General features: G+C 31.9%; 54 protein-coding genes, 5 tRNA genes, 2 riboswitches and 1 other annotated feature (2 of these 62 cut by a window edge). Of the genes, 14 read left to right on the top strand and 45 right to left on the bottom strand.

The window, feature by feature from the left end:
- The 4 genes from cax to P8V03_RS06050 all read right to left on the bottom strand — a co-directional run.
- Nucleotides 1–876: the 5' portion of a calcium/proton exchanger gene (gene cax, locus P8V03_RS06065; RefSeq protein WP_318797268.1), read on the bottom strand. Its footprint begins 168 nt before the window's first position; 876 of the gene's 1,044 nt are visible here — the first part of the coding sequence; its start codon is at nt 874–876; its stop codon lies beyond the left edge, outside the window.
- A 169-nt stretch (nt 877–1,045) separates the two neighbouring features.
- Nucleotides 1,046–1,918, bottom strand: a complete 873-nt coding sequence (gene sdaAA, locus P8V03_RS06060) for an L-serine ammonia-lyase, iron-sulfur-dependent, subunit alpha (RefSeq protein ID WP_261670554.1) — start codon at nt 1,916–1,918, stop codon at nt 1,046–1,048.
- A 3-nt stretch (nt 1,919–1,921) separates the two neighbouring features.
- Nucleotides 1,922–2,605 carry an L-serine ammonia-lyase, iron-sulfur-dependent subunit beta gene (sdaAB, locus tag P8V03_RS06055; protein ID WP_261670553.1) on the bottom strand — a complete coding sequence of 228 codons (684 nt, stop codon included), beginning with the start codon at nt 2,603–2,605 and terminating at the stop codon, nt 1,922–1,924.
- A gap of 288 nt (nt 2,606–2,893) precedes the next feature.
- Entirely contained in the window at nt 2,894–4,549 is a 1,656-nt protein-coding gene (locus P8V03_RS06050; protein ID WP_318797266.1) for a nucleoside kinase, read from the bottom strand.
- A 139-nt stretch (nt 4,550–4,688) separates the two neighbouring features.
- Between P8V03_RS06050 and P8V03_RS06045 the strand changes: the two genes are divergently transcribed.
- The 3 genes from P8V03_RS06045 (at nt 4,689) to fba (ending at nt 6,902) form a co-directional block, all read left to right on the top strand.
- On the top strand, nt 4,689–5,366 hold the full coding sequence (locus P8V03_RS06045) for a DUF421 domain-containing protein (RefSeq protein ID WP_261670551.1): 678 nt from the start codon (nt 4,689–4,691) through the stop codon (nt 5,364–5,366).
- An 18-nt stretch (nt 5,367–5,384) separates the two neighbouring features.
- The gene (locus tag P8V03_RS06040; protein WP_318797263.1) at nt 5,385–5,765 is read left to right on the top strand and encodes a DUF4363 family protein; all 381 of its coding nucleotides are present in this window, start codon (nt 5,385–5,387) and stop codon (nt 5,763–5,765) included.
- A gap of 204 nt (nt 5,766–5,969) precedes the next feature.
- Nucleotides 5,970–6,902 (top strand): class II fructose-1,6-bisphosphate aldolase, encoded by a 933-nt coding sequence (gene fba, locus P8V03_RS06035; protein WP_261670549.1) that lies wholly within the window; start codon nt 5,970–5,972, stop codon nt 6,900–6,902.
- 257 nt (nt 6,903–7,159) lie between these two features.
- On the opposite strand, the gene P8V03_RS06030 is transcribed toward fba, so the two are convergent.
- Both P8V03_RS06030 and P8V03_RS06025 read right to left on the bottom strand, forming a co-directional pair.
- Complete coding sequence (locus tag P8V03_RS06030) at nt 7,160–7,447, bottom strand: hypothetical protein (protein ID WP_318797261.1); 288 nt, start codon at nt 7,445–7,447, stop codon at nt 7,160–7,162.
- A gap of 83 nt (nt 7,448–7,530) precedes the next feature.
- Nucleotides 7,531–8,220 carry a hypothetical protein gene (locus P8V03_RS06025; protein ID WP_318797259.1) on the bottom strand — a complete coding sequence of 230 codons (690 nt, stop codon included), beginning with the start codon at nt 8,218–8,220 and terminating at the stop codon, nt 7,531–7,533.
- Nucleotides 8,221–8,545: 325 nt separating this feature from the next.
- On the opposite strand from P8V03_RS06025, the gene P8V03_RS06020 reads away from it, so the two are divergent.
- The 3 genes from P8V03_RS06020 to P8V03_RS06010 all read left to right on the top strand — a co-directional run bounded on the left by P8V03_RS06020 (nt 8,546) and on the right by P8V03_RS06010 (nt 10,069).
- Nucleotides 8,546–8,857, top strand: a complete 312-nt coding sequence (locus P8V03_RS06020) for a hypothetical protein (RefSeq protein WP_318797257.1) — start codon at nt 8,546–8,548, stop codon at nt 8,855–8,857.
- Between the two features lie 503 nt (nt 8,858–9,360).
- On the top strand, nt 9,361–9,930 hold the full coding sequence (locus P8V03_RS06015; RefSeq protein ID WP_318797255.1) for an accessory gene regulator ArgB-like protein: 570 nt from the start codon (nt 9,361–9,363) through the stop codon (nt 9,928–9,930).
- 1 nt (nt 9,931) lies between these two features.
- Complete coding sequence (locus tag P8V03_RS06010) at nt 9,932–10,069, top strand: cyclic lactone autoinducer peptide (protein WP_318797253.1); 138 nt, start codon at nt 9,932–9,934, stop codon at nt 10,067–10,069.
- Here P8V03_RS06010 and P8V03_RS06005 read toward each other — a convergent pair.
- Both P8V03_RS06005 and P8V03_RS06000 read right to left on the bottom strand, forming a co-directional pair.
- A complete protein-coding gene (locus tag P8V03_RS06005; protein WP_318797251.1) occupies nt 10,061–11,317 on the bottom strand; it encodes a sensor histidine kinase in 1,257 nt (418 codons plus the stop codon). The two genes, P8V03_RS06010 and P8V03_RS06005, sit on opposite strands and share 9 nt — an antisense overlap.
- Before the next feature lie 47 nt (nt 11,318–11,364).
- Nucleotides 11,365–12,096: a LytR/AlgR family response regulator transcription factor gene (locus tag P8V03_RS06000; RefSeq protein WP_318797250.1), complete on the bottom strand. Its 732-nt coding sequence runs from the start codon at nt 12,094–12,096 to the stop codon at nt 11,365–11,367.
- A 212-nt stretch (nt 12,097–12,308) separates the two neighbouring features.
- Between P8V03_RS06000 and P8V03_RS05995 the strand changes: the two genes are divergently transcribed.
- The 4 genes from P8V03_RS05995 to P8V03_RS05980 are packed head-to-tail and all read left to right on the top strand — an operon-like array spanning nt 12,309 to nt 14,895.
- A complete protein-coding gene (locus P8V03_RS05995; protein ID WP_261670547.1) occupies nt 12,309–12,866 on the top strand; it encodes a class IV adenylate cyclase in 558 nt (185 codons plus the stop codon).
- Nucleotides 12,867–12,888: 22 nt separating this feature from the next.
- Complete coding sequence (locus P8V03_RS05990) at nt 12,889–13,767, top strand: DUF5685 family protein (protein WP_318797248.1); 879 nt, start codon at nt 12,889–12,891, stop codon at nt 13,765–13,767.
- Nucleotides 13,751–14,353, top strand: a complete 603-nt coding sequence (locus P8V03_RS05985; RefSeq protein WP_318797246.1) for a J domain-containing protein — start codon at nt 13,751–13,753, stop codon at nt 14,351–14,353. The genes P8V03_RS05990 and P8V03_RS05985 overlap by 17 nt, the downstream gene beginning before the upstream one ends.
- Before the next feature lie 17 nt (nt 14,354–14,370).
- Nucleotides 14,371–14,895 (top strand): hypothetical protein, encoded by a 525-nt coding sequence (locus P8V03_RS05980; RefSeq protein WP_318797244.1) that lies wholly within the window; start codon nt 14,371–14,373, stop codon nt 14,893–14,895.
- A gap of 489 nt (nt 14,896–15,384) precedes the next feature.
- Here the strand turns inward: P8V03_RS05980 and P8V03_RS05975 are convergent, their stop codons facing one another.
- The 6 genes from P8V03_RS05975 to P8V03_RS05950 form a co-directional block, all read right to left on the bottom strand.
- Nucleotides 15,385–16,059: an ABC transporter ATP-binding protein gene (locus tag P8V03_RS05975; RefSeq protein ID WP_318797242.1), complete on the bottom strand. Its 675-nt coding sequence runs from the start codon at nt 16,057–16,059 to the stop codon at nt 15,385–15,387.
- A gap of 2 nt (nt 16,060–16,061) precedes the next feature.
- Entirely contained in the window at nt 16,062–17,294 is a 1,233-nt protein-coding gene (locus tag P8V03_RS05970) for an ABC transporter permease (RefSeq protein WP_318797239.1), read from the bottom strand.
- Between the two features lie 2 nt (nt 17,295–17,296).
- Nucleotides 17,297–18,391, bottom strand: coding sequence for an ABC transporter permease (locus P8V03_RS05965; RefSeq protein ID WP_318797237.1), 1,095 nt, complete (start codon nt 18,389–18,391; stop codon nt 17,297–17,299).
- Between the two features lie 123 nt (nt 18,392–18,514).
- The gene (locus tag P8V03_RS05960) at nt 18,515–18,916 is read right to left on the bottom strand and encodes a hypothetical protein (protein WP_318797235.1); all 402 of its coding nucleotides are present in this window, start codon (nt 18,914–18,916) and stop codon (nt 18,515–18,517) included.
- Between the two features lie 297 nt (nt 18,917–19,213).
- A complete protein-coding gene (locus P8V03_RS05955) occupies nt 19,214–19,447 on the bottom strand; it encodes a hypothetical protein (RefSeq protein WP_318797395.1) in 234 nt (77 codons plus the stop codon).
- A 172-nt stretch (nt 19,448–19,619) separates the two neighbouring features.
- The gene (locus tag P8V03_RS05950) at nt 19,620–20,663 is read right to left on the bottom strand and encodes a DNA polymerase IV (RefSeq protein WP_318797233.1); all 1,044 of its coding nucleotides are present in this window, start codon (nt 20,661–20,663) and stop codon (nt 19,620–19,622) included.
- 213 nt (nt 20,664–20,876) lie between these two features.
- Nucleotides 20,877–21,093, top strand: a binding site (T-box leader).
- 156 nt (nt 21,094–21,249) lie between these two features.
- On the opposite strand from P8V03_RS05950, the gene leuS reads away from it, so the two are divergent.
- Nucleotides 21,250–23,688, top strand: a complete 2,439-nt coding sequence (leuS, locus tag P8V03_RS05945) for a leucine--tRNA ligase (RefSeq protein ID WP_318797231.1) — start codon at nt 21,250–21,252, stop codon at nt 23,686–23,688.
- 46 nt (nt 23,689–23,734) lie between these two features.
- Here leuS and yjbM read toward each other — a convergent pair whose 3' ends face one another.
- Nucleotides 23,735–24,523 carry a GTP diphosphokinase gene (gene yjbM, locus P8V03_RS05940; RefSeq protein WP_261670534.1) on the bottom strand — a complete coding sequence of 263 codons (789 nt, stop codon included), beginning with the start codon at nt 24,521–24,523 and terminating at the stop codon, nt 23,735–23,737.
- A gap of 161 nt (nt 24,524–24,684) precedes the next feature.
- On the opposite strand from yjbM, the gene P8V03_RS05935 reads away from it, so the two are divergent.
- Nucleotides 24,685–25,560: a DUF2225 domain-containing protein gene (locus tag P8V03_RS05935; protein WP_318797228.1), complete on the top strand. Its 876-nt coding sequence runs from the start codon at nt 24,685–24,687 to the stop codon at nt 25,558–25,560.
- Nucleotides 25,561–25,639: 79 nt separating this feature from the next.
- Here the strand turns inward: P8V03_RS05935 and P8V03_RS05930 are convergent, their stop codons facing one another.
- From P8V03_RS05930 to P8V03_RS05900, 7 genes are all read right to left on the bottom strand, one after another.
- The gene (locus P8V03_RS05930; protein WP_318797226.1) at nt 25,640–28,198 is read right to left on the bottom strand and encodes a DsrE/DsrF/DrsH-like family protein; all 2,559 of its coding nucleotides are present in this window, start codon (nt 28,196–28,198) and stop codon (nt 25,640–25,642) included.
- A 43-nt stretch (nt 28,199–28,241) separates the two neighbouring features.
- Nucleotides 28,242–28,535, bottom strand: coding sequence for an ArsR/SmtB family transcription factor (locus P8V03_RS05925; RefSeq protein WP_261670531.1), 294 nt, complete (start codon nt 28,533–28,535; stop codon nt 28,242–28,244).
- A 154-nt stretch (nt 28,536–28,689) separates the two neighbouring features.
- The gene (locus P8V03_RS05920) at nt 28,690–29,376 is read right to left on the bottom strand and encodes a metallophosphoesterase (RefSeq protein ID WP_318797222.1); all 687 of its coding nucleotides are present in this window, start codon (nt 29,374–29,376) and stop codon (nt 28,690–28,692) included.
- 11 nt (nt 29,377–29,387) lie between these two features.
- Nucleotides 29,388–29,651, bottom strand: coding sequence for an EscU/YscU/HrcU family type III secretion system export apparatus switch protein (locus P8V03_RS05915; RefSeq protein ID WP_261670529.1), 264 nt, complete (start codon nt 29,649–29,651; stop codon nt 29,388–29,390).
- A gap of 80 nt (nt 29,652–29,731) precedes the next feature.
- Entirely contained in the window at nt 29,732–31,456 is a 1,725-nt protein-coding gene (locus P8V03_RS05910) for a hypothetical protein (protein ID WP_318797218.1), read from the bottom strand.
- 95 nt (nt 31,457–31,551) lie between these two features.
- A complete protein-coding gene (locus P8V03_RS05905; RefSeq protein ID WP_261670527.1) occupies nt 31,552–32,175 on the bottom strand; it encodes an ECF transporter S component in 624 nt (207 codons plus the stop codon).
- A gap of 174 nt (nt 32,176–32,349) precedes the next feature.
- Nucleotides 32,350–32,469: riboswitch (FMN riboswitch) on the bottom strand.
- A gap of 140 nt (nt 32,470–32,609) precedes the next feature.
- Entirely contained in the window at nt 32,610–34,787 is a 2,178-nt protein-coding gene (locus P8V03_RS05900) for a Tex family protein (RefSeq protein WP_318797215.1), read from the bottom strand.
- Between the two features lie 200 nt (nt 34,788–34,987).
- Between P8V03_RS05900 and P8V03_RS05895 the strand changes: the two genes are divergently transcribed.
- Complete coding sequence (locus tag P8V03_RS05895) at nt 34,988–36,322, top strand: M28 family metallopeptidase (RefSeq protein ID WP_318797213.1); 1,335 nt, start codon at nt 34,988–34,990, stop codon at nt 36,320–36,322.
- Between the two features lie 71 nt (nt 36,323–36,393).
- On the opposite strand, the gene prfB is transcribed toward P8V03_RS05895, so the two are convergent.
- The 13 genes from prfB to P8V03_RS05830 form a co-directional block, all read right to left on the bottom strand.
- Nucleotides 36,394–37,501 (bottom strand): peptide chain release factor 2 gene (prfB, locus tag P8V03_RS05890; RefSeq protein WP_318797211.1). Its coding sequence is split into 2 segments (ribosomal slippage): nt 36,394–37,422 and nt 37,424–37,501, totalling 1,107 coding nucleotides; the frame shifts between segments, so codons are not numbered across the junction.
- A 134-nt stretch (nt 37,502–37,635) separates the two neighbouring features.
- Complete coding sequence (secA, locus tag P8V03_RS05885) at nt 37,636–40,146, bottom strand: preprotein translocase subunit SecA (RefSeq protein WP_318797209.1); 2,511 nt, start codon at nt 40,144–40,146, stop codon at nt 37,636–37,638.
- Between the two features lie 270 nt (nt 40,147–40,416).
- Nucleotides 40,417–40,953, bottom strand: coding sequence for a ribosome hibernation-promoting factor, HPF/YfiA family (hpf, locus tag P8V03_RS05880; RefSeq protein WP_318797207.1), 537 nt, complete (start codon nt 40,951–40,953; stop codon nt 40,417–40,419).
- A 510-nt stretch (nt 40,954–41,463) separates the two neighbouring features.
- Nucleotides 41,464–42,144, bottom strand: a complete 681-nt coding sequence (locus tag P8V03_RS05875) for a ComF family protein (RefSeq protein WP_318797205.1) — start codon at nt 42,142–42,144, stop codon at nt 41,464–41,466.
- Nucleotides 42,117–43,142: a hypothetical protein gene (locus P8V03_RS05870; protein WP_318797203.1), complete on the bottom strand. Its 1,026-nt coding sequence runs from the start codon at nt 43,140–43,142 to the stop codon at nt 42,117–42,119. The genes P8V03_RS05875 and P8V03_RS05870 overlap by 28 nt, the downstream gene beginning before the upstream one ends.
- Entirely contained in the window at nt 43,111–45,363 is a 2,253-nt protein-coding gene (gene recD2 / locus P8V03_RS05865; protein WP_318797201.1) for an SF1B family DNA helicase RecD2, read from the bottom strand. Before recD2 ends, P8V03_RS05870 begins: the two co-directional genes overlap by 32 nt.
- Before the next feature lie 132 nt (nt 45,364–45,495).
- On the bottom strand, nt 45,496–46,671 hold the full coding sequence (gene metK / locus P8V03_RS05860; RefSeq protein WP_261670519.1) for a methionine adenosyltransferase: 1,176 nt from the start codon (nt 46,669–46,671) through the stop codon (nt 45,496–45,498).
- A 76-nt stretch (nt 46,672–46,747) separates the two neighbouring features.
- Nucleotides 46,748–46,846, bottom strand: a riboswitch (SAM riboswitch).
- Nucleotides 46,847–46,928: 82 nt separating this feature from the next.
- A tRNA-Tyr gene (locus P8V03_RS05855) sits at nt 46,929–47,013 on the bottom strand.
- A 12-nt stretch (nt 47,014–47,025) separates the two neighbouring features.
- A tRNA-Thr gene (locus P8V03_RS05850) sits at nt 47,026–47,101 on the bottom strand.
- Nucleotides 47,102–47,121: 20 nt separating this feature from the next.
- A tRNA-Val gene (locus tag P8V03_RS05845) sits at nt 47,122–47,197 on the bottom strand.
- An 8-nt stretch (nt 47,198–47,205) separates the two neighbouring features.
- Nucleotides 47,206–47,290, bottom strand: a tRNA-Tyr gene (locus tag P8V03_RS05840).
- Nucleotides 47,291–47,299: 9 nt separating this feature from the next.
- Nucleotides 47,300–47,375: transfer RNA gene (locus P8V03_RS05835), tRNA-Thr, on the bottom strand.
- A 335-nt stretch (nt 47,376–47,710) separates the two neighbouring features.
- Nucleotides 47,711–48,397: a hypothetical protein gene (locus tag P8V03_RS05830; protein ID WP_318797199.1), complete on the bottom strand. Its 687-nt coding sequence runs from the start codon at nt 48,395–48,397 to the stop codon at nt 47,711–47,713.
- Between the two features lie 112 nt (nt 48,398–48,509).
- On the opposite strand from P8V03_RS05830, the gene yyaC reads away from it, so the two are divergent.
- Entirely contained in the window at nt 48,510–49,046 is a 537-nt protein-coding gene (yyaC, locus tag P8V03_RS05825) for a spore protease YyaC (protein ID WP_318797197.1), read from the top strand.
- Nucleotides 49,047–49,092: 46 nt separating this feature from the next.
- Here yyaC and mreB read toward each other — a convergent pair whose 3' ends face one another.
- The 10 genes from mreB to atpD form a co-directional block, all read right to left on the bottom strand.
- Nucleotides 49,093–50,121 carry a rod shape-determining protein gene (gene mreB, locus P8V03_RS05820; protein WP_261670673.1) on the bottom strand — a complete coding sequence of 343 codons (1,029 nt, stop codon included), beginning with the start codon at nt 50,119–50,121 and terminating at the stop codon, nt 49,093–49,095.
- A gap of 99 nt (nt 50,122–50,220) precedes the next feature.
- Nucleotides 50,221–50,475 carry a sporulation transcriptional regulator SpoIIID gene (gene spoIIID, locus P8V03_RS05815; protein ID WP_261670516.1) on the bottom strand — a complete coding sequence of 85 codons (255 nt, stop codon included), beginning with the start codon at nt 50,473–50,475 and terminating at the stop codon, nt 50,221–50,223.
- Nucleotides 50,476–50,581: 106 nt separating this feature from the next.
- A complete protein-coding gene (locus P8V03_RS05810) occupies nt 50,582–51,304 on the bottom strand; it encodes a M23 family metallopeptidase (RefSeq protein ID WP_318797194.1) in 723 nt (240 codons plus the stop codon).
- A 196-nt stretch (nt 51,305–51,500) separates the two neighbouring features.
- On the bottom strand, nt 51,501–52,556 hold the full coding sequence (gene spoIID, locus P8V03_RS05805; RefSeq protein ID WP_261670514.1) for a stage II sporulation protein D: 1,056 nt from the start codon (nt 52,554–52,556) through the stop codon (nt 51,501–51,503).
- 123 nt (nt 52,557–52,679) lie between these two features.
- On the bottom strand, nt 52,680–53,912 hold the full coding sequence (locus P8V03_RS05800) for an MFS transporter (protein WP_318797192.1): 1,233 nt from the start codon (nt 53,910–53,912) through the stop codon (nt 52,680–52,682).
- Nucleotides 53,913–54,068: 156 nt separating this feature from the next.
- A complete protein-coding gene (locus tag P8V03_RS05795) occupies nt 54,069–54,542 on the bottom strand; it encodes a MarR family transcriptional regulator (RefSeq protein WP_318797190.1) in 474 nt (157 codons plus the stop codon).
- A 173-nt stretch (nt 54,543–54,715) separates the two neighbouring features.
- A complete protein-coding gene (murA, locus tag P8V03_RS05790; protein ID WP_261670511.1) occupies nt 54,716–55,972 on the bottom strand; it encodes a UDP-N-acetylglucosamine 1-carboxyvinyltransferase in 1,257 nt (418 codons plus the stop codon).
- 22 nt (nt 55,973–55,994) lie between these two features.
- Entirely contained in the window at nt 55,995–56,687 is a 693-nt protein-coding gene (locus tag P8V03_RS05785) for a hypothetical protein (protein ID WP_318797188.1), read from the bottom strand.
- Nucleotides 56,688–56,937: 250 nt separating this feature from the next.
- Nucleotides 56,938–57,333 (bottom strand): F0F1 ATP synthase subunit epsilon, encoded by a 396-nt coding sequence (locus tag P8V03_RS05780; RefSeq protein ID WP_318797186.1) that lies wholly within the window; start codon nt 57,331–57,333, stop codon nt 56,938–56,940.
- A 78-nt stretch (nt 57,334–57,411) separates the two neighbouring features.
- On the bottom strand, nt 57,412–57,671 hold the final stretch of the coding sequence (atpD, locus tag P8V03_RS05775) for a F0F1 ATP synthase subunit beta (RefSeq protein WP_261670508.1). It continues 1,135 nt past the right edge of the window; 260 of the gene's 1,395 nt are visible here — the last part of the coding sequence; its start codon lies off the right edge, out of view — the gene reads right to left on this strand; it ends in the stop codon at nt 57,412–57,414.

Below are 57,671 nucleotides of genomic sequence, written 5' to 3'. Positions count from 1 at the left end.
AACTAAGCAGGCAAACATAATTAAAAGAGGAGTTACAAAAAGAGAAATCTGTATACTGGAACCTATTGCTATTTCAAGACTTAGGTTTACCTTATTCTTAACAGCACATACAATAGCTGCCACGTTTTCCCCTATGTTTCCTAATAAGGGTATTAATATTATTCCTAAAAACTCCTGAGAAAGTCCATATGCCTCCACAGTTTCTTTTATATTGTATACAAGCTTTTCACTTATAAAATATAGTATGACAGCAACTATAATAAGTTCAATTATATTTTTAAACTGCTTCTTGCTGCTTACTTGTTTATTTTCAGAAGTCTGTTCACTAACTAAAAAGAGGTTACTATGAGTATGAAGAGAAAAAATCAAACCTAATACATATACGATTACTAAAACTATTGCTACCTTTACACTTATGGAAGCTACTATATTTTCAGGAATAGCTTCGTTGTATTGCTTAAGAGAAGCTATTATTATTATGGTTGATACAGCTAATAAAAGCATACTGAAATTTGTTCTAGCAACTATTTTATTGAATTTCTGTTCTTTGTATTTTATTCCACCAGCAAAAATAGATACTCCAAGTACTAAAAGCATATTGCTTATAATCGAACCTATTAATGAAGCTTTTACCATAGGTATTAAGCCATATTGTATAGACCATAAGCCCATAGTTAGTTCAGGTATATTTCCTACTGCCGCGGCTAGAAGGCCACCTTTCTTATCGCCTATATATTCAGATATATTAGAAGTGAGATTCCCTAGCATGATAGCCAGTGGTACTATAGCTGCTGAATAAATAATGGTATTTAGTAAATTATATGGAGTTTTAAGAAAGATAACTAGTATGATAATTATATAAACACATTTCTTCATCATGATAACACCAACATTTTACAAATGTAGTCCTCCTCTAGATTGTTCCTTTAATTAGTCTATTCATTTGAGAAGGAAGTGTTACTTTTATAGCTGCAACTACTAATTGTAAAAATAAAAGCCTAGAATAAAGGTGTTCCTTATCCTAAGCTCTATACTCTACTATATTCTACTCTCCAAAAACTTTCTTCTGAAGCTCTAATCCTGTTTTTGTGATTGCCAATCCACCAAGAGCTGTCTCTCTAAGCTCTGCTGGCATTTGCTTACCAACTCTATACATAGCTTCTACAGTGTCGTCAAATGGTATCTTGCTCATAATTCCAGCCATAACCATATCTGCTGTTGTTAAAGCACTAACTGCTCCTGCTGCATTTCTCTTAGCGCAAGGAACTTCTACTAGTCCTGCTATTGGGTCACAGACTAAACCTATTATGTTCTTAAATACTATAGCTGCCGCATTTAAGGCTTGATCTGGTGTTCCACCCATCATTTCAACTACTCCAGCTGAAGCCATAGCTGCTGCTGAACCACATTCAGCCTGACATCCACCTTCTGCTCCCGCCATAGTAGCATTTTTAGCTATAATTATACCTACTCCAGTACCTGTTAGTAGACCCTTAACCATATCATCTTCTGATAAACCTAATTGCTCTCCAGCACTTATTATAACTGCAGGCATTATTCCACATGAACCAGCTGTTGGAGCAGCTACTATTTTACCCATAGCAGCATTTACTTCTGAAGAAGAAAGAGCTCTTCCCATAGCTTTAACCATGAAGTTTCCTGTCAACGTTTTCCCACTGTTGGCATACTCATTTAACTTATATGCGTCTCCACCAATAAGTCCACTTACAGATGCAATTTTATTTGTTAATCCACGCTCTGCTGCAGACATCATTACTTTTAAGTTTTTTCTCATCTTCTCAAAAACTTGTTCTCTAGTAAGGCCAGTTGCCTTTGCTTCTTCTTCTAAAGTATATTCCCATATACTAAGATTCTTTTCCTTACATACTTCTAAAAGTTCATATCCGTAGTTAACCATAAATTATTCTTCCTCCCTTACAGGATTAATAGCTCTAACTTTGTGGATGTTAGTTATTTTAGCTATAGCGTTTACAATGTCTTCGGAGATAAAGTTGTCTACTTCAAAGACCATCGCCGCTGCTGAACCCTTACCACTTGTTCTGTAAACTCTCATAAAGGCGATGTTTACATCATATTCATATAAAACAGCTGTTACTTTCGCAACCATTCCCGGTACATCTATATGATTTATTAATATAGTAGGGTATGCTCCAGTAAATTCTATCTTGTCACCATCTATTTCATTAACTACTATATTTCCTCCACCAATTGAAGATCCAACTACTGATACAGTTTTTCCATCATTTTTAGTTATAACAGTTTTAACTGTGTTAGGATGTACATCTCCAAGATCTGTCGGAATAAATTCTATTTCTATATCCTTTTCTCTTGCCATTTCCATAGAGTTTTTTAAGTTTTCATCCCATGGGTTCATCCCTAATATTCCAGCTACTAAAGCCTTATCAGTACCGTGTCCCTTATAAGTTGTAGCGAATGAACCATGAAGGAAAAATTGCACTTTTTTAACTCCTTCACCTGCTATTGTTCTTGCAATCTTACCTAGTCTTGCAGCTCCTGCAGTATGAGAACTTGATGGTCCTATCATTATTGGCCCAAGAATATCAAAAGCACTATATTCTCTCATATTGTTACACCAACCTTTCACTTTCAGTGAATTATATAATCATTTACATTGTTACAATAAAACAATTTCTTTCGATTCTTATTATACAACAAATTAAAACATATTCACACTAATTTTTTAAAGTTTTTTGTAGAAATTTATGAGATTTGATACTAATAAATGAAAACATTTTCTAAGCCTTTTTGATGAATTAAAAGTTTCTTCTTTCACTATTTTTATGTAATTAAAACTTGCAGAAAAAGACGATGTAAGTCAGGGAGCATTTCCCTAAATTACATCGTCTTTTTTCTAATATTCATAAAAACAACTTCCGCCTATAAACTCTCTCAATATGGAATTTTCCGGTACAAACTTTGTATCTACATCTTTAAAAAAGTTCAAGAAGCTTTTAAGCCTTAATGCTTCATAGTATACAGGGCTTGAAGTGTCTATCTTTTTCAGTTCCTCTAAAGCATATTGCTTTAATACACAAAGCTCATAGACCAGCGTTGAATTAAACATAACATCTGCATTTTCTTGGAATACAAATATATTTTTTTCTTCTCCTCTCTTTATTGATGGCCACATTTTTAAAGTATCTTCTCCTCCATAGCCTCTTGAGAGGGTATCCCTCACTATTCTCCTTATTATTCTTACGTCAGTAGTTGCTATTCTGTTATGATTATCTACATTCAGTTGGGTAAGTGCACTTATATATATTTTAAACTTATTTTCCATAGGAATAGCTGAAGTAAGCATTTCGTTTAGTCCATGAATTCCTTCTATTATAATTATTCCATTGTCAGGAATTCTAATTTTATGACCCTTCCACTCCCTTGTTCCACTCTTGAAGTTAAATGTTGGAATCTCTACCTCTTCTCCACTAAGCAATGCTTCTAAATTTTCATTAAATAACTTTAAATCTAGAGCATATATGGACTCGAAATCAAAATTACCTTCTTCATCCTTAGGAGTATGTTCTCTATCTACGAAGTAGTCATCTAAGGATATAGGAACTGGTATATGTCCATTAACTCTAAGTTGTATACCAAGTCTTCTTGCAAAGGTAGTTTTACCTGAAGAAGATGGCCCAGCTATTAGTATAATTTTCACGTTCTTTCTTTCATTAATCATATCTGCTATATATGCAATCTTTTTCTCATGAAGGGCTTCCGCTACCCTTATTATATCTATAATTTCTCTACTTTCTACTTTATCATTTAAGGAACCTACATCCCCCACTCCAAGTATATTTCCCCATTGCTCAGTTTCATAAAATATTTTTCTCAGCTTTTTATGCTCTACAAACTCTGGTATATTATATGGGTCTGATTCTCTAGGATATCTTAGTAAAAACCCAGGTTCGTAATATACTAAATCAAATATTTTTATTGCTCCTGAAGAGTATGCCATAGAGCCATAAAAGTAATCATACCTTCCATCTAACTCATATAATTTTACTGTATCACTGCTTACATGTTTTAACAGTCTTACCTTATCATCCATTTTATAGTCTGAAAAAACTTTTACTGCCTCATCTCTTTTCATACATACCTTATTTATTGGAATATCCTTTTTTATTAATTGTTCCATTTTTTCTTTTATTTTTCTTATATCTTCTTCATTTAACGGTATGCTTTTATGAATTTCTCCAAATAGCCCCTTACTCATAGAATGTTCTATGGTTATTTTAGCGTCTGGAAACAAGTCTAATACAGATTTAATTAAAATAAATTGAAGGGTTCTTACATAGGTTCTCATCCCTAGGTTATCTCTAATATCTATGGCTTCAAACTCTCCTTCTTCTTCTAAAGAACTTGTAAGCTCGGAATATGTGCCGTTTATCCTGGCTAGTACTACAGGTATATCTTTTTCCAAACCGTTATTCTTAATAATATCATTTAAAATTGTACCTTTCTCTGCTAATACCTCTTTATTATTTAATCTAACTTTTAACTGAGCCATTTCATCCTCTCCCCAATTTTTTTGTGTAATATCATTATACGTCTACTTTTCTAAAAATGTTCAAATTTTACTTATATTTTTTTATATTAAAGTAAAAATATAACTAGAAAATTTTTGACTTATAAAGAGAGGAGAATATATGTTTATTGTACTTATTAGAACAATTATCTTATATCTAATAGTCATTGCCTCCATGCGACTTATGGGAAAAAAACAAATAGGAGAGTTAGAACCCTTCGAACTAGCAATTGCAATAATGGTTTCTGAATTAGCTTCACTACCAATGCAAGATACCAGAATTCCTATAATGCACGGTATAATTCCTATAATAACTCTACTTGCTCTTCAAACAATTGTGTCTTTACTAGAGCTAAAGAGTGAGAAAGCAAGAATTTTCTTTAGCGGAAAACCAAGTATCGTAATTAAGGATGGAAAACTAAATATCAAGGAATTAAGAAAGGAGCGATTTAATTTAAACGACTTGATGGAGGAACTAAGACTACAAGGCTACTATAATATAGAAGACATTCATTACGCTATTTTAGAAACCAGTGGTCAGCTATCTGTAATGCCTAAAACAGAACTGTCAAATGTTACAAAGGCTGATCTAAATATAAAATCTCAACAGGAATCCTTACCTGTAACTTTAATTTTAGACGGGAGAATAAATTATGACAATTTAAAAATAATAGATAAGGATGAACAATGGCTTAATAAGCAACTTAGAAAGAATAATATTTCATCACCAAAAAACATTTTTATAGCTTTACTAGATTCTAAAGGAAAGTTTTATCATCAATCTAAGCCGCAAAAATAAATGGAGTGTGATTTATAAATGAAAGGTGTGATCATTTCCATCAGTATTTTTTTTGTAATGTTAATAGGAATATTTTTTTCTATAAATTACTTAAATAAAGTATGCACAAAACTTGATAACTTAAATAAAGAAATAGAAATTAGCATAGAAAACAAATCTTGGACTAAAGCCTACGATAACTCTATAAAGTTCTTAAATCAGTGGGATAACTACTCTCGTAAGATTTCTATCTTCGTAAACCATGCTGAAATAGACAATATAAACAGTGAGCTTTGGAAACTTACTCAATACACAAAATGTAAGGCTGAAGAGGAAGCTTTAGCCTCATCTCATGTCATAAAATTTTTATTAGAGCATATAGTAAATCTAGAAAAGGTTAATGCAGAAAATATATTTTGATTAGTGACAAAAATATTCTATAATTAAAGTATGGAAAATGTGGTATTAATAGATTATAATATAACTATAAAACAGTTAAGTCCCACTGGGACGCAGTAAGTCCCTTTTATATGTTAATACCAACTAAGCTAAATTCAACTATAATTCTAGCAGGATTATAGTTAGGATCGATGGTTAATATAATTTTGGAAGGTGGAATACATAATGGCATTAGTTACTACTAAGGAAATGTTTAAAAAGGCTTATGAAGGCAAATATGCTATAGGTGCTTTTAACATTAACAATCTAGAAATAATTCAAGGTGTTGTAAGAGGAGCAAAAGCTAAGAACTCAGCTGTTATTCTTCAAGTTTCAAAAGGAGCTATAAAGTATGCTGGAGCTAAATACCTAAAGGCTATGGTAGATGCTGCTATAGAAGAAACAGGAATAGATGTTGCACTACACCTAGATCACGGCCCAGATTTCGAAACTGTTAAATCTGTTATTGATGCTGGATTTACTTCAGTAATGTTCGATGGTTCTCATTTTGATTACGAAGAAAACGTAGCAAAAACAAAGGAAGTAGTTGAATACGCCCACGCTCATGGAGTAGTTGTTGAAGCTGAGCTTGGAGTTTTAGCTGGTGTTGAAGATGATGTTGTTGCTGCTGAGCATATATACACTGACCCAGATCAAGCAGTAGACTTTGTTAACAGAACAGGAGTTGACTCTTTAGCAATTGCTATAGGAACTTCACACGGAGCATTTAAGTTCCCATTAGACTATAAGCCTCAGTTAAGATTCGATATACTAGAAAAAATTCAAGAAAAACTACCTGGTTTCCCAATAGTTCTTCACGGAGCTTCTGCAGTTGATCCAGAAGCAGTTGAAACTTGTAATAAGTATGGTGGAGATATAGCTGGTGCTAAAGGAATTCCAGTAGATATGCTAAGAAAAGCTTCTTCTATGGCTGTATGTAAAATAAACATGGATACTGACATAAGATTAGCTATGACAGCTGCTGTAAGAAAAACTTTTGGAGATAAGCCAAAGGAATTTGATCCAAGAAAGTACTTAGGAGCTGCAAGAGACGCTATTCAAAAAGTTGTTGAAAGTAAAATCGATGAAGTTTTAGGATCAGCTGATTCAATGAAATAATAAAAATGTGGCTTTAATGCCACATTTTTATTTTACCTAAAATTCAATTATTTTAAACATTACGAGTTTATTCTACGGGCCTAGTCTAATAAGTTTAATCATTCCCTCCCTCAACCTGTAAGTGAGGTATGTTACTTATACAATTTAAGCTTACTTAATACTGTTTTCAACTAATTCATTGGTAATATGACTTGTTAACAATGTTGACTTATAATTAGTTTTACTTAATAATCTACATTCTGATTTAAAAATAATCTTTATTTTCTCTTTTCCGTTATAAAGTTTATAAAATATACCAGCGCATAAATTATTATGATATTACCAATTAATGCAACTATATCTATGTTTATACCATTGTTTCCTGTAAATAAGATATTAATCAAGTGTAAATCTACTTTTTCTTTTGAATATATGTCTAGATACCTAAATGGAAAACCATACTTATATACAATTATTGTGGTTTTCTTTACTACTGTTTCATTCATAAAAAAAGTTAATATTAATTCTATAAATAAGCTTAGTTGAAAAAATTTATTACGTATCATAATACCTCCATATAAAAATAATAGCTATATAAATATTTATACAGCTATTATATATTATATATTACAGTATATGTAGGATCAAATTATTTACATATACAGGTTAATTCCACCAGATTACTCATTCCTACTGTTTGACCACCAACGCTAATAAAATAGCCACATTTACCTCTTATCGTACTATTCCATGCATTACTTGTTGGATGGGTCATACCACTATAGTATTCTTGCCAGTTAGCTATACCAACCCCTGAAATATATGATCCTCTAGATGAATCTGTTACTTGAGCATTTGAATAGTTAAAATAATGTCCGGATGTTACTACTTGTGCTGAAGCACCTGGAACATTCCATTTTACGGTACCTGATACAGTGCCTGTTCCGGAAGATGGCAAATTAGTATATGCTACCTGATAGTAATCCACTCCTTCTCCTATTGCTGTTTGGAACATTGCTGATTTATTAGGCGATGCTTTAATAAATTTTGAGTCATATTCTTGTTTAACAGATTTCATAAAATTATATGCTTCACCATAATTATTAAACTCCATAACTTTAACATTGTTAGGAACTTCTTTAACTATAGTTGCATGGAATTGCTTACCAACATCACTATTTAAAAATTCGTTTACTGTTTTTGGATTTGTTACTTTGGTACCATTGGTAATAGATGTTTCTTCAGATGCTTTTAACCCTAAATTTGTACTAGCAAATACAGGTACATTAGTTGTCAAAATAGCTAAGGAAGCTACTAATGTTACAAGTTTCTTATTCATTCCCAATCCCTCCAGACTTTATTCAATCTAAAAAATACAATTGTATTAACACCTATAGAAATCACTTACTTGAGCCCCAAATTAAGTAATCTTTACAATGTCTATTTTACATACTTAAAAACTAAACTCAATGCAAAATGCATAAAAGGGAAAAAATGAGACTAAAAAGAATACTTTTATACATAATTTCTTTTCAAGCTCGTTTTTTTCCCTTTTGTGTCATTTATATTTACGTTTATGCACACATATGGTATTTTTGTATTAAAACGAGAATAAGGTGATTTTGAAATATTAAAAAATCTAAAATGCGGAGGTCTTTATAAAGTTGAAAAATAAAATTATTAGAGTATTATTAACATGCATTATTGTTATTGGACTATATATTGGATTCGATATATTTACTCATTCAACAATTGAAAGAGTTATACGAAGAGATTTATTCTTTCAAGGTTATATTATAAAAGCATTTAAAACTGAAATTTCTAAAAGAGCAATTCCTGACTCTCAATATGGAGATATGTATATTTGTAGAAATCCTGCCATTGGTCCAGATTCATATGCCGTTGATAGTAAATATAAGTATTTTGGTATGTTAAAGTACTGGTATATTAACCCATACGGAAGTGGTGGCGGTTAAATATGACAATTAGAATATAAACCAAAATAATCAGTAAGAGATAAGAATTAAGCCTTATCTCTTACTGATTATTTTTAATATTAATGCCAAAACCTTACTGTTCCCATATTCGAATAACCATTATCTGAATAAGCAACATATAGAGGATAGTCATGTCTAGCCTCACTATGTACAGAGAAAAGCCAATTTCCCTGACTGTCACCTCCAGTTAATATTACTACGTGTCCTGATCTTGCATCATCTGTCCAGTTACCTCCAAGTGTCTATCCATTATTAATCATATATGTGTAAAATTCAAGTACCCTAACCCATGGACCTGAATAAGCGTACTAAGAACTACTAGCTGGACTTTTAAAGATATTAAATAGAGAAGATAGGTATAAAAAGCTCCTACACGTAACTATTCCCTTTATGTCAACCTTTTTCCTTTTCACGCTATTTGCATTTACAAGTCTATGCTTATGTGATATTTTTGTATTAAAATAATGATAAGGTGAATTTAAATGTTAAAAAATCTATCATACAAACTCACATCTTATATAAAAAATAATAGTGATATTAAGAATACTGAAGACTTAGAGAAAATAAATTACTCATTCCAGGTTATCTTAAATGAATGCTTTAAGATAATAGTATTGACAATATTGTTTCTTATACTTGGAAGAATACAGTACTTACTGTTTTCTATGGCAGTTTTGCTTTCAATAAGAATTTTTTCAGGAGGATATCATGCTGACACTACAACAAAGTGTTTATTATGGACAACCTTGTTTTTCTTAACTACTTCTCTGGCAGCTCCTATGTTTCCTAGGCTAAGTATTTTAACCTACAAGGCTGTATCCTTATTAAGTATCATAATAGTATTCTTTAAAAGTCCTTACCCAAATACTAAGCGTCCAGTTAAAGATAAAAAAAGAAGATGGTACTTAAAATTTATCTCCATCTTTCATATGTTTCTTTGGATAGTTATTCTATTATTTTTTATAGATAACACAGCATACTTAAATTGCGGCTTTATGACTATTTTACTTCAGATATTACAATTAATAATACCAATAAGAAAGGAGTCTTAATATGAAATTTAAAAAACCTTCAAAGCTACTATTAAATAGAATGGGTTTATTTTTAGTCTTGTTCTCAACTATTGTAACTAAATCTGCTTGCTTGGGCTTTATCGGTGAACCAGATGTACCCAAAAGCCTTTTAGAGTGATATTCTAAAACATATATAGCAATTGTCAAAGGATAGTTGAATTATACCTCCGTTAGATTCAACTATCTTTTTTATATTATATAAACCATATCCTCTATTTTTGCCCTTCTTAGTAGAAAAACCTCTATTAAACATGTCCTTAAAATCCTCTGAGTTTATTGAGGATACACTGTTTTTTACTTCTATTATATTTTTATCACCTTCTTCAAATATATTTATGGTAACACTCTTTTCTATGCTATTCTCTGTCGCTTCAAAAGCGTTATTTAAAAGGTTGGTTATCATATCAGAAAGCTCATACTCCTTTACTTTCCAATCTAATGCATCATTGCTTACAGAATAAGAAAAACTTATATTCTTTTTCTCAGCTTCACATAGTTTACTATAAATTACGGCTCTTATTATTAAATTATCAATATAAATTATATCTTCAATATTTTTAGTAAAATAATTTAAAGATTTTATGTATGTTGTCAGACTTGCTTTTAATTCTTCTTCTTTTGCTACTTGTACAATTCCATTAATAGTATTTATATGATTTTTAAAATCATGCTGCTTTCTCCTAGCTTCTTCTATAATGTTTTCAATGATAGGATTATATTTATTATGAACCTCTATTAACTTCTTCTCCTCATTTATCTTTACAATATTATAGCAAAGAAACAAGTTTAATATAAAAATCATTATAATCATTCCTATAAAAAGTATTATATTATTTAAAATTAAATTCTTATTATACTCCCAAACTACTTTAAAAACTAATATATATCCAATAAAGTTTATAATCATATAAACTGCTATCTTTGAATTTAGTTCAATGATATCTAACATCTTTTTGTTTGGCACAAAATAATATATTGCAACAGAAGATAAAAGTATAACTAATTGTATACTAGCATTGTAAGTAAAAGAATCTACATACTTATCTGAAATAAGAAAACCCAAGAAATACATTAAAATCAGCTGTAAAATCATTATTAATATTAGAACTATAGAAAATCCTAAAAAAGTCCTCGCAAACCTCTCTTTATAAAAAAATGATATTAAACTTACCATAATAATATAAGTTAAAATCATACTAAAGTTTTTATGTATAGAATATGTAACAGCCATTACAAGTGAGGAGATAAATGCTATAGGTATATTTTTAAATAAAATATCTTCTGTTTTTAAGCTAAACTTACACCAGAAAAGCATAAAAGCGTTTGATTCTATAAACGTAACAATAAAATCCTTAACTATCTCCATATAAACTCCCCCCTTAATATTTTAATAAAGATACAAGTATATAAGAGCTATTGCTTAAACTTTTCCATAACTACATTTTTAAAGTTATAGCTCAGGAGTGCCTTATCTTTATAACCTTTAAAACTAATTTCCCACTGCTTTGGAGAAACACTTTCGATTTTACTTATAAAATCAGTATTAACTGCAAAGGATTTATGACTTTGTATTATATTTTCGCTATCAATCATCTCTAAGGCCTTGTTTAATGCAAGTCTTTTTAGTTCATACAGTCCCATCTTAGTGTGTAATTTAAGCTTTCTAAAGCTGACTTCTATAAATACAATTTCATTTACATTTATTTTTACAGTAATACCCTTTTGTATTTCAAAAACAACATACCTGTCCTTATTTTTCAAAGGAATGAGCTTATGACTTCCTGAAATTAACTGTCTCGTAATGCTAATTACCTGATCCTTATCATAGGGCTTCATTATATAATCATAACAATGTATCTCTTTAAAGGCCTTTATCATATAGTTTATATTAGTTGTTATAAAAACTATCCAGCTAAATTTATACTTTTCCAATACCCTAAGCTCTAATGCTAGTTCTATTCCAGAAGAATTTCTTAATGCAACATCTATATAAAAAAAGTCTATCCATGCTTCCTCAGAAATTTTTAAAGCTTCTTCTTTACTGTCTGCTTCATATATATTAGTATTTATATCTGCTTCCTTAATCATTTTTATAAGATTTTCTCTTTGAATAATGTCATCTTCAGCTACTAGTATATTTGTCATGGTATCCACCCCCAGTATATATAATTTATACCATATTTCCTTTATTTTCAACATCAGTTCTTATATACTTAATTTAATTCACAGCATTAGCTGCGAAAATATCCTTTAATCTTAGCTGATAACTTCCCATACCTTTGCTAAATATTATACACAAATGACAACTTATGGTATAATTCAAAATAACGACAAATATGCAAAAGCAGGTGATTAAAGTGAAAGAATTTGAAACAAGAATAATTAATATTGATGTAGATAATATAAGAACAAAACTTAACCAGATCAACGCTACTAAAGTTAAAGAAGAAAATCAAATAAACAACCTTTTTGACTTTGGTGATAGAAGACTATTAAGTAATAAAGGTTATGCAAGAATAAGAATAGTGGAGGATCTAATAAAGAATAATAATAGATACTACATGACTACAAAGAAATTGCTAAGTCAAGATAAATATAAAGTAATGGAGGAAAATGAAACTGAAATATTAGATTCAAAAGCTGGTGAAAATATATTTAAGTCCCTAGGCTTGGAGCTTGTTCAATCAGTAAAAAAATATAGAGAAAGTTATAAATATAAAAATACCTTAGTTGAAATTGACATAAATGAAAAGTCCTTTTGTCCTTTTCCTTACATTGAAATCGAAACATCAGATGATACGGAATTAGAAGAAGTAGTTAAACTCCTAGGATATACCATGGAAGATACTACTTCAAAGACTATATATGATATCCTAAAAGAATTAAATATTACTGGATTAGTAGAAAATGTCTAAACTACACTATAGGAGAAGTTAAATGTTTGGTTACGTTACTCCTTGCAAAATGGAGCTTAAAATAAAGGACTATGAAAAATTCAAGGCTTACTACTGCGGATTGTGCCGCTCTATAAAGGCCACTATAGGCAATATCCCTAGAGCTGCACTTAACTATGATATGACTTTCTTGGCTATACTTTTAGACTCCTTGAATGATGACATTCCTGTCTACAGTAAAAAGGTTTGTGCTATGCATGGATTTAGAAAAAAAATAAGCATCATGGATAACCAAAGCTTAGAATATGCAGCCTTTTGCAATACTGCATTAAGTTATTATAAATTTGTAGATAATATAAATGATGATAATTCAACGAAAAGCAAAATTTTTTCTTTGCTTTTTAAAAGATACTTAAATAAAATGTCATCAAATTTTCGCAGTCACTTAAATTATATAGAGAATACACTAAATGAATTATATAAAATTGAGTCAAATCCACAAAATAGGTCTATTGATGAAATATCTCATCCCTTTGGAGAGCTTACAGGTTTTATACTATCAGCTTATAGAAATGATGAAAATAAAGAAAATCTATACTGGCTTGGATACAATCTTGGTAAGTGGATTTATATCATAGATGGATGGGATGACTTAGAGAGAGATATGAGAGATAAAAAGTTTAATGTTATAAACAGTTGCTTTAACAAAGATAGAAGGTCTTATATTGAATTTTCAAAAGAAATCGAGGATAGAATAGACTTTATTTTAGGTACTAGTGCAGCTCAATGTATGTACTACTTAAATAAACTTCCTTTAAAGAAGAATGAAGATTTACTATATAACATTCTCCAATTTGGTCTTTTAGAGAAAATGGATAAAGTGTTTAAAAGGGGTGTATGTAAAAATGAGAGATCCATATGAGGTGCTGGAAGTAAGAAAAACTGCTTCAAAGGACGAGATAAAAAAAGCTTATAGAGAACTGGTAAAAAAGTACCATCCTGATCAATATGGTAATAATCCACTGCGTGATTTAGCTGAAGATAAATTAAAAGAGCTTAACGAAGCGTATGATTACTTAATGAGTAACGCTCCAGAATCCTCTCAATACAATAGTTATGGAAACTCTAGCCAAAACAGCTATAATTCAAATTCTTATCAAACTATCGAAATGGACATAAGAAACGGCAACTTAGGCAGGGCAGAAGATGAACTTAGAAAGGTTACTACTAGGGATGCTGAGTGGAATTACTTAATGGGTTTATTAAGTTTAAGAAAAGGATGGCATAACGAGGCTTATAATTACCTAAACTTAGCCTGCAGGTTATCTCCTAATAACTTTAAGTACAGAGATGAATTTAATAGATTAAATAATATGAATAGTTCTTATAGAGAGCCCTACTACAATAACAGAGGCAAGGATAGAGGTTTATGTGATATTTGTGCCACTCTATACTGCCTTGACTGCTGCTGTGAATGCGGTGGAGGAGACTTTATTGATTGCTGCTAGAAGGGTTGTGTAACTTGATGAATTCTAGAAGAAAGAAAACTGGATATATAGCTAAGGGCGGTCTTTTTACTGCCATAGGTGTTATTTTAATTTACTTAAGCACCATAGTCCCAGTAAATAAGGCCTACCTACTTGTTGTAGCCTCCTGTATTATTCCCTTATCCGTTATAACAACTAACATAAAAAATGCAGTAGTTATTTATTTTGCTACTTCATTACTTTCTCTAGTTGTCTGCGGCATTAGAAATACAGTAGTCGCTTATATAGTATTCTTTGGATTGTATGGAATAATTAAATTCTATGTTGAGAAATTGAGGAAGATTCATATCGAGATTATGTTAAAGTTAGCATTTTTTAATATAACCTTAGGATTATTATTTCTAGCATATAAGTTGTTTTTTCCAAACTTATTGAATGTATATATTCCAATGTATGTTCTTATAATTGGAGCTCAAATAGTATTTATAATATTTGACTACATTTTGACTGTATTTATAGGTTATTCTAATAGGTATTTTATTAAGAACGACAATAAGCTTTAATGTTTTGTTTAATTGAAACTTCCATTTTATTGCGTCACAAAAGGTCTTAGAAGATAGACTTGGCGACCTGTGTGGTGGGCAGATATGTACTGCTCTGTTGGCCCTCACTTCAATAACATCCTCTAATGCTAGCTCGATTTTGAAAAATTTTAAGCCTTTTCAAACTCACTAGCATAAGAGGCTTGACGTGATATACTATCTACGTACTTAATTTTTTACGCTTACATAACTTCTTAAAGTTTCTTTAGAAATTTTGGATATAAAAAAACACTCCTTCTTGTAAATATTTGGTCTAATATATATCCAAATTCTTGCTAAGAAAGAGTGCTTTTTATTCAGTTTACACAAAATTATTTACACGCTTAACAAGAACCGTATGAAAGGAGACTTTCACGTACAGTTCTGTGAGAAGCTTTTTTACTGTCCGTAGATCAGCTGCGTTATTACACCATTTAGAATCTATTACTTTAAGTGGAATCGTTTTTACATTTAAATTTCCTGGATAATGTTTCCGTCTTCCATTTTAATAATTCTATTACATTGTTCCGCAATTTTATAATCGTGAGTAACAATAATTATAGTTTTCCCTTGTTTATTTAAATCTTTAAAAATATTTAAAACAGCTTTTCCAGTTTCTTGATCTAATGCACCAGTTGGTTCATCTGCTAATATTATTTCAGGATTATTGGCTAAAGCCCTTGCAATAGCTACTCTTTGGCATTGTCCGCCAGATAACTCTTTAATATTACAGTTAACCTTATTTTGCATTTCTAATTTTACTAATAAATTTTCTATTTTTGATTTTCTATCTTTTAATTTAACTTTAGCATATTCTAATGGTATTTCTACATTTTCAAATACTGTATAATCGCTTATAAGTGCAAAATGCTGAACAACAAATCCAAAAGTTTTATTTCTTATTTGAGCTAATTGTAATTTATTTAGATTATTAATATTTTTACCATTTAGTAAATATTCACCTTTGGTAACAGTATCTAAAGTACCAATTATATTAAGAAGAGTAGATTTACCCGAACCAGAAGGACCAACTATGGCTAGCAATTCTCCCTTATTAATTTTTAAATTTAAATTATGTAAAGCTGTCACTTTATTTAAATTTGATCCATATATTTTATGGACACTATTTAATTCTATTAATGGCATAACTACTCATCTCCTTTTATTAATTCACTAAGATTTAGATTGAATATTTTTATTACTGGTAATACAGCAGTTGCTATAGAAATAAATAACATTATTATAAACTCCATACTTAAAATATGAAAATTAATGTCTGCTTTGTATTGAAAATATATAAATGCTACACTTATCAAATATGAGTTTACAAATATAATTAATATTTGTAAGTATGTAATTGCAGCAATATCTAACAATTTTCCACCACACATAATATGTATACCAAATTCTTTCTTTCTTTTATTTATTGAATTTAATAATGTTATAATTAAGGTTACACATACAAAGATTATAATACTAATGGCTGTAGTAAAGGTTATTTCTCTTTGCGCCTTAAACAAAGATGACTCTGCTTCTATGTATTTTGTTAAATCTCTTGTACCTACATTTAAGTGAGGTATACTATTAAAAGTTTCTTTTATATCATTCAGATAATTTTGTATTTCATATTCTTCTATAGAATTATCAAACATAATATAATTTCCATTAAATGCAAATAAGTTTTTGTAATAATCCTCTTCAAAAACTAACTCAGTAGTTATAATATAATTATTTAAATTTAAATATTTTAAATTAGGTTGAATAACATTTCCAGGTGAATATTGGTTTTCTTCAAGTATACCTATTATTTGCCCTTTACCTTTTCCAATAGATGGGTCAATAGGAATTTCATCACCTACCTTAAAATACTTGCTATAATTTGAGCCAACTAAAATAGGAATTGTTCTGTCACGTTTATAATTAACCTTATACTCTTCATCATTAAATAATCTTCCGTATTTAACCTTAACAGGATAATTCTTAAAATAATTTTTGTCTAAAGTAATATTTTTAGCTAAAAAATATTCTTTTTCAACTTGAAAATCATATGCTTTAAATTGCTCAAAATCTTTGAAACTTTTAATTGAAATACTTCCTATGTCTATTTTTAAAAATTCGTAATTTGAATTAGAATATAATTTATTAAATGCTTCATTTAACTTTGACATATCCACATCTCTTCCAAAAAGATTAGGAGCTTTTAAAGTATAAACTTTTTTATTTTTAAAGTATTTCTCTATTTTTTTAGTTTCTAAACTAATTTTTTGATTCAAATTTAAATTTTCATAAATTGAGTAAAAACAAAAAACCAATTGTATTATCAATAATAGTGAAAAAAAACCTTTTCTTGAAATTGCACGAAAAGCATGTTTAAATTTCATAATTATAATTCTCCCTTAATTAACTCACTTAAATTAATTTTGCTTATTTTAAACATAGCTGCAGAAATAACTATTATACCTATTAATAAAACAAATAGTAAAGTAAATACTACAGTAATTATACTTAAATTGTTATGCGGTATTTTTATTATATTTGAGGTTAATAAAATTCTTTGTAAAATTAATGCAATACACAAACAAAAAATAGACACCAAAGTATACCGTTTACCTATATCTATCATAATATGTTTATTGCTAGCACCATATATTTTTCTAATTGCAATTTCTAATGCAATTTCACTTATCCAATAAATCACAGCCGTTATCAAACTTACCAAAATACAGCCTATTACTAATAAAAAATTAAATATTAAAAATCTAGAATTTGATATAGCTGCTTTTAAAGGATTTGGTTCAACATTTTCAGGTTCAAGTCCAATGATATTTTTATTCTTAGTAATCTTAGAAATAATATTTTTCAAAGTGTTTTTGTCTTTTACTATACTGTCTATAGTCCAATGAGTATTTAAATATTCTCTGTCTTTCTCATTAAAAGCACAATTTAGATTATATAAAACAAAATTATCATATCTTGTAACAGTATTATTCTTCCCTATAACCCCTATAATCTCAAATTTATCTTCACCACAATAAATATATCTAATGCCATTTTCAACTTTTGTATTACTTAAAGCACTTTTACCAACTATAGCTATTTTTTTATCATTTTTAAAATCATCCGTGTTAAAAAAACGCCCTTTTAATAAGTTATAACCATTTCTATACTTACCATTAAAGTAAATACCAACAGGGTAAACCCCCGTTTGGAATGCCTTACCACCCTGATGACTAATAATAATATCTTTTTCCAATTCTAATTTTTTAATAGCTTCCAATAAATCTTTATAGTTTGCAGTTTCATCAAAAACAAAGGAAACATGATTATTAGTTTTAAAGTTATCTACCTCAAGTCTATTTTGATATATAATCTCAACATAGCTAACAATTAATGAGGCAAAAATTAATATGGAACTTATGCATAAAATTAGAAATCGAGTTTTTCTAAACATTTTTTTAATTTTTCTTAATATTGCCATTATTCCCTCCAATTATAACTTTTAAGTTATTTTAATAACTTCTGCTTACTAAAGATACAAATTGAATTTTATACATAATTACTAAAATTCTATATAAAAGATTTAAATGAATAGCCTAAGAAACTAATTTGCCTCAACTCTGTGCATTTCATACGCTGTTAACTGACCAGGCTGAGCTACGCTAAGCGTTTGTGCATAATCTTTTGCTATTACCGGATCTGTCATCTCCCCATTCAACTCTGCACGAGCTTGAACATATCTACCAGTGCATCCACAAGCAGCTAATGCATATGTTTGATTTGCACTTGTATTATGAGTTACAATAAGGGATACTGTATGTGCTGGTCCATATCCTCCACCAGTGTATGAGCAATTTACATTACGTTTACTAGTATAAGATCCATATGGAAAAGCTCTATGTCCACTTCCTCCATCTGCAAATACAGTTGTACTTGTTAAAACAGGTGCAACTGTTAAAATAGTTAATATAGACGCTAATCCTAATGTCTTTAATTTTAACTTCATGATTTTTCCCCCTCTTCTAACTATGTTTTAATAGTCTTATACAAGCCTTATCTTAATTTTACATTCTAAAAAAATATATTTAATACAAATGGCACGAAAGGAAAAAATTCTGACATAAAAAGAATATTTTAATGTATATTTCTTTTCATGTTCGTTTTTTCCCTTTCATGCCATCTATATTGACATTTTCGATTTTATATATTTTCCGATAAAATCCAATTATTTGTAGCTATTTAGGTATTAATAAATGAAAAATATATAAATACGTAGTATTCATATCAGATTGATTACAAACCCCTATATTTTCAAAAATAGGGGTGCTATCACCCTTGCTATCTTTTTCATGTTTTGAATTGCTGCCTTTAACAGGCATAACTTTCTATCTACGACTCCTTTGCAAATAGGATTAGTAAAGTATCCAGCATCCAATCTAACATAAACATCAGTTATTATATTGTATTTAGAATCTCCAGTTCTATGGTCCAAGTAGAAAAAGTCTTTAGTTATATTTCTAATAAAAGAAAAATCCATATACTTATCTATATCTCTTAAAATATGATATTTAGGAACTAAATTTTCTAGCATCACAACTTAAATTTGATTTTGAGTTTGTTTTCTTTCGTCTATCATTTTAAATTCTCCAAATGTTAAGTATCTAATATTATATGCTCTATATAAAAAATCAAAGGGTTCTTTTTATTTGTTAGAAAAACGATAACTGTTCAACCTTATCTTCCTTAAAGGCTGAAATAGATATTCCTATTAATCTTATCTTTTCTTCAAACTCTAATTCTTCTAAAATACTACAAGCTTCCCTGTATATGTCCTCTTCATTAGATATATAATAGGACAGGGTTTTACTCTTAGTATGGTTAACAAAAGATGAGGTTTTTGTTTTTATAGTAATATTCTTACCCTTTACATTTTTATTTTCCAATGTATCCGCAATAGACCCTGCAAAGGCTTTTATATATAATTTTAGTTCTTCTTTATCATTGGTATCATTGCTTAATGTAGTTTCCCTACCAATGGATTTTCTTTCCCTTAATATCTGAACTTCTCTCTTATCTATTCCTCTAATTCTATCATAAATATCTATTCCAAACTTTCCGAAGAACTCTACTAATAAATCTTGAGGCAGCTTATATAACTCTTCTATAGTATAAACACCAATGTTATTAAGCTTCTTAGCAGATTTTTTTCCTAATCCGTGGACTTTATCTATAGAAAGGGGAAAGAGAATTTTTGGCACCTCATCCTTTCCAATTATTTTTAGCCCATTAGGCTTATTCCAATCAGAGGCTAGTTTTGCTAGGAATTTATTATAAGATAATCCTGCAGAAATAGTAAGCCCCGTTTCTTTTCTCACTCTATTTTTAACAAAATTCGCCATATCTAGTGGTCTCTTATTTATATCAGTTATATCTAAATAGGCTTCATCTATACTCAAAGGCTCTACATAAGGAGTTATTTCATAAAAAATATTAAATATTTTATTAGATATTTCTTTATATCTTCCATATCTAACAGGAAGAATAATGGCATTAGGACACTTTTCCTTGGCCATGTATATAGGCATAGCACTTCTTACCCCATAAGCCCTAGCTTCATAGGAACAAGTTGCAACCACTCCTCTGTTAGAATTACCTCCAATTATTACAGGCTTTCCTCTTAAATTCTTATTATCCACTATTTCAACAGATGCAAAAAAAGCATCCATATCTACATGCATTATCACTTTATTCACCTAATACTCCTCCATATGTTTTATATCAAGCTTGTAATTATATTTTACCACATAACCTTGTCAACATTATGTCACAGTTATGATATATATATAATAAAATAAAGTAATGATTAAAACTAAATAGTTTGTTAAACTAATTTGCACTGCTTATAATTAACAACAAATTATCCTTGACAAAAACTTACTATTGCTATAAAATCTTTATAAACTAAATATGAGGCTTTGAAAAGGAATAGTAATATTCTCATCTTCATAAGAGAGCTGTTGGATGGTGAAAAACAGCGTTGATAGTATATGAACTCGCCTTGGAGCTTACTTGCAGAAAAGCAGGTACGGTAGAAACCGTTATATTTTTGAGTGAAACTAAGTATAGTAATGTACTAAGTTTAATAAGAGTGGTACCGCGGAGTATAAGCTTTTCGTCTCTTGAATTATGAGATGAAAGGCTTTTTTTATTCTTTTATTAATTAAATAGGCCTGACCTACTAAATTAAGTAAGGTGTCATGAAATAAAAGCAGGTTTATTTTATGTAGATAATGTTAAAATAGTTATTATGTAACTAAACTATAGAAAAGGAGCGATTTTATGGGTAACTACGGAACTAATGTAGATGAAAAGTGGCAAAAAAAATGGGAGGAAACTGAGTTATATAAATTTGATGATACAAACTTAGAAAATAAATTATATACACTTGAAATGTTCTCCTATCCTTCCGGAAGCAAGCTTCACGCTGGTCACTGGTTTAACTATGGTCCAGTAGACTCATGGGCTAGAATGAAGAGAATGCAGGGACATAATGTGTTCCAACCTATGGGCTTTGATGCCTTTGGTCTTCCTGCTGAAAACTTTGCCATAAAAACAGGAATCCATCCTAAGGATTCTACTATGAAAAATATTGATACTATGGAAAAACAGTTAAGAGCTATGGGAGCTATGTTTAACTGGGAAAATGAAGTAATAACTTGTCTTCCTGAATATTATAAGTGGAACCAATGGCTTTTCTTAGAGCTTTATAAGAAAGGCTTAGCTTACAGAAAGAAAGCTCCTGTAAATTGGTGCCCTAGCTGTAATACAGTTCTTGCTAACGAACAGGTTGTTGATGGTGCCTGTGAAAGATGCTCTACTGAAGTTACTAAAAAAGACTTAACTCAGTGGTTCTTAAAGATTACAGATTATGCTGATGAACTATTAGAGGAATTAGATAACCTTGATTGGCCTGAAAAAACTAAAGCAATGCAAAGACACTGGATTGGAAAATCAATAGGTGCTCAAGTAACCTTTAAAGTAGAAAATTCTGACTTACAATTTGATGTGTTTACTACAAGAGTTGATACACTTTTTGGAGTTACTTATGCAGTTTTAGCACCAGAAAATAATTTAGTAGATAGTCTGACAACTGCTGAGTATAAAGCTCAAGTTGAAGAATATAAAGACCAGGCTAAAAAGCAGTCTGATATTGAAAGACAGTCAATTACTAGAGAGAAAACAGGAGTATTCACTGGCTCCTATGCTATAAATCCGATAAATGGAAGAAAGGTTCCTGTTTGGGTGGCAGACTATGTATTAAACACTTATGGTACTGGAGCAGTTATGGCAGTTCCTGCTCATGATGAAAGAGACTTTGCTTTTGCAAAGAAGTATAACCTTCCAATAGAAAGGGTTATTGAAGGTGGAGATTCCCTTCCTTATACTGAGTATGGAAAGATGGTTAACAGCGAAGAGTTTAATGGGTTAGTTGGCGAAGAAGGCAAAAAAGCTGTTATTAAAAAGCTTGAGTCTATAGGTCTTGGTGCTGGAAAAGTTAACTACAGATTAAGAGACTGGTTAGTTTCAAGACAAAGATACTGGGGTACACCTATACCTATGATTCATTGTGAGAAGTGCGGAACAGTGCCGGTTCCTGAAAATCAACTTCCTGTTGAGCTTCCATATGGTGTAGAATTTTCACCAGACGGTAAATCACCACTTTCTAAGTCAGAGGAGTTTATAAATACTACATGTCCTACATGTGGAGGAGCTGCTAAAAGAGAAGCAGATACTTTAGATACCTTTGTGTGTTCTTCATGGTACTATTTGAGATATGCTGATAATAAAAACTCCGAAAAAGCTTTTGATACAGAAAAAATAAACAAGGTTCTTCCAGTAGATATGTATGTTGGAGGACCAGAGCATGCTTGTATGCATCTTTTATATGCTAGATTTATAACAAAAGCTTTAAGAGATATGGGATATATAAACTTTGGTGAGCCATTCTTAGCTTTAAGACATCAAGGGCTTATACTAGGACCAGATGGACAAAAAATGAGCAAATCTAAGGGAAACACCATATCACCAGATGATTATATTAAGGAATTTGGTTCAGATGTATTTAGAATGTATTTAATGTTCGGCTTTGACTACACTGAAGGTGGAGCATGGAGTGATGACGGTATAAAATCTATGGGAAGATTCGTAGATAGAGTGGAAAGAATTTTAGAATCCTGTAGAGAAGAAATAAACAATCCTAAGAATGACAAAACTACTCTAGATAAAGCTGAAAAAGAGTTAAATTACATGAGACATTTTGCAATAAAATCTATATCCGAAGATGCTAATAAGTTCCAGTTCAATACATCAATAGCAAGACTGATGGAATATACTAATACTCTTTCAAAATATTTAACAGAAGAAGTTAAAAATCCATCATTCTTAAAAGAAGTGATAATTGATCTTATAAAGCTTATTGCTCCTTTTGCACCTCACTTTGCTGAAGAGCAGTGGGAACTTCTTGGTATGAGCTATTCAGTATTTAATGAAAAATGGCCTGTTTTTGACCCTAAGGCACTTGTAAAAGATGAGATTGAAATAGCAATTCAGGTTAACGGAAAGATAAAGGCTAAGATGAATGTAGCTACAGGTTTATCTGAAGATGAAATAAAGGAAGCGGCTATAAATAATGAGGAAATGAAAATCTTCTTAGAGGGTAAAGAAATTAAAAAAGTTATAGTTGTTAAAGGTCGTCTTGTAAATATAGTGGCAAAATAAAAACGGGGGATTTTTCCCCCATTTTTATTTTATAAAATCACTATTTTTATCTATAAATTTCTAAGGTCTTTTCTGTAGACTTCAATAAACTAGCTAATTCATATGCTTCTCCTTCTTCAATCAGTTTGTTTAGTTGAGACTGATACCTTGTGGATTCAGCATGTTTTCCCATTGAAGATAAGGTAAGTACATTATTCATTATATCTGAAACCAAACTTGATTTCACCTCAAATAGCTTTTGAGCATCCTTTATTTCGTCCTTTATCTCCAACATCTGTTGATCTAATTGAAAGGCTGCATCTCCAGCTGACTTAAGCTTCGCCTTAATGTTATCAGGAATTTTATGTTTATACTTGTAGTTTAAGGAGTGTTCTATAGTAGCCCAAAAATTCATAGCTAATGTTCTTATTTGAAATTCAGCTAATATCTCCTTCTGACCATCTGCCATATTTACAGGATACTTAATTATTATATGGTAGCTTCTATAACCACTTTCTTTTACGTTTGTTACATAATCTTTCTCATAAATTATTTGCATGTCTTTTCTGCTTCTGATTATATCTACAACCTTCTCGACATCATCAACAAACTGACACATAACTCTTAATCCAGCTATGTCCTCCATTTCGTAACCAATTCTGTCTAAAGGTATATTAAACTTGTTTGCCTTCTCTAGTATGCTGGATAATTCCTTTACTCTTCCTGTCACAAATTCAATAGGTGAATATTCATTTTTTCTTCTGTATTCTTTTCTTATACTTCTAATCTTAACTTTTAATTCCTCAACAGCTTGCTCATACGGTATTAAAAAAGTTTTCCATTCTCCTATAGCCATGTCAGATCACCTCTATATAGTATAATCTTAATAGTTTGCCATCTATTATTATACTACTTTATTGTATCAGATTATATATGTAAATAAATAATATTATTTCCCATAATATTTTGATATAATAAAATATATAATAAAATATAAGCATTGTAGGTGATATTTATATGTCAAATAATATATTTTCCGGACTTGAAAACTTGGGCTTTGATGACGTAAGTAGTGTAAACCTATATAAAAAAGAAGAAGAAGATAAAACCCCTCAATTAGAAGAAAAAAGTGGAGATGATAAGATAAAATCACTTTTATATGATAGACAAGTTACTTGTCCTGTATGTGAAAGCTCTTTTAAAGCTAGATCTGTAAAAACATCAGCTTATAGAATTGAAAAACAGGATTCTGATTTTTTCATAAAATATGCTCTTATCAATCCTTATTTTTATGACGTTTGGGTATGCAGCAGTTGTGGTTATTCTGCAATGAAGAATGACTTTAGCAAGATTAGAAATTATCAGTGTGAAGCTATTAAAGAAAAAATCACCTCAAGATGGGCTGGCAAAACTTACCCAGAGGTATATGATATAAATATAGCTATAGAAAGATATAAGCTCTCTTTACTCAGTTATTATGTTATAGAAGCAAAGGCTAGTAAAAAGGCTATGAACTGCCTAAAACTTGCTTGGATGTACAGAATATTAGGTGATGAAGCCAATGAATTGACCTTTATAAAACAAGCTTTAGAAGGCTTTAATGATGCCTTTTTTAATGAGGACTTCCCTCTATATGGCATGGACAAATTTACTTCTATGTATCTTATTGGAGAACTTAACAGAAGAGTTGGAAATGATGATGAAGCTTTAAATTGGTTTAGTAAGGTTGTAGCTACGCCTGGAGCTTCTTCAAAAATTAAAGATAAGTGCCGTGACCAAAGGGATTTAATTAAGGAACTTCAAAGCAAAAATAGCACTGACAATATTGAGGATGTTTCTGAAGAGGATAACAAGAAAAATAAAAAAGGCTTTTTCTCCAGATTCTTTAAATAAGTATAATGAAACAGAAAAGTTTGGGTGCACTGAACACCGATGTTCAGTGCACCTAAACTTTTCTGTCCCATTAATTTTCTTATATGAACAAGTTTACATTAGAATCTTCCGCTTCTCCTAAGTAATAACCTACTCCTCCTATTTTAACTCCATCTATTAATTCTTCCTTCTTAAGACCCATCACATCCAAAGTCATTTGACAAGCAACTATTTCTATTCCACTTTTCATAGCTGACTTAATCAAGTCATCAAGAGAAGAAACATTTTTATCCTTCATTACCTTCTGCATCATCTTTGTACCCATTCCCATCATATTCATTTTAGATAACTTTAACCTTTTAGCTCCTCTTGGCATCATAATGCCAAACATTTTGTCTATGGCTCCTTTTTGCACAGGAACCCTTTCATGCTTTCTTAGAATATTTAAGCCCCAAAAGGTAAAGAACATAGTAACCTTTTTCCCCATTGCTGCAGCTCCATTTGCAATTATAAAGGATGCCATAGCTTTATCAAAGTCACCACTAAATACAACTAAAGTTTTATTGTCCCTTTGTGAAATCATACCACCAGTATCTTCTGAATCCTCTGATGAATTATTACTGCTTACCTGTTTGCCATTACCCTTTCTTATGAAAGCTATAATATTTCCCTTTTCCTTCTTTCTATCTACTAACTTATTATTAGTTCGCTCACACCAAGACTTTATGTCTTCATAAAATCCCTGGTCTGACGCAGTAGCCTTTAGAATTTCTCCTTCTTTCATATCTCCTATGACACTGTTAACCTTCATTAAAGGACCGGGACAGCTCAATCCACAGGCATCTAGGTTCTTATCAAAACTTCCATCCTTATATTCTGAATCTTCTTGTTTAACGTTATCCTTATGGGTTTCTTTATATTCATTTGAGTTACTTTCTAAACTGACATCCATGTCCTCTTCTCTTAGGTCCATAGAACTATCCTTACTATCCTTATCCATTGTAACTTCTCTTGGTTTGAACTTGCTCATAGTATAAGTTTTGTATCCACCAGTTAGATTTTTAACCTTAAAACCATTTGCCATTAAAATTCTCGCAGCTATATATCCTCTAAGACCAACTTGGCAGTGAACCAAAATTTCCTTATTTTTATCTACTTCATCTATTCTATCTCTTAGGTTATCTACTGGTATATTTATGGATCCCTGTATTCTGCCATTACTATATTCTTCATCAGTTCTTACATCTATGAGCTGAGTTTTACTTCTATCTCTATTATCAATATCTTCTGGAAGCACAACCTCATGTCTACCTGTCAGTACGTTCTCTGCAATAAATCCAGCCATATTTACCGGATCCTTCGCAGAAGAATATGGTGGTGCATAAGTTAGCTCTAATTCTGCTAAATCATAAATTGTTCCGCCAAGTCTCATTGTAGTTGCTATATCATCCATCCTCTTATCTACGCCAACATATCCAAAGGCTTGAGCTCCTAATATCTTTCCTTCATCATTAAATATAAGTTTCATTGACATTGGCGATCCACCTGGGTAATATCCTGCACTTGAGTTAGGATGAAGGTATATAACTCTATACGGTATGTTTTTAGCCTTTAGTGTTCTTTCATTATTTCCTGTACTTGTACCAGTTAAATCAAACACCTTAATAATAGCTGACCCCATAGTTCCCTTATAAGTTGAGTTTAACCCGCATACATTGTCTGCAGCTATTCTGCCTTGTTTGTTAGCAGGTCCCGCTAATGCAATAGCAGTTTTGCCCCCATTTACAAAATCAACAACCTCTACAGCATCTCCAACAGCATATACACCTTCTAAGTTAGTTTCCATTTTACTGTTTGTAATTATGTGGCCTCTTGGCCCAAATTCTATTCCTGAATCTTTTAGAAAAGCAGTATCTGGCTTAACTCCTATGGCAAGTATAACTATATCCGCATATAAAGTCTTGCCACTATTTAATACTACGTTTAATCCAGTTCCTTCTTCCTTAAATGCTTTAACTCCATCATTTAAAACAATACCTACCCCATTGTCCTCCAATTCTTTTTCTGCATAAGTTACCATGTCAGAATCAAATGGTGCTAATATATGTGGGGCAGCTTCAACTAGCGCTACATTTAAACCTCTTTCTTTAAGGTTCTCTGCCATTTCAACACCAATATATCCACCACCTATAACTACTGCATTTTTAATATTTTTGTTATCTACATAAGACTTTATCTTGTCTGTATCCGGTACATTTCTCAATGTAAATATTTTATCACTTTGAATTCCTTCTATTGGTGGCTTAAGTGGTGCAGCTCCTGGTGATAAAATTAGATAATCATAGCTTTCCTCATATTCACCTTTATCCTTGCTTTTTACTTTTACCTTTTTATTTTTAGCATCAATTCCTATTACATCACTGTTTATTCTAACATCTATATTAAATCTTTCATTCATAGCTTCAGGGGTTTGAACTAATAACTTCTCTCTTTCCTTTATAGTTTCACCTATATAGTATGGAAGGCCACAGTTTGCAAAGGAAATATACTCTCCTCTTTCAAACATTACTATTTCTGAATTTTCATCAAGCCTTCTAAGTCTTGCTGCCGCAGAGGCTCCACCTGCTACACCACCTACAATTAATACTCTTTTATTCATCTAAAAATCCTCCTCTTAATAAAATTAAAATGCGTTAAACCTATTATTCCTCAGTGCTATCGTTAAATAAGAGTTTTACCAAAGCCTCTGCAGTTTTACTACAGACACTATAATTTATTTCTAGTCCATTTCTCTCGCCTTCGATTATTCCTGCTGATCTCAATTTCTGAAGATGCTGGGATATTGTAGATTGTGGTACTCCCAAACAATTTTGCATATAGCTCACATTACATCTACCTTTTTGTAAAAGACCATTAACTATGCACAACCTAACTGGATGAGCTAATACTTTAAGAAGCTCTGCTGTTTCATTATACCTTTGAATATTATTATCCATACTTTACCTCTTTACTAAAATGTAATTTTTACTTTATTAATAATATCTTTTGCAAATTTCAATAATATATAATAACAACAAGAATTATATAATTAATATATTTATATATTAAGATATTTAGATATAGTTGTCAATAAATTAGCCCATAAAAATCTTATAAAATTTTTATGGGATCAAAATTTATATAATCACCAGAAGTTATTATATACTCTATTCCATTTAATTCTCCATTTAGGGCCTTTGCAAGAGACGGTCCATGAAGATGTCCATATATAACTTTTTCTACATTATATTCTTTAAATATATCTACAAAACCAGACTCCAAAAGTTTTTCATTCACTGGTGGGTAGTGAATCATAGTAATAAACTTCTTAAATCCTTTTTTTACTGCAGAATCTAGTGATAATCTGAGTCTGTTCAGCTCCCTTTCATATATCTTTTCGTCATGCTCAGAAAAGTTATCTCCTCCTGGACATATCCAGCCTCTGGTTCCACATATTGCATAGTCCTCATAGTTAAATGAATTGTTTTGAATAAAGTCCATATCGTCATAAAGATTATTTAACTTACTTATACTAGTCCACCAATAGTCATGGTTACCCTTCACCATAATTTTTCTGCCTGGAAGATTATGAATCCATTCTAAGTCTCTCATTCCATCTTCCATTTTCATAGACCAAGATATATCACCAGCAATAAGAACTGTATCCTCATCTGTAATTTTATTAAACCAATTATTTTTTATCTTTTCATCATGGTTAAGCCACTTATCTCCAAATATATCCATAGGCTTATCTCCTGTCAAATCTAAATGCAAATCTGATATTGCAAATAATGCCACTTTATCACCTTCTATTTATTCATATTTTTATCTATATCCATTACATAAGCTATAACCTTAGCCACTGCATTATATAATTCAAGAGGAATAGCATCTCCTACGTCTACGTTATTCAACAAATTAGCCAACTCCTCGTCATAAACTATAGGAACATTATTCTCTTCAGCGTTCTCTAATATTTTATCTGCAATATGACCGACGCCAGCTGCAGTAACCATTGGCGCATCATATCCCTGCTCATACCTTAAGGCTGCTGCTTTCTTTCTTTTATTCATATCAAATACCTCACAAGATTGAAGAATAAACTTACTTAACTCATAATATTATTATAAGTTGTTATAGACCTATTGTAAATTTATACTTTAGTATTAATTCTTCCTAAATTTACATCTTCAAAAAAGTCCCTACAGCTAGTAATATTCATATCTTCCTGTCTCTCATCAACTCTTATATAGACATTGTATCCCATATTAGATAAGTCACTTGAAATTTTTTCTTTTCCTAAGTCTAGAACTTTAGTCCAAAGTTCATCACACTTTAGTTCTACATCCATATTATAATTTTTGACCTTAATGTAAGCATCTATTGTTCCCATATGAATAGTATTCACTGACGCAGCTATTTTCACATCTGTAGAGTCTATTCTTTTTCCTTTTTTTCTTTCATCTTTTATCATGAGTTTGCATTGATATTCATAGTTTTCAAGATTAATAGGTAGATCCATATAGTAATACTGATTTGAAATTGTATTATATACCTTAAAATCATTAATACTTTTATCCAATACCTGAATTAAGTTATTATAAGCTTCCGGTTTTAGTTCACCTTTTTGTTCTAAAACAGCCCTTATTACAGTTTTCATTTCCTCTGTTTTAGTACTTATTTGTTCTTTTATATTCTTTGCAATGTCATCAATACTGTATTCCTTTTTTATCATCTTATTTAAGGCTATTCCATCTTTTTCACTATCCTCAGCTACCATTTTACTTACCTGATCAGGTTTTTCATTACTATTCGTTAATCTCTTTACTTTATCATTTTCGGTGCTATTCAAAGCTAATTTTTGTTCTTCATTAATTTCTATATTACTAGCACCTTCTGAAGCTGGTAAATTACTCTCTTCTATATTTAACTGTACATTAAGTTTGCCTGTGTGCTCCACCTCCCTATTATTAATAAGGGTTGTCACATTTTCTTTGAACTCTCTTATACCTTTATATATAGATGAAGATCCTTTAGATATATCATTAAAACTTTTTATATTTTCCTCTGTTAATTCTGCTCCATCTTCTAATAAGCTACTCTCTTCTATACTTAACTGTACATTAAGTTTGCCTGTGTGCTCCACTTCCTTATTATTAATAAGGGTTGTCACATTTTCTTTAAACTCTCTTATATCTTTATATATGGATGAAGATCCTTTAAATATATCATTAAAACTTTTTATATTCTCCTCTGTTAGTTCTATTCCATTTTCCAAGAGGGTAATAATATCGTCCTCTGAAATACTTTTTAATTGGTTGAAAAAACTCTTTAGTGTGTTAGCTATCTTAGTTCCTTCCTTACCACTAGGTTCTATTCCCTTACTTTGCATATACCTAGATATAAATAAGTCTTCCTCTTCATAATTTAGCTTTATTTTATTTTGAAAATCTACTATAGTCTTTATTTTAGATATATTTTCTTTAGTTAGAGGTATTTCATGCTTTACCATTTTACTTAAAAGAGAATAATCTTCTTTATTTACAGTTATACCCTTTTCTTTTAGTAAAAAATCAAGGGTTTTTCTTTCTGAACTTTGCTCTTTATCATTAACGTTTATAAGCTTTAGCTGAAGCTTTCCATCCTCAAAACCTTCCACTTGGAATCTTAGGAGTCCTTCTGGCAGTATATCCATAGGATTTTGCAATTCAGCTGAAAACTGCCACCCATCCAAAAGCTTCAATAGCACCTCTCCTGTTAACTTATCAGAATTTATAACTCTAGCTGCAAAATTTTCTCCAACATTAAAAGATAACTTTCTAAGAATTTTTTTTGCATTTATATCATTAACACTATTTACATTCCATATCCCCGCCATAGTAATCCCCCCTTATTTCAACTATTACTTAATATATATTATATTATCGTATGTTAATAAACTTTATAAAGAAAAAAATCCGAGGAAACCTCGGATTAGTTGTTTTTAGCAAATTCTCTAGCTCTGCTTCCTTCTTCATGAATTATAGGTGATACACTTTTATATACCGCCATAGTTAAAGCAGATAATATAATTCCTTTGATTAAGTTGAAAGGAGCTATGGACCATAGTATAAATGTTTCTAAATTTGTTATATTACTATTTAGTTTGTGTCCCATTGCTACTACTGCACTAATAGGGAAGTTTAATACCTTTTCATATAGAGGTAGTAGTATAAAATAATTAAGCAAGCTGGCTACCACTGCCATAACTAAACTTCCAGTAAGTAATCCGATTAAGGCTGTTTTCTTACTTTTATTTTTATTATATATATATCCAGCTACAAACACTAAAGCAGTACCTACTGCAAAGTTTGCAAATTCTCCTACAAATGCTGTGCTTCCTTTAAATATTCCATGAAGTATATTTTTTAGAAGCTCTATCGCCACTCCTGCTGTTGGCCCTAAGGCAAAAGCTCCAATTAATGCTGGTAAATCACTGATATCGATTTTTAAAAATGTTGGAAATATTGGTACCGCTACCTCTATAAACATAAGTAAAAATCCGATTACACTTAATAATGAAATTTTAACTAATCTGTTTAATTTTCCGTTTCTCATATTTTACACCCTCCATAAATTTAATTATTAGTTCCTTAAGCCTTTATAGATATGAGGACACATTGCTGTTCTCTACATCTATAACATTTTGGATAGATATGATTTTTGCTAAGGGGAAGGTGAGCAGTATAATAAAAAACCCCGGCAAAAATGCCAGGGCGAATAAACATTATACCTTACCTTCTTTCATCCAGACTTTACTGTCGGCTTCGGAGTTTCACCGAATCATACCTAGTTACTAGGCTCGCGGGCTATACCGCCGGTGGGGACTTTCACCCCGCCCTGAAGATTTTAATTGTTAAATTTTCTACTCTTATTATAGTACAAGTTTTCCTAAAATTCAATATAAACTTTCAAATTGATATCAATGAATAGCACTCAAAGAAATCTTAAGTATCATAATGTGGTTATAACTTCCATGCTAATGGTACTCCTTAGCTGTTAACTGTATTTCCTTGCTTTTTCATAGTTAATGATATTCTCTTTCTCTTTTCATCTACTTCTAATACTGTGACCTCAACAACATCACCAACCTGAACTATATCTAATGGGTGTTTTACAAATCTATCTGCTAATTGACTTTTATGAACCAATCCATCCTGGTGCACTCCAATGTCTACAAAAGCTCCAAAATCAGCTACATTTCTCACCGTTCCCATAAGCACCATTCCTGGCTTTAAATGAGAAATTTCAATTATACCTGTTTTTAGAATAGGCTTTGGTAATTCTTCTCTTGGATCTCTACCAGGTTTCTTAATTTCCTTTATTATATCATTAAGAGTCGGAATTCCTACTTCCAATTCTTTAGCCAAGGACTCTATTCCAATAGTCTTAATTCTATCATCAATATCTGTAAGTTTATTATTTTTTAAATCTTCTTTGTTGTACCCCAGTTTACTCAATAGATCTTTAGCAGCATTATATGACTCTGGATGAACTGCTGTGTTATCTAAAGGCTCCGCGCTTTCCATAACCCTTAAAAAGCCTGCACATTGTTCAAAAGCCTTAGCACCAAGTCTTTTTACCTTTAAAAGCTCTTTTCTGCTCTTAAACTTACCATTTTCTTCCCTGTATCCTACAATGTTCTGTGCTATAGTAGAGTTTATCCCTGATATATATGATAAAAGAGATGGTGTAGCTATATTTAAGTCTACCCCTACATTATTAACGGAATCTTCTACTATTCCACTTAAAGATTCATCAAGCTTTTTAGCAGCTACATCATGCTGATACTGTCCAACGCCTATAGACTTAGGATCTATTTTCACAAGCTCAGCCAGAGGGTCTTGAAGTCTTCTTCCTATAGATATAGCTCCTCTTAAAGAAACGTTTATATCTGGATACTCCTTGGCAGCAAGCTCTGATGCAGAATATACAGATGCACCTGCTTCTGAAACAACTACATAAAAAAGCTCCTTACCCTTCTCAACTTTTACTTCTTTAATGAGCTTTACGATAATTTCTTCCGATTCTCTGCTTGCAGTTCCATTTCCTAAAGATATAACATCTACATTATGTTTGTATACTAAGTCCTTAAGCTTTTTTATAGACTCTTCAACTTGATTTGGTGATGTTGTAGCGTAAACAGTATCTGTATCTAGAAGCTTTCCTGTATCATCTAGTACAGCTATTTTACATCCAGTTCTAAACCCTGGGTCGAAGCCAAGAACAACCTTCCCTTTTATTGGTGCTTGCATTAGGAGAGCTTTTAGATTGGCTTTAAATATCTTTATAGCTCCTTCTTCACCTATTTCCGTAAGTTCTGCTCTTATTTCTCTTTCTATAGATGGGTATATAAGCCTCTTTAATGAATCCTTTATACTTTCCTCTATGTATATATCTGTAACATTATTTTCTTTTAAGCATTTTCTTCTTAGATATGCTATGATTTTTTCCGTATCTACAGTTACTTTAACAGAAAGTATTTTTTCTTTTTCTCCTCTATTGATTGCGAGAATTCTATGTGGTGGTATATTCCTTACAGACTCCTTGTATTCATAGTACATCTCATAAGGTGTAGTTTCCTTACTTTCTCCACTAGTTTCAATAAAACCCTCTCTGTGTATAAGATCTCTAATCCACTTTCTGTACTCAGCCTCATCAGATATAGTCTCACTTACTATATCCATCGCTCCTTGAAGTGCTTCTTCTATAGATTTTACTTCCTTTTCCCCATCTATAAATTCTGCTGCATACTCTCTTATATCACCTTTGAATTGTCCATTCCAAATAACCTCTGCTAGAGGCTTTAATCCTTTTTCCTGTGCAATAATAGCTCTTGTTCTTTTCTTAGGCTTATATGGTCTATATATATCTTCTACTTCTGTTAAGGTTTCACAGTTACTTATAGCTTTCCTTAACTCCTCAGATAACTTTCCTTGCTCATCAATAAGTCTGATTACATCCTCTTTCCTAGTCTCAAGATTTCTCAAGTAAGTTAGCCTTTCAAATAGGTTTCTAAGAGTTACATCACTCATTCCCCCGGTCATTTCTTTTCTATACCTAGCTATGAAGGGTACTGTATTACCTCCGTCTAAAAGCTCAATTACACTTTCAACATCCTTTTTATTTAGTTCCAATTCCTTTACTAGTCTATCTACTATTGTACTCATTCCTACCTCCAGTTATATTATTGTCCTATTATATAATTATGTCCCCTATTTAAGTTTTAATAAATTGATAAATATAATTTCAATAAAACCCTTTAATTTCCTTTTTCAAATTTAATAACTAAAAATATATTACAACAATCATATAGCATTTTGCAAATTAATATATATTTAAGGACATCTGTTTTGTGAGGAGTGGTGTAATGTTAAAAAAACTTTCATATATACTTCTAGTTGTACTATGCACTTTAATTTCTTTCAGTTTTCAAATTTATGTTTCTACTAGTTCTTTTGATGCTAATTCAGTAAAACGGTACATAGAATATCTATCTTCAGATACTCTTAAAGGTAGACTAGCTGGTACTATAGAAAACGACCTAACTGCTATTTATCTAAAGAATGAATTTGAAAAAATAAATCTAAAGCCCTACAAGGATAGTTACTTCCAAAAATTTGACACAGTATATCCATACAAAACTAAAGATAGACCCTATTTAACTATTACTGACTCGCAAGGATTTCTAGTGAAAGAATATAAGTACGGCGTAGACTACAAGGAAGACTTGCTAAACTTTAAAAAGAATAATTTGTCCTTTACCAAAAAGGATAAATTATTGTGGAGCAATGAACATCTTCAGATTCAAAAGGATAATAATAATTTTCTATTTTATACCCCTGAAAGCGATAAATTAAACTTTAGAAGTTCATTTATAAACTCCTCTCCTTTTAGCATGTATATTATGACTACCAAAAACACTATTACCGAGCTGAAGAGCTACCTAAAAGAAGACTATACTATAAATTGCTTTATTCCCTTTGAAACTAAAAAAATATCCTTAAATAATGTTACAGCTTATATTGAAGGCAAGGATGCCTCCGCTCCTCCTATTATTCTTTCAGCCCACTTTGATCACATCGGTTCTGATCTAGCAGGAAATGTATACACCGGAGCTTTGGATAATGCTTCTGGAACTGCTTTTTTATTAGAGCTAAGTAAATATGTACAATCCTTAGGAAAACCTGAAAGAAATATACTGTTTGTAGGATTTAATGCAGAAGAATTTGGATGTCTTGGCTCAAAGGCCTTCGTTGATGAATATAAACATAGTATCAAGGGAAGCAAGGTTATAAACTTTGATATGATTGGCAGCAATAAACCTGTACCTCTTTACATAATGGGAGGCAGCAAAGATACAGAAAAAACAGCGCTTATAAAAGAAACATCGGAGATTTGCTCTAAAAATAAAGTTACTTTTAATTACCTTTTTGAAGATGCCAGCGATCATGAATATTTCAGAAAACAAGGTATCGATGCAATTACTCTTTCTGATTCCGATACCTCTAGAATACACACTCCTAGTGATAAATCTGAGTTCATAAGTAGTGATTCTATTGAAAGATGCTTTAATGTGGTATCAAAAAGTATCATTAAGTATGGCTTTAAAGATAACTGGCTTCTTATTTACTATAGGGAAGTATTCTGGACTTCATTAATTGGAATCATTATATTTTTAGGAGTAAATAAAAAAACAACTTAATATTGCTTATTATATTTTCAAATAAAAATGCTAGGGGTAAAATAAATTATTTTACCCCTAGCACTACTAAATTAGTTGCTATTTTGTTTCAAATATTCACTTATAAACCCATCGATTTCTCCATCCATAACTGCATTTATATTACCTGATTCAACACCAGTCCTATGATCCTTTACAAGGGTGTAAGGTTGAAACACATAGGATCTTATTTGACTTCCCCATCCAATATCCTTCAACTCGCCTGTGAGGTCCTCTATCTTTTCCTTGTGTGCTCTTTCCTTTAACTCTGCTAATCTTGCCTTAAGCATTTTCATAGCTTCATCTTTATTATGGTGTTGGCTTCTTTGATTTTGACATTGAACGATTATACCTGTAGGTATATGTGTTATTCTAATTGCTGATTCAGTCTTATTTACGTGCTGACCTCCAGCACCACCGGCTCTATAGGTATCAATCTTTAAATCCTCTGGCTTTATATCTATATCTTGATTGCTAGTCAGCTCTGGTAAAACCTCCACAGAAGCAAAGGATGTTTGTCTTTTTCCATTTGAGTTAAAAGGGGATATTCTTACTAGTCTATGAATTCCTTTTTCGGCTTTTAGATATCCATAGGCAAACTCTCCAATTATTTTTAAAGTTGCACTTTTTATTCCCGCATCTTCTGCAGAAAGTAATTCTATAGTTTGAACTTTAAATTCATTCTTTTCTGCCCATCTTGTATACATCCTCAGCAGCATTTCTGTCCAATCCTGAGCATCTGTTCCTCCTACACCTACATGAAGGTCTAGTATTGCGTTATTCTTATCATATTCTCCGGATAGAAGAATTTCTATTTTAAATCTGTCAATTTCTCTTCTTAATTCTTCTACTTCTCTTAGTATTTCTTTAGAGGAGGTTACGTCTTCCTCTTCTACCGCCATCTTTGTTAAAAACTCAGAATCCTCCACTCTTTCTTTAAGCTCTATATATTTGTCTAACCTTCCTTTAATAAACCTTTCTTCACCAGTTATCTCTTGGGCCTTACTTACGTCATTCCAAAAGTCTGGTTGCTGCATTATTTTTTGCAACTCTTCTATTCTATTATTAATTTTTTCTATGTCAAAGAGAATCCCTAATTTCTTTTATAGTCTCACTTAATTTGCCTAACTCATTTAGAATCTCCTCTAGCTGGATTAACATTTAAACACACTCCCTTTTACAATTAGAAAATAATCTTATATACTCAATTTAGCTAATACTTATTAAACAAATGTGGTTTTGCTTAAAAGCAAAACCACATTTAATTTATTTATACTTTTATACTACCAGTAATATTACTCAAATCTGCCACAGCAATTTTTATACTTTTTGCCGCTTCCACATGGACAATGGTCGTTTCTTCCTGTTGTCTTCTCTTTCTTGACAGGCTGCTTTTTTATTGAGTCGTCCTCTGCTTGATTTGTATGAGTTTCCTTTACGACTCTTTCTCTCTCTGGAGCTTTTTGTATCTGTACATGGAATAAATACTTAATTGTTTCAACTTTGATATTGTATATCATCTCGTTAAACATTTCGCTTCCTTCAAATTGGTAAGCTTGAGCCGGATCCTGCTGTTTGTAAGCTCTAAGTCCTATTCCTCTCTTTAAATGATCCATATCATCTAGGTGATCCATCCATTTTGAGTCAACAACTCTTAGCAGAATAACTCTTTCTATTTCTCTCATCTGCTCAGCTGTAAATTCCTCTTCTTTTTCAGCATAGATCTTCTCGCCTATCTCTATAAATCTTTCAACAATTTCCTCATTTGTTAGGTTTGCCAATTCTTCTACCTTTACTGTATCAGCAGGTACAAATATATCTTCCATGTAGTCAATAAGCTTAGCTAAGTCATTTTCAAATTCTTCCTCTAGACCTGAAAGGTGAGAGGATACTGCAGAAGATACTAAATCTTTAAACATTGCAATAACTTCTTCTCTTAAATCTTCTCCCTCTAGAACTTGTGATCTTTGTTTGTATATTATTTCTCTTTGCTTATTAATTACATCATCATACTGAAGCAATGTTTTTCTTACGTCAAAGTTATTACCTTCAACCTTCTTCTGTGCATTTTCTATAGCACCACTGACCATTTTACTCTCTATAGCCTCGTCGTCTCCAAGTCCAAGTTTTTCAACTATTCCTTTTAACTTATCAGAACCAAATATTCTCATAAGGTCATCTTCAAGGGAAACATAAAATCTTGATGCACCAGGGTCTCCCTGACGACCAGAACGACCTCTTAACTGGTTATCAATTCTTCTAGACTCATGTCTTTCAGTACCAATAATCTTTAATCCGCCAGCCTCTATAACGCCTTCCCCAAGTTTAATGTCGGTACCACGACCAGCCATATTGGTAGCTATTGTAACCATTCCTTTTTCACCAGCATGAGATATTATCTCTGCTTCTTTTTCATGGTATTTAGCGTTAAGTACCTGATGCGGTACTCCCTTTCTCTTTAGCATATCAGAAATCAACTCTGATTTTTCAATACTTACTGTACCAACAAGAGATGGTTGACCGTTCTTATAAGTTTCAACTATATCTTCAACAATAGCCTTAAACTTTCCTTTTTCAGTTTTATAAACTACATCTGGAAAGTCTATTCTCGCTATTGGTTTGTTAGTAGGAATAACTATTACATCAAGTCCATATATCTCTCTAAATTCATTTTCTTCTGTTAAAGCAGTACCAGTCATACCAGATAACTTACCAAACATTCTAAAATAGTTTTGGTAAGTTATTGTAGCAAGAGTTCTTGATTCTCTTTCTACCTTTACTCCTTCTTTTGCTTCAATGGCTTGATGAAGACCATCACTATATCTTCTACCTTCCATTGCTCTTCCTGTAAATTCATCTACTATTAAAACTTCCCCATCTACAACCATATAATCCTTATCTTTTCTCATTATGTAGTTACCCTTTAAGGCTTGCACTACATGGTGTTGTATTTCCATATTTTCAGGGTCAGCATAATTTTCTAGTTTAAAGAAATCCTCTGCCTTTTTAATTCCTTCCTCTGTAAGGATAACAGCATTTGCTTTTTCATCTATAGTAAAGTCGTCTTCCTTTTTCAATGTCTTTGCAAAATAATCTGCTATTTTATAAAACTCAGTGGACTTTTCTCCTTCTCCTGATATTATAAGAGGAGTTCTTGCTTCATCTATTAAAATTGAGTCAACTTCGTCTACAATTGCAAAGTTTAATCCTCTTTGAACTCTTTCTTCTTTATATATAACCATGTTATCTCTTAAGTAGTCGAAACCAAATTCACTATTAGTTCCATAGGTTATATCACATTTATATGCTTCTTGTCTTTGTGATTGATCTAATTCATGAAGTATTACACCTACTTTAAGTCCTAAAAATTCATATACTGGTGCCATAATATCTCTATCTCTTTTTGCAAGGTAGTCATTAACCGTTACTATATGAACTCCTTTCCCTGTAAGTGCATTTAAATAAGCCGGTGCAGTTGCAACTAAAGTCTTACCTTCTCCAGTTCTCATCTCAGCTATTCTTCCTTGATGAAGAACTATTCCACCTATTAACTGAACTTTATAATGCTTTAATCCCATTGTTCTCCATGATGCTTCTCTAACTACAGCAAAAGCCTCTGGTAGAATAGAATTTAAACTCTCACCTTTTCCAAGTCTTTCTTTAAATTCATCTGTCTTAGCCCTAAGCTCTTCATCACTTAATTGCTGCATTTTAGCATCATATGAATCTATCTTTTCCACGATTGGAAATATTCTTTTTAATTCTCTATCACTATAAGTACCAAATATCTTTTGAAAAATACCCATCTTTTTCATCCTCACCATATCATATTTGTATATACCTTTTAGATTATATCACCTAATCCTTAGCTATTCAACTTTTATAACCTACAGTTCCGTTATAGTTTACAAATTTGCAATATTTATAAGAGCATAATTGTTTTATATTATAATATTTTACATATATTATAGACCTTTTGCAAAGTTAATATTTGTAGCAATTTGTTTATATATACCCTGAAAGGTCAAATTATTGTGTATTTATATAAAAAAGAGGAAGCTTTTGCTTCCTCTTTTTTAGAACTCAGGCTCTATTAAGCCGTAGTTACCATCTTTTCTCTTATATACTACATTTACTTCTTCACTTTCAGCATCTTGATATACAAAGAAACTATGTCCAATAAGTTCCATTTGAAGAACTGCTTCCTCTGCAGACATTGGCTTTACTGCAAATCTCTTAGTTTTTACGATTCTAGGTTCATCGCTATCATCAGTATCTTCTGCATCATCAGGTATAGGCTGTAAAAACCTAACTGAATCTTCACGATATTTTTTTTCTAATTTTGTTTTTTGTTTTCTTAATTGACCTTCTAATTTATCTACAGCTATATCAATTGCTGCATACATATCATCATGAACTTCCTCAGCTCTTAATATTATTCCACCAAAATGAATGGTTATTTCTATTATTTGTCGATTCTTTTCCACACTTAATGTAGCATGTGCTTCGATATGAGGTTTGAAATACTTTTCTAGTTTTGACACCTTTTTCTCTACTACGTTTCTTAATGCAGGAGTAATTTCAATGTTCTTTCCACTTACTGTTATATTCATATTTCCAGCCCCTTCCTTATCCTTGTGATTATTATCACTTTCTCAGGATATGTTTTATATCATAAACTAGGTTTTATGGATATAATTTTATTTTTTGTTAACTCTATTTTAATACGGTTTGAATTAAAATACAAGAGAAACAAGTGCGAATTAACAAAATATTATAGAAACTTTTATTATTATCTTTTAAAATTATTTATCCATTTTATTTTTTACTTACAATAATATTATGTTCAAAACTTAAAAAAAAATTAAAGTTCTTGATGTAAAACATCAAGAACTTTAATTTGAAATATCAAGTTAGTTGACCTGGTCTTTGACCCCACACTCGCCTGCTGGAACTCTTGCTACTCGGAATTAACCTCTCACTACCCATTCTCTCGTCTTAAAACGGCAGGACTTACCTCTAAACCGCACCATGCTCATTAAATATTTTATCTAACTTACGTGGATCGTTTTGCTTGCGACTAGCATCGATTTTCAACCACAAACCTAACTTAATATAATAAATTATACCTTACTTTTTGCTGCAGTCAATATGGTAATTTTTTTTGCACCCTTTTTCATTAACTGATCTGCACAGCTAAACGCTGTAGCACCAGTGGTTATAACGTCGTCTACCAGTAAAATATTTTTATTTTTTACATTAATTTTATCTATAACATCAAAACTTTCCTGCACATTATTCCATCTTTCATTACCACTTAATCCTATTTGATCTTTGGTGTCCTTTATCTTACAAAGATAGCTAACTAATGGTTTATTCAATGCGTCTCCTATTGTTTTCGCTAAATACTTACTTTGATTATATCCTCTCTTTTTTAAAGACTTTTTACTCATGGGAATATATGTTACAGCATCAAATTCAATTTTTTCTTTTTCGATTCTCTTTATCATGTAATTAGCAATTGTTTCCCCTGCTCTAAAATTACTTTTATATTTTAACATTAGCACAAGCTCCATCATTCCACCTGAATAGTATGATATACTATAGCAATTAAAACTAGTGCCATGTCTTTCAACTTGAAAAGCATCTTCACAGAATCTTATTCGTTCTTCACAGTCATTGCACATAAAACCTTCTCCAAATAAGTCCTGCCCACAGAGAACACAATTTTCATCTGTTGAGTAAATGACTTGAAGTACACAGTCCCATAGAAATCTTAAATTTTTAACAATCCCATTTCCCATGCCTCTTTATTAAAATTTCTAGTTATATCCTTAGCTTTTTCCATATCTCTGGTTTCTTCATTTGCCAAAAATATAACCTCTCCTTTCCACTCTTTTTCTCCTCTTCCAACGCTAGCACAGAAGTATATTAGCTTTTTGTAGTTAAATTCAAAGTCATCTGCAAAGTAGACCATAACATCTGCATTTTCTACCTTAGAAAGAACTTCTTCAAATTCGTTGGTAACAATCACCATTCTCTTTATCTTTGTAAAGTTTGAAATTAATTTTTTATCAGATTTACCTTTAATGAAGGGAACTATGTTTTTGCTAATATTTTTGCAATAATTTTTCATGTAAAGATATACATTTTCTACCTTTTCTTCATCTGGAACACATATAATAACTTTTCTATTAGAATTTATAGACCACTTCAAATAATCATATATGACAAATGGGATATCCTTACTTATATCAATTCTAGTCAGTATGGTTCTTGGCTCAATTATAGGAATTTTAGCATCTTTTACAGGTATAAGTATTTCCCTCTCATTTCTGAATAGACCCTCAATAGAGTAATATATTATTTTAGTGTTTTCATTACACATTTTGGACACTAAATCTAATACTTCATACTTACTATAAGTGGGAAAACTCCTTATATCATCATATATGACAAGATCAAACTTTTCTTTCAACTTAATCGCATTAGCAAAGTCGCACACTTTTAGTCTAGAATTCACATTTGCCTTTGATGTTCTCACATAAGAATAGTCTCTAAAATTTGTTCTTCTTTTTATAAGTTCTAATATATTTATATTATCCGGGTATTCATTGGTAATATAAACTACAGACTTTTCATTTTTTACGTAATATAATATTATTTCCAAAAAAATTTCTGGTGAGTTATAGGGAAGTGACACTACGTTTAAAAAGCGTTCATTTCCAATGCCCCAATTTAGTATATTCTCACTAACCTTATCTTTTTCTTCAGTTAAGCTTTTCCTCTTGAACAATAACATTATCTTCACTCTCCATTATATCCACTATTCTATGTTTTAATAATGAATATCTATCAAAGCTTTTATTATTATCTACCATAGACTTAACAGCCTTTATGTCTCCTACTAGAACCACCAATTGTTTTGCCCTAGTTATAGCTGTGTAAAGCAAATTTCTATTCATTAATAGTGGTGGTCCCATGAATACAGGTATAACAACTACTGGGAACTCACTTCCTTGACTTTTATGTATGGTTATAGCATAAGCTAAATCAATTTCATCTAGATAAACATTGTCGTATATTATCTTTCTCTCTTCATCAAAAATTACTGCTACAGTTTGTTTCTCTTCATCTATGTCCTCTATATATCCAACATCACCATTAAAAACTCCTACTCCTTCTTTTTCACCGTCTCCAGCTATCCTTGACCACTTCAAGGAGTAATTATTCTTAGTCTGCATTATCTTATCCCCAACTCTAAATATCATATCCCTAAATTCTTTTTCCTTCTTCTCACTATCTTCAGGGTTTAATATATGTTGAAGTTTTTTATTTAAGTTAGATACTCCTAAAACTCCTTTTCTCATAGGAGAAAGAATTTGAATATCCTTTGTTTTGTTCCATTTTTTATTAAAGTTAGGCAACCTGCTATCTATAAGTGCTATCAGCGTATCCATTATTTTATTTTGGTCATCACATTTTATAAAATAAAAATCTTTATCCTTTTTATTAAATACAGGCAATTCTCCTCCATTAATTTTATGAGCATTTACTACAATCATGCTTTCCTCAGACTGCCTGAAAATTTCTTTTAGTTTAACTATCTTTATACAGTTACTCTCAATTAAGTCCCTAAGTACGTTTCCCGGACCTACTGATGGAAGCTGATCCACATCTCCTACAATTATAACTCTAGTTCCTAAGGATACAGCTTTGAGAAGATTATTCATAAGAACAATGTCTATCATTGATGCCTCATCTATCATAATCACATCACATTCTAACGGAGCCTCTTCACCTCTTGAAAAAAGTAGATTCTCATTTTCTTCACTTATTCCCATCTCTAGAAGCCTATGAATAGTTTTTGCCTCTCTGCCTGTTGCTTCTGTCATTCTCTTTGCTGCTCTTCCTGTAGGAGCTCCCATATAAACCTTAAGATTTGCTTTTTCAAAAATTTCAGTTATGCAATTTATTATAGTGGTTTTACCTGTGCCAGGACCTCCTGTGATAATTTCAATTCCATTTTCTACTGCTCCTCTTATCGCTTCCTTCTGAGAGGGTGCAAACTTTATATTATTTCCTGACTCAAAAAGGCTTATTTCTTTATCAACATCTATATCCATATCATCATAATTACTTAACGCTAGGGAAAGTATCTTTTTTGTAACTCCTAATTCGCAATAGTAATATGGAATTGAGAATACACATATCTTGTTATCAACCTGCTCTAATTTTATCTTGCCATCAATTTGTGCATTGTATATATTTTCTTCAATTATTTCTTTAGTAACCCCAAGAGTATCAATTCCATCCTTAATCAATATCTCCAAAGGTATATAGGTATTACCCAATGCACAAAACTGATTTATCAGATATTTTATTCCACTTTGTATTCTAAAAGGAGAGCTAGGTTCTATTCCCAAACTTCTTGCAATCTTATCCGAAGTTTTAAATCCTATTCCAGAAATCTCTTCAGTTAACACATATGGATTTTCCTTTACAATTTTTATTGAATCTGCTCCAAACCTTTTATGTATCTTTACGCACTGATTAGGTGAAACTCCATAAGTTTGAAAGAAAATCATCATATTTCTAATTTCATACTGCTTAGAATAAGATTCACATATTAATGCTATCTTTTTTTTGCCTATCCCATCTATCTCTTTCAATCTTTCTATATTATTATCCAAAATCTCTAAGGTTTTTTCTCCAAACTTTTCAACAATCTTTTTTGCAGTTACAGGTCCTATCCCGGATATTATTCCAGAGGCCAAATATTTTTCTATACCTACAGTAGAACTTGGTACAATCTCTTCACAGGATATTACCTTAAATTGCTGACCAAAATTCGGATGTAATACCCATTCCCCAGACAGTCTTAAGTTTAAGTTTTCTGATATATAAGGTATGCAACCTACTATTGTTATGTTTTCTTTTTCGGACTTAATCCTTGCTACTACATAACCATTTTCCTCATTTTGAAATATTATATCTTCTACAATACCCTGTACTTCCTGCATAAGATCTCTCCTAATTTTTTTAGTTATTTCCTATTTCTTTTCTTCATTATAATTATAACATAAACTATTCACCATTCACTGTTAATTCTTAGCTAATAAAAAGCTCTTATGCATATGCATAAGAGCTTTTTATTATAAGTATTTCTTTATATCTTCAACCTTGCTTAAAGCTTCCCATGGAACATTAACATCAGTTCTTCCGAAGTGTCCATAAGCTGCTACTTGTCTGTAAATAGGTCTTCTTAAGTCTAATTCTTTAATTATAGCTGCTGGTCTTAAATCAAATACCTTATTAACTATATCTATTATCTTGTTCTCTTCAATTTTTCCTGTTCCAAAAGTGTCTACAGTAATAGATACAGGCTTAGCAACTCCTATAGCGTAAGCTACTTGTATTTCTAGCTTATCTGCAACACCCGCAGCAACTAGGTTCTTAGCAACCCATCTTGCAGCATATGCAGCTGATCTATCAACCTTTGTTGGATCTTTTCCTGAGAAAGCTCCACCACCATGTCTACCATATCCACCATATGTGTCTACTATTATTTTTCTTCCAGTTAAACCAGCATCTCCTTGTGGTCCTCCAACAACGAATCTTCCTGTTGGGTTTATAAAATACTTAGTTGTATCGTCTAAAAGTTCAGCTGGAATTATAGGATTTATTACATGTTCTAATAAATCCTTCTCTATTTGCTCACGAGTCACTTCCGGATCATGCTGAGTAGAGATTACGATTGTGTCAACTCTAACTGGTTTGTCATTTTCATATTCTACAGTAACCTGTGTCTTTCCATCCGGTCTTAAATAAGTTAAAGTTCCATTCTTTCTTACTTCTGATAATCTTCTTGAAAGCTTATGAGCTAAGCTTATTGGCATAGGCATATATTCAGGTGTCTCATTTGTAGCAAAACCAAACATCATACCTTGGTCTCCAGCACCTATTGCTTCCATTCTATCCATTTCACCCATTTTAGATTCAAGAGCTTCATCTACTCCCATAGCTATATCAGATGATTGCTCATCTATAGAAGTAAGTACAGCACAAGTATCACAGTCAAACCCAAACTTAGCTCTTGTGTATCCTATTTCTTCTATAGTTTTTCTAACTATTCTTGGGATATCTGCATAACAATTAGTTGATATTTCTCCCATAACCATAACCATTCCAGTAGTAACTGATGTCTCACAAGCAACCCTTCCATTTGGGTCTTTTTCTAATATACTATCAAGAATAGCATCTGAAATTTGATCACAAATTTTATCTGGATGTCCTTCTGTAACTGATTCAGACGTAAATAGCCTTCTCATATTTATCCCTCCGTTTTATTATATCAAAAATAAAACCTCTTCTATTAATAAGAAGAGGTTAATAAACTTAACAACTCTCTTATCTCGCAGTCAACGCTGCAGGAATTGGCACCTTAGCATAAAGCTGGTTGCCGGGTTTCATCGGGCCCTGTCCCTCCGCCTCTCTTGATAAGAGTATTATTCATATTTTAATTATGTATTATACATTTAGTACATATTATGTTAAAAAAATAAAACACCTTTAAGTGCTTTATTTATGGTGGAGGAGGACGGATTCGAACCATCGAAGTCACTGACAACAGATTTACAGTCTGCCCCCTTTGGCCACTCGGGAACTCCTCCATATTTTTTTTTTGGTGCTGGCAGCAAGAATCGAACTCGCGACCTACTGATTACAAGTCAGTTGCTCTACCTGCTGAGCTATGCCAGCTAATTTAATTAAGTTTTTAATGGTGGGCACAACAGGGATCGAACCTGTGACCCCCTGCTTGTAAGGCAGGTGCTCTCCCAGCTGAGCTATGCGCCCTTAATTTATGGTGGAGGAGGACGGATTCGAACCATCGAAGTCACTGACAACAGATTTACAGTCTGCCCCCTTTGGCCACTCGGGAACTCCTCCATATTTTTTTGGTGCTGGCAGCAAGAATCGAACTCGCGACCTACTGATTACAAGTCAGTTGCTCTACCTGCTGAGCTATGCCAGCTAATTATTTGTTTTGTCTTTGGTTTGTTTTTCAACGCCGCTGACATGGATTATTATATAACGACACCATATTATTTTCAAATTCGATTATAGCCCCTTTAGTGAATTCTAGTTGATTTTCCTCCATGTACCTTCAATTACCTCAATATAACTCACGTAATCATTTTTTAAATGCAGATTATTTACTATTGAAATGTTGGCGAATTCACAACTAGAAATGCTTTGAAACCACCGTTGATTTATGCTTGAACTAGCCCTTTACCAAAGCAGTATCTAGAGGATTCAGCGATAAAGCTCCTATATATTTCCACTAAAATACCAGAAACTATTCTGGCGCTACTGCTCTACAATGTCCTCACCTAAAAATTTATTTGCCACATCTTTTACCTTTTCATAATCTTTATCAGATAGCCTCTGATTAAGTAGTTTTAATGCGCTTTTTATATCTTTATTGCTGCCACTAGAAAGATACTCCTTTACTTTTTCATAGTCAACAACAGACAATTTACTGGCTGTTAAGAGTATTTTTGTTTTATCAGAGCTACTTAAGTTAACCTTATCCTTTGATGATACAGTATTAAAAACAGGTATATCTTCCTTTTTTATCTCACCATTCTTATTATATCCCTTGCTTATACTAGATTTGTTATCTTTACCAAAGTTATCACTCTTATTAACCACATCTTTCTTGTCTTCTTTTCCATAATCAACTTTATCTTGACCAAAAAAGTCTATTTTATCCTCTTCTATTTGCCTAGCTAAAGAATCCATCTTAATTTTTTTATAGCTATCGCTTATAACCACTGACTCAATATTATCTTTACTTTTGAGCAACTCACTTATATCTTGATTTTCAGCTGGTTTTTTTTCATCTTCTTTACTTACCTTTTTATTATTACTGCTTTCTTCAATGGTATCTACTATTAGGTTTTTATACATATAAATTTTATCTGAACACAGCATAATAAATACACATATAATAGTTGATGAAACTATTGCTAATATTTGTACTCTCTTATTCATATAACACACCTTCCTTGCATCATATTATTATCCCACTAAATAAATTTTTTATTCTTTTTCCCTTAATATTTCATAACACATCTTCATATAAATTATTAAGGAGGTGTATCTATTGAATAAGGTAAAAGCTAACTACAAGAATCCACTAGCATATTATGAAATTGCATACTTTTTAAAAGACTATATTAACGAGGATACAATTATAGTATGTATTGGCACTGATAGATGTATAGGGGATTGTCTTGGTCCCTTAATTGGAACCTTACTTACATCTAAAAACTTTCCTCTTCCTGTATATGGTACAATTTCAGATCCAATACATGCTTTAAATATTGATAGAAAATTAGATGAAATTAAACTTCTGCACCCTCATAGTAACATAATAGGTATAGATGCATGTCTTGGTGATTCGGAGAGCATAGGAGAAATTCAGGCGAGAGACTACCCTGTACATCCCGGCAAAGGCGTTGGCAAGTCTCTACCAAATGTCGGTGAGACCTCTATCATAGGTATAGTGGACTCCAATGATAATGACGAAATATTTAATACTAGTAATATTAGATTAAACTTAGTATTAAGCATGGCCAAGGTTATTACCCATAGCCTAGTTCATTCATACTATCTTTATAACTCTTCTAAAATATTATAAATAAAAAGCAAAATCCTTAATAATTCGTAGGATTTTGCTTTTTATTTTAATCTATTAAAGTTATATCGTCTCCAATAAAAGTAACTTCCATTTTATCTAGATATTCTAATACTTTACCTGTTCCTAGAGCTACACAGGATACCGCATCTTCTGTTACATACACTGGTACCTTGGTAACCTCTTGTATAAGCTCACTAAGCCCACTAAGCAAGGCCCCTCCACCAGTCATAACTATTCCTTTATCAGCTATATCTGCTGCTAACTCTGGTGGTGTTTTTTCTAGTACAGCATGAGTCGTTTCTGCTATTGCATTTACAGTTTCCTTTAAAGCTTCCCTCATTTCATCTGAGGATACAGTTATATTCTTGGGAAGACCTGAGATCAAGTCTCTTCCTCTTATTTCCATAACTACTTTTTCTCTATCAAATGCAGAACCTATATTTATCTTTAAATCCTCTGCAGTTCTTTCACCAATCATTAACTTATGTTCTTTTCTTATATATCTCATTATAGCTTCATCAAACTTGTCTCCTGCAACCTTTATAGATGATCTTACAACTATTCCTCCTAAAGAAATAACTGCAACATCAGTAGTCCCTCCTCCAATGTCAATAACCATATTTCCGCTTGCTTTTGTGATATCTAGACCAGCACCTATAGCTGCTGCCAGTGGTTCTTCTATTAAAAACACTTTTTTTGCACCAGCATTCTTAGCCGCATCAATAACAGCTCTTTTCTCAACCTCTGTAGCTTCACAAGGAACACAAACCACTACTCTTGGTGCAGACATTCTTTTCTTTCCACAAGCCTTAGATATAAAATATTTTAACATTTTTTCAGTTATATCATAATCAGATATAACCCCATCCCTCAAAGGACGAATTGCTACAATGTTTCCAGGTGTTCTACCTATCATTTGCCATGCTTCTTCGCCAACAGCTAGTACCTTATTTTTATTCCTATCTATTGCAACAACCGAAGGTTCTTTTAATATTACTCCCTTACCCTTAATGTATACAAGCACTGTAGCTGTACCTAAATCGATTCCCATATCGGTTCCTATACTAAAAAACATTCCCTTTTTCACTCCTACTCTTCCCCAACTTTTTCTAATAAAAGCAAGAAATTTGTCTATTTTTATTATCTATATAGTTTAATTATAATCGGAATGTTTTTAACCTTCAATAGCTTTATACTTTAATTTAGTTGCCTTGCCACCTCTTATGTGTCTTTCTGCTTTATTATAATCTAATATTATTTTAGCTTCTTCCGCAATTTGAGGATTTATTTTAGGTAACCTTTCTGTCATATCTTTGTGTATGGTACTTTTACTTACTCCAAAAACCTTGGCTGTTTTTCTTATTGTAGCTTTTGAACCTATGATATACTTTGCAACTTCTAAAACTCTTTCTTCAATGTAATCTTTCAAAGTGGTACCTCCTTAATCCTTCTATATTTATAAATATGCTGTTTAGCATTCTTAAATTCATTGTATGAGCCATTTTCCGATAAACTTCTCGGAAAATGGCTAAATATTAATATTTTAAGTATTTACTTGGATCAACATAGTCTTTGCCCTTCAATATAGCAAAGTGTATATGATCTCCATACTTCTCATAAGCTGCTCTTAATGTAGTTTTACCAACAGTACCTATAGTTGCTCCCTTAGTTATTGTCTGACCTTTTGTAACCTTAACTTTTGGGTCTAAGTTAGAATAAACTGTTTTCAATCCATTTTGATGGTTTATAGTAACTTGAACTCCATCCTGTGTAACACTACTAACCTCTTCCACTTTTCCATCTGCTACAGCAAATACAGGCTTTCCTAAATCAGCCTTTATATCATATCCAAGGTTTGGTCTATAACTTCCTGTAGAGTCCCAATATACAGGATCCTCTGAATATACTCTTGCTACACTTCCTTCTACTGGTTTTTGGAATGTAACAGTTACTGAGTTAGAAACTCCTTTTGATACCGCATCATTTTTAGAAACATTTGTTTCGGTTTTGGTACTTTTCTTTACTTGAAGAGCATTATCATAATTTAAAGAAGGTTCATTTCCAGCCTTAGCCACTTCTTGATTTGATTTTTCTTGTGATATATTTTGATGGCTAGCTGGTGTATTGTCTACATGCTTATTGTTTTTTGCTGTTAAAACAGCCACTGTAGCTACAACACATAAGCATACAAACAATATTACATAGAATCCCTCCTTCTTAAAAAAGTTTAGTGTTTTGTTTAAAAATTTTTTGTCCATACGAACACCTCCTTTTTGTAGTTTGTCCAGAGAGTAGTAAAAAATACATAATTTGCAAAAAATTTTTTCTATTATTTTCATGTTTTTTTGACAAAACAAAAAAGGAGTAAAACTCCCTAAAGTTATTACTCCTTCAACTTACTTTGTGATTGCCTAGTGTCCAGTAAAGGTAAACACAGCTTAAACAAACGCTACTTTATTGTGTATTAATTTTTTTAATATCTATACCGCTATAGTAATGCTTTAATATATCTTGATATCCTTTACCTTGCTTTCCCATTGCATTAGCTCCCCACTGACTCATTCCTACACCGTGTCCATATCCTACGCAGTTAATTTCTACTGTATTCACATTAAACTTAATGCTAAAATTAGCTGAATTCAATCCCATAATGCTTCTGAACTTACTTCCAGACATTGTCACCTTACCAACCTTGATGGTTTTTACCGCACCACCCTCTGTCCTGTTTACTATAGTCACCTGATTTTTTACTGTTGCAAGTGTCAATCCTGAACTTGAGTATTGTGAGTCTATCTTATTTATGAATTCTTTATAGGATAACTTGACCGTACTTTTAAACTTTGGTGCTACTTCCTCGCCAGGACTGCTTACACTCTTCAAGTATGGTATATCCTGTGAAAAAGCATCCATGCCATCCTCTGTTTTACCACTGCTGATAGCGAAGTAATATGGCTCCATAACAAGCTCTCCATCAATAGTTAGAATTTCTCCTGAGGTCTGCTTTACTGCATCAGTAATTTTGCTCCAATACTCATCTCTTTTACTTTTAGGCCACGAACTTAACCTTTCTTCTTTATTCATAAATACCTGACATTGAACAGTATCACAAACATTAGCTCCTGTATTACTCTTATAACTCCTTCCACCGTAATCCTCCATATGTGCAAGCCCAAAGGTTCTAGCGGCAACTGCTTGAGCTTTTAAGGCTTCTAATGAAAATTCTGCAGGCATCTCTGCTGCAACAACACCTATTACATAGTCTTCAAGCAACATCTTCTCTACTTTATTCTCCTTAGTTATGTAAACTTTAATCACAGGTTCACCACTAGTTTTATTAAATACTATATTATTTGATCTCATTAAAAACTTAGGTATAATTGATTTGCTAAAAGCACCTTCACCTTGTCCTACACCTACCATAATGAAAGATAGAGCTACTATAAAAATAACACCCATTAATATTACTATAAAAAATCTCTTTAAGTGTATTGAAATTGTTACTCTCCTCATATCTTACCCCCCGACAATCTTTAGTGAAATATAGTATAAGTTTATTTTTGATTGTCTAAAAATATTACTACCATATTACAAAACCATAACCAACTTAAAAACTAAAGCTTGTTTATTTAAAGATCATCTAAGGTAATTCTCCTTATACAAAACTGGTATCGCCGCTGCTATAAAGATCATACCCATAAAAGCAGGTGCAGCATGACCAAGTGATACATAGATTTGGCCTCCAATGATAGGCCCAATCATTCTTGCTAAAGCTTGGATAGACTGGCTACCTCCTTGAACCCTTCCTTGTTCACTGGAATCAACAGATTTGGAGAGCATCCCATTGAATGAAGGCCCAAATATCGAGTCACCAAAACCAAATATAAACATTCCTGCGACAAAAAGAGGATAAAATGAGAACAAAGCAGATAACGCAATGAGACTGTAACCTATAATCTCCGAAGCCATTCCAAGAATTGCTATCTGTTTATCACTAAATTTTATCAAAAGCTTTGGCATTATGAACCCTTGTGAAATGATGTCTTGAAAGCCCATAATTGAAAACATAAGTCCAATTAGTGCAGGCTGAAAGCTGAAAGTATCCATTGTAAATTGTGAAAAAATCGCCTGTAAAGATCCGTTAGGTACCCAAAGTAAGAACGCTGAAATAAGTAGCCTTTTTAAGCTTTTCATGGAAAGTACCTTTGCAAGTTGTGTAAATGGATTCAGTCTTACAAAGGTAATCTCTTTCAGTCTACTATCCTTGTCAAGGCTCTCAGGCATAAAAAAGAATCCATAAACAACATTCACTAAAGTAATTATTGCTCCAAAATACATGGGTACAAAATAACCAAACTTGGCAAGTAATCCGCCTAGAGTTGGACCAATGACGGTGCCCACACCTACAACTGCACTCACCCATCCAAAGTATTTTGTTCTCTGCTTTGGAGGAATGATGTCTGCAAAATATGCGAAGATAGTGCTTATGGTCCCGCCTGTTATACCTTCTATTATGCGCCCAGCAAATAGCACCCATAGAGCTCCTCCTATGCCAAAAACTAAGTACCCAATTGCGGAACCTAAAAGGCATACTAAGAGCAATGGACGACGGCCATATTTGTCGCTCAAAGCTCCAAGTACGGGGGCCGCAAAAAACATGCAGACTGCATAAACAGAGGTCAGCATTGTAACAACTATAGCTTGTTCTCCTGGGCTACTTGTATAAGGCTGCACTAAGAATGGTACGACCGGCGCTATGATACTGAAGCCTATTCCGCAAAGAAATACAGAGATAATACCGAATACTAAAGCGTGCTTATCCACGATTTGTTCTGTGTTATGTTCATTATGTGATTTAAATATGGACATTTAAATTCTCCCCTCAAAAGTTATAATTTTGTTTCCTTGGAAACATATTTATAATATCGCATTTTTGTTTCCCAGTCAACAAAAAGTAAAAATAAAAAATGCAGCCTGTTCTCAATAGAGCTTAGCTGCCTGTGGTTTCATTTTCATTATTCAAATTTATTCCGACTTAATATCTACACCTAGTTTCTTTATTTCTGCATCTAAATGGTTACTATAATTTTCTACGAAGCTAAGCATACCATCAAACTGTTCCTCAGTTACCTGATCAAATACGGCTTTATCCCTCTCTTGAAACTCTTTGTGCAGTTCCTCATGGACTTTATAAATTTTTTGCCCTTTTTCAGTAAGCTGGAAATAAATTTCTTTCTTGTTATCCGGTTTCTGGTAGCTTTCGATAATGCCTTTTTCTATGAGTTTCTTGGTCATTTTACTTATGGCGCCCCTAGTCATATAAAGAGACTCCGCAAGTTTTGTCACGTTAGAATCTACATTTCTTCCAATGCATTCGATGTAATGTACTTCAGAAGGCTTATAATCTTTAAGACTTTCTTCCATCTTAAACTTATTAAGCCAGGCCATTTTGTTAAATAACTCCCTGAAAACCATCATCACCTGTTCTTCTTTGTTCATGACCTTCCTCCCATCTATTGGTGCATTAACAATATTATATTAAACTTTTGTTTCTATTTCAACAATATTAAAGTGCTTATTTTAGCTATTGAGCTATATGTGAAAAACAGGCTGAGAGAAGGTATTCTTAATAACCTTCTCCTTCATAGCATATACCATTATACCACTGATATCTACTCTACTCTTTCAATATCAGCACCTAATCCTTGAAGTTTTTTCTCTATATCTACATATCCTCTATCTACATGATAAATATCTGTAACCTGTGTTTCTCCTTCTGCCGACAAGCCGCATAATATAAGGGCAGCGCCAGCTCTTAAATCTGTAGCCCTAACCTCTGCACCGGTAAGCCTATCTACACCTTCTATAACAGCACTCCTGCCATCAATTTTTATATTAGCTCCCATTCTTTTCATTTCGGTAGCATGCATAAATCTATTTTCAAATATTGTCTCTGTAACAATGCTAGTGCCTTGAATTGTACATAATAATGCTGTCATCTGCGATTGCATATCTGTAGGAAAACCTGGATAAGGCATAGTTTTAATGTCTACAGGTTTTAATCTTCCAGTGCCATCTACAATCATGCTATCTCCATTAACCTTTATTTTCACTCCTGTTTCAGTCAGCTTAGCAATTATAGGTTTTAAATGCTCCTCGTTAATACCATTAATTTTAATCTTGCTTCTTGTTATTGCAGCTGCAATCATAAAAGTTCCTGCCTCTATTCTGTCACATATAGGTTTATGTCTTGTTCCTTTCAAGTTTTTCACACCAATTATACGTACTGTATCTGACCCAGCTCCGATAACATTAGCACCCATACTATTTAAGAACCTTCCTAAATCTTCGATTTCAGGCTCTTCTGCTGCATTTTCTATTATAGTTTCACCTTCTGCCATTACTGCAGCCATCATTATATTTTCTGTTGCTCCTACAGAGGGAAAATCTAAGTATATCTTACTTCCTATTAACTTTTTTGCATAGGCCTCTACATAACCATGACCTACATTTACTTCAGCACCAAGAGCACTAAAACCTTTTAAATGCAAATCTATAGGTCTTGTTCCTATGTTACACCCACCAGGCAGCGAAAGTTTAAACTTTCCAAACCTTGATATCATAGGTCCCATAATCAAAAAAGATGCCCTCATTTTTTTTACCAAATCACTTGAAGGATCACACTCTTCTATATTGGAGCTATCGATTATTATTCTGTTACTACTTCTGTTTATATCTATACCTGCACAAATAGTTCTAAGTACATCACTTATGACAAAAACATCTTCTAACATTGGCGCATCATCTATTATACACTTACCACCACTTAGTATACAGCCAGCAATAATAGGCAGCACAGAATTTTTAGCAGTACTAATATTTACCTCACCTTTTAACTCGTTTCCTCCTCTAACTACTATTTTGCTCATATCTTTCCTCCATTCACCATTGCTAATATGTTACAATTAATTCAGGTGTACCTATAATTATATAATTACCTGAAGAGTATTTACATACGGCGTAATTAAAGTCTATCAATTTACCATTGCTTTTAATTGAATTATATTGCTTTGTGTAAGCGGTAGTACTGTATCCATTTTCTATGGAAACAGTATCTATATTAGCTACTCCATAATCCTTTAAAACATTTAATATCTGTTCATTTACAATTTTTATATCACTGTTTTCTACTTTACCTTTTAAGTATTCATAGTATTTAATATCTATGTACTGATTCCCTATAGATTTCTGCAATTTGCTTTTTAACTCACTTAAGGAATTCTTCCTTTCACACTTCACGATATTCACCTTTACAATGTTATGATTTTCATATTGCATTGTTTCTATGTAACCCTTTACACTATTTTTTCCAAATTCTACGCAATAAGTTTGCTCATTTTTTAATATACTGCTATTCCAACCATCGTAAAAATCTAAACCCTTTAATATTTGACCTACGATATTTTCTCTATTCATATCTGTTGTAAATACTGCTGTAACACCACATTCCTCTATATTGCTGTTAGTTCTTGCTAAAATTTCACTGAATAAATCTACCTTTCTACTATTTACTGATAACTCAGTAATAAACAAAAAAAACATCATCATAGGTATAATTGTAACCATAAGAACCTTTTTCTTCATTTTAGCTGCTCTAAGATATTATTTATCTAGAGCTTGTCACCCCCTTATCTTCCCTATTAAATTATGGACAATTATTCCAAAACTTATTCAGGAATAGGGAGTCTTTATTGCTTTACTTCCTGTAAATATATTATTAATATATAACCTAACTATGAAAAGTGTGACTACTTTATAAAATAGTTTGACGCAAAAAAATAACACAAGACCTATGTCTTATGTTATTTATAGCTATTATCTAGTAATATTAAATTTAGATTAATTTTTTTCTTGCTAAAGCTCTAGAAAGTGCTAGTTCTGCTCTCTTAACATCTATATCTTGTTTATTATTAAGCCTCTCCTCAGCTCTTTTTCTAGCTTCTTCAGCTCTGTTAGCATCTATCTCTTCTGGCCACTCACAGGTATCACACAGAATTCTAGCCTCATTATCTTTTACCTCTAGTATACCTGTTGATGTAAATGCCTTAAGCTTTTTACCACCTTTTTCAGTAATCTCTGTAACGGAAGGTCTTAAGGTTGTTACTAAAGGCATGTGATCTGGAAGTATTCCTATACCACCTTGAGTGCTTTCAGTTACTATTTCTGTAACCTCACCAGTATAAAATTCCCTTTCAGGAGTAAGGATAGTTAACTTTAAAGCATCCGCCATATTAATCTCCTTCTCGCAATATAATTTTATTATATATATAAAGTTAGACAGTAAACCGTCTAACTTTATAGTAATTTATTAACTTTCCATCATTACTTTTGCTTTTTCAACAACTTCTTCTATAGTTCCTGCAAATAGGAATGCTGCTTCTGGTAAATTATCATACTTACCATCAAGTAGTTCTCTAAAGCTTCTTACTGTTTCTTTTATAGGTACATATGCACCTTTCATTCCAGTAAATTGCTCAGCAACAGTAAATGGCTGTGATAAGAATCTTTGAATTCTTCTAGCTCTTATAACTACTAGTCTATCTTCTTCTGAAAGCTCATCTACACCAA

It is taken from the genome of Clostridium tanneri (genome assembly GCF_033659955.1).
Taxonomy (GTDB): Bacteria; Bacillota; Clostridia; order Clostridiales; family Clostridiaceae; genus Clostridium_AM; species Clostridium_AM tanneri.
Note: the sequence above shows the minus strand (reverse complement) of the source record. Positions and strands in the feature narration are given on the sequence as shown.

Coding starts and splice junctions, on each gene's coding strand:
- spoIID (WP_261670514.1), bottom strand. CDS start 52,556: ATGAGGAGAGTAACAATTTCAATACACTTAAAGAGATTTTTTATAGTA.
- P8V03_RS06040 (WP_318797263.1), top strand. CDS start 5,385: ATGAAAGGTGTGATCATTTCCATCAGTATTTTTTTTGTAATGTTAATA.
- P8V03_RS05810 (WP_318797194.1), bottom strand. CDS start 51,304: ATGGACAAAAAATTTTTAAACAAAACACTAAACTTTTTTAAGAAGGAG.
- P8V03_RS05785 (WP_318797188.1), bottom strand. CDS start 56,687: ATGAAGAAAAAGGTTCTTATGGTTACAATTATACCTATGATGATGTTT.
- hpf (WP_318797207.1), bottom strand. CDS start 40,953: ATGAATATAACAGTAAGTGGAAAGAACATTGAAATTACTCCTGCATTA.
- P8V03_RS05960 (WP_318797235.1), bottom strand. CDS start 18,916: ATGAAGTTAAAATTAAAGACATTAGGATTAGCGTCTATATTAACTATT.
- P8V03_RS05985 (WP_318797246.1), top strand. CDS start 13,751: ATGAGAGATCCATATGAGGTGCTGGAAGTAAGAAAAACTGCTTCAAAG.
- P8V03_RS05830 (WP_318797199.1), bottom strand. CDS start 48,397: ATGAATAAGAGAGTACAAATATTAGCAATAGTTTCATCAACTATTATA.
- P8V03_RS06050 (WP_318797266.1), bottom strand. CDS start 4,549: ATGGCTCAGTTAAAAGTTAGATTAAATAATAAAGAGGTATTAGCAGAG.
- P8V03_RS05900 (WP_318797215.1), bottom strand. CDS start 34,787: ATGAGTACAATAGTAGATAGACTAGTAAAGGAATTGGAACTAAATAAA.
- P8V03_RS06030 (WP_318797261.1), bottom strand. CDS start 7,447: ATGATACGTAATAAATTTTTTCAACTAAGCTTATTTATAGAATTAATA.
- sdaAB (WP_261670553.1), bottom strand. CDS start 2,605: ATGAGAGAATATAGTGCTTTTGATATTCTTGGGCCAATAATGATAGGA.
- leuS (WP_318797231.1), top strand. CDS start 21,250: ATGGGTAACTACGGAACTAATGTAGATGAAAAGTGGCAAAAAAAATGG.
- P8V03_RS05990 (WP_318797248.1), top strand. CDS start 12,889: ATGTTTGGTTACGTTACTCCTTGCAAAATGGAGCTTAAAATAAAGGAC.
- P8V03_RS05975 (WP_318797242.1), bottom strand. CDS start 16,059: ATGCCATTAATAGAATTAAATAGTGTCCATAAAATATATGGATCAAAT.
- P8V03_RS05930 (WP_318797226.1), bottom strand. CDS start 28,198: ATGAATAAAAGAGTATTAATTGTAGGTGGTGTAGCAGGTGGAGCCTCT.
- P8V03_RS05780 (WP_318797186.1), bottom strand. CDS start 57,333: ATGGCGGATGCTTTAAAGTTAACTATCCTTACTCCTGAAAGGGAATTT.
- P8V03_RS05905 (WP_261670527.1), bottom strand. CDS start 32,175: ATGAGAAACGGAAAATTAAACAGATTAGTTAAAATTTCATTATTAAGT.
- P8V03_RS06010 (WP_318797253.1), top strand. CDS start 9,932: ATGAAATTTAAAAAACCTTCAAAGCTACTATTAAATAGAATGGGTTTA.
- secA (WP_318797209.1), bottom strand. CDS start 40,146: ATGGGTATTTTTCAAAAGATATTTGGTACTTATAGTGATAGAGAATTA.
- murA (WP_261670511.1), bottom strand. CDS start 55,972: ATGAGCAAAATAGTAGTTAGAGGAGGAAACGAGTTAAAAGGTGAGGTA.
- P8V03_RS05980 (WP_318797244.1), top strand. CDS start 14,371: ATGAATTCTAGAAGAAAGAAAACTGGATATATAGCTAAGGGCGGTCTT.
- P8V03_RS06015 (WP_318797255.1), top strand. CDS start 9,361: ATGTTAAAAAATCTATCATACAAACTCACATCTTATATAAAAAATAAT.
- P8V03_RS06000 (WP_318797250.1), bottom strand. CDS start 12,096: ATGACAAATATACTAGTAGCTGAAGATGACATTATTCAAAGAGAAAAT.
- fba (WP_261670549.1), top strand. CDS start 5,970: ATGGCATTAGTTACTACTAAGGAAATGTTTAAAAAGGCTTATGAAGGC.
- P8V03_RS05800 (WP_318797192.1), bottom strand. CDS start 53,912: ATGTCCATATTTAAATCACATAATGAACATAACACAGAACAAATCGTG.
- mreB (WP_261670673.1), bottom strand. CDS start 50,121: ATGTTTTTTAGTATAGGAACCGATATGGGAATCGATTTAGGTACAGCT.
- yjbM (WP_261670534.1), bottom strand. CDS start 24,523: ATGGCTATAGGAGAATGGAAAACTTTTTTAATACCGTATGAGCAAGCT.
- metK (WP_261670519.1), bottom strand. CDS start 46,671: ATGAGAAGGCTATTTACGTCTGAATCAGTTACAGAAGGACATCCAGAT.
- P8V03_RS05925 (WP_261670531.1), bottom strand. CDS start 28,535: ATGGATAATAATATTCAAAGGTATAATGAAACAGCAGAGCTTCTTAAA.
- P8V03_RS05965 (WP_318797237.1), bottom strand. CDS start 18,391: ATGGCAATATTAAGAAAAATTAAAAAAATGTTTAGAAAAACTCGATTT.
- P8V03_RS05935 (WP_318797228.1), top strand. CDS start 24,685: ATGTCAAATAATATATTTTCCGGACTTGAAAACTTGGGCTTTGATGAC.
- P8V03_RS05895 (WP_318797213.1), top strand. CDS start 34,988: ATGTTAAAAAAACTTTCATATATACTTCTAGTTGTACTATGCACTTTA.
- P8V03_RS05915 (WP_261670529.1), bottom strand. CDS start 29,651: ATGAATAAAAGAAAGAAAGCAGCAGCCTTAAGGTATGAGCAGGGATAT.
- P8V03_RS05795 (WP_318797190.1), bottom strand. CDS start 54,542: ATGAACAAAGAAGAACAGGTGATGATGGTTTTCAGGGAGTTATTTAAC.
- sdaAA (WP_261670554.1), bottom strand. CDS start 1,918: ATGGTTAACTACGGATATGAACTTTTAGAAGTATGTAAGGAAAAGAAT.
- recD2 (WP_318797201.1), bottom strand. CDS start 45,363: ATGCAGGAAGTACAGGGTATTGTAGAAGATATAATATTTCAAAATGAG.
- P8V03_RS05970 (WP_318797239.1), bottom strand. CDS start 17,294: ATGAAATTTAAACATGCTTTTCGTGCAATTTCAAGAAAAGGTTTTTTT.
- P8V03_RS06025 (WP_318797259.1), bottom strand. CDS start 8,220: ATGAATAAGAAACTTGTAACATTAGTAGCTTCCTTAGCTATTTTGACA.
- P8V03_RS05875 (WP_318797205.1), bottom strand. CDS start 42,144: ATGGGAAATGGGATTGTTAAAAATTTAAGATTTCTATGGGACTGTGTA.
- P8V03_RS05870 (WP_318797203.1), bottom strand. CDS start 43,142: ATGTTATTGTTCAAGAGGAAAAGCTTAACTGAAGAAAAAGATAAGGTT.
- P8V03_RS05910 (WP_318797218.1), bottom strand. CDS start 31,456: ATGGCGGGGATATGGAATGTAAATAGTGTTAATGATATAAATGCAAAA.
- P8V03_RS05955 (WP_318797395.1), bottom strand. CDS start 19,447: ATGGATTTTTCTTTTATTAGAAATATAACTAAAGACTTTTTCTACTTG.
- P8V03_RS06005 (WP_318797251.1), bottom strand. CDS start 11,317: ATGGAGATAGTTAAGGATTTTATTGTTACGTTTATAGAATCAAACGCT.
- P8V03_RS06045 (WP_261670551.1), top strand. CDS start 4,689: ATGTTTATTGTACTTATTAGAACAATTATCTTATATCTAATAGTCATT.